At 68.5% G+C, this 55,159-nt stretch carries 58 protein-coding genes, 2 pseudogenes and 2 CRISPR repeat arrays (2 of these 62 cut by a window edge); of the genes and pseudogenes, 29 read left to right on the forward strand and 31 right to left on the reverse strand.

Annotated elements, in window-relative coordinates; translation table 11 throughout:
• Both JAV51_RS19110 and JAV51_RS19115 read left to right on the forward strand, forming a co-directional pair.
• Window positions 1–269 carry the 3' portion of a hypothetical protein gene (locus JAV51_RS19110; RefSeq protein ID WP_197322131.1) on the forward strand. It extends 145 nt beyond the left edge of the window, so 269 of the gene's 414 nt are visible here — the last part of the coding sequence; its start codon lies beyond the left edge, outside the window; its stop codon occupies window positions 267–269.
• Window positions 270–422: 153 nt separating this feature from the next.
• Window positions 423–1,127, forward strand: coding sequence for a YoaK family protein (locus JAV51_RS19115; RefSeq protein ID WP_231642683.1), 705 nt, complete (start codon window positions 423–425; stop codon window positions 1,125–1,127).
• Window positions 1,128–1,129: 2 nt separating this feature from the next.
• On the opposite strand, the gene JAV51_RS19120 is transcribed toward JAV51_RS19115, so the two are convergent.
• Together JAV51_RS19120 and JAV51_RS19125 are read right to left on the reverse strand one after the other, a co-directional pair.
• Window positions 1,130–1,624 (reverse strand): DUF421 domain-containing protein, encoded by a 495-nt coding sequence (locus JAV51_RS19120; RefSeq protein WP_197322132.1) that lies wholly within the window; start codon window positions 1,622–1,624, stop codon window positions 1,130–1,132.
• 15 nt (window positions 1,625–1,639) lie between these two features.
• Window positions 1,640–2,155, reverse strand: coding sequence for a hypothetical protein (locus tag JAV51_RS19125; RefSeq protein WP_197322133.1), 516 nt, complete (start codon window positions 2,153–2,155; stop codon window positions 1,640–1,642).
• A gap of 379 nt (window positions 2,156–2,534) precedes the next feature.
• Here JAV51_RS19125 and JAV51_RS19130 point away from each other — a divergent pair, with 379 nt between their 5' ends.
• Window positions 2,535–2,858, forward strand: a complete 324-nt coding sequence (locus JAV51_RS19130) for a YciI family protein (RefSeq protein WP_197322134.1) — start codon at window positions 2,535–2,537, stop codon at window positions 2,856–2,858.
• A 9-nt stretch (window positions 2,859–2,867) separates the two neighbouring features.
• Here JAV51_RS19130 and JAV51_RS19135 read toward each other — a convergent pair whose 3' ends face one another.
• A complete protein-coding gene (locus tag JAV51_RS19135; RefSeq protein ID WP_197322135.1) occupies window positions 2,868–3,155 on the reverse strand; it encodes a hypothetical protein in 288 nt (95 codons plus the stop codon).
• Window positions 3,156–3,325: 170 nt separating this feature from the next.
• On the opposite strand from JAV51_RS19135, the gene JAV51_RS19140 reads away from it, so the two are divergent.
• The 4 genes from JAV51_RS19140 to JAV51_RS19155 all read left to right on the forward strand — a co-directional run bounded on the left by JAV51_RS19140 (window position 3,326) and on the right by JAV51_RS19155 (window position 7,440).
• Window positions 3,326–3,538 (forward strand): hypothetical protein, encoded by a 213-nt coding sequence (locus tag JAV51_RS19140; RefSeq protein ID WP_197322136.1) that lies wholly within the window; start codon window positions 3,326–3,328, stop codon window positions 3,536–3,538.
• Window positions 3,539–4,761: 1,223 nt separating this feature from the next.
• Window positions 4,762–5,496, forward strand: coding sequence for an ATP-binding cassette domain-containing protein (locus tag JAV51_RS19145; protein WP_197322137.1), 735 nt, complete (start codon window positions 4,762–4,764; stop codon window positions 5,494–5,496).
• A gap of 55 nt (window positions 5,497–5,551) precedes the next feature.
• Window positions 5,552–6,775, forward strand: coding sequence for a hypothetical protein (locus tag JAV51_RS19150; protein ID WP_197322138.1), 1,224 nt, complete (start codon window positions 5,552–5,554; stop codon window positions 6,773–6,775).
• Complete coding sequence (locus JAV51_RS19155; protein ID WP_197322139.1) at window positions 6,772–7,440, forward strand: hypothetical protein; 669 nt, start codon at window positions 6,772–6,774, stop codon at window positions 7,438–7,440. Before JAV51_RS19150 ends, JAV51_RS19155 begins: the two co-directional genes overlap by 4 nt.
• A gap of 73 nt (window positions 7,441–7,513) precedes the next feature.
• Here the strand turns inward: JAV51_RS19155 and JAV51_RS19160 are convergent, their stop codons facing one another.
• Complete coding sequence (locus JAV51_RS19160; RefSeq protein ID WP_231642684.1) at window positions 7,514–8,167, reverse strand: recombinase family protein; 654 nt, start codon at window positions 8,165–8,167, stop codon at window positions 7,514–7,516.
• A 12-nt stretch (window positions 8,168–8,179) separates the two neighbouring features.
• Here JAV51_RS19160 and JAV51_RS19165 point away from each other — a divergent pair, with 12 nt between their 5' ends.
• A complete protein-coding gene (locus JAV51_RS19165; protein WP_307845943.1) occupies window positions 8,180–8,650 on the forward strand; it encodes a Tn3 family transposase in 471 nt (156 codons plus the stop codon).
• Window positions 8,651–8,872: 222 nt separating this feature from the next.
• Here JAV51_RS19165 and JAV51_RS19170 read toward each other — a convergent pair whose 3' ends face one another.
• Window positions 8,873–10,339: an arsenic transporter gene (locus JAV51_RS19170; RefSeq protein ID WP_005456475.1), complete on the reverse strand. Its 1,467-nt coding sequence runs from the start codon at window positions 10,337–10,339 to the stop codon at window positions 8,873–8,875.
• Between the two features lie 76 nt (window positions 10,340–10,415).
• Complete coding sequence (locus JAV51_RS19175) at window positions 10,416–10,721, reverse strand: arsenic metallochaperone ArsD family protein (protein WP_082245335.1); 306 nt, start codon at window positions 10,719–10,721, stop codon at window positions 10,416–10,418.
• Between the two features lie 260 nt (window positions 10,722–10,981).
• Between JAV51_RS19175 and JAV51_RS19180 the strand changes: the two genes are divergently transcribed.
• The 3 genes and pseudogenes from JAV51_RS19180 (at window position 10,982) to JAV51_RS19185 (ending at window position 12,067) form a co-directional block, all read left to right on the forward strand.
• On the forward strand, window positions 10,982–11,293 hold the full coding sequence (locus JAV51_RS19180; protein WP_005438407.1) for a helix-turn-helix transcriptional regulator: 312 nt from the start codon (window positions 10,982–10,984) through the stop codon (window positions 11,291–11,293).
• A 98-nt stretch (window positions 11,294–11,391) separates the two neighbouring features.
• Window positions 11,392–11,544, forward strand: a pseudogene (locus tag JAV51_RS20560) (arsenate reductase ArsC); the annotation flags it as partial.
• 112 nt (window positions 11,545–11,656) lie between these two features.
• A complete protein-coding gene (locus JAV51_RS19185; RefSeq protein ID WP_197322141.1) occupies window positions 11,657–12,067 on the forward strand; it encodes an arsenate reductase ArsC in 411 nt (136 codons plus the stop codon).
• Between the two features lie 57 nt (window positions 12,068–12,124).
• On the opposite strand, the gene JAV51_RS19190 is transcribed toward JAV51_RS19185, so the two are convergent.
• The 3 genes from JAV51_RS19190 to JAV51_RS19200 form a co-directional block, all read right to left on the reverse strand.
• On the reverse strand, window positions 12,125–13,189 hold the full coding sequence (locus JAV51_RS19190) for an NAD(P)/FAD-dependent oxidoreductase (RefSeq protein ID WP_005438404.1): 1,065 nt from the start codon (window positions 13,187–13,189) through the stop codon (window positions 12,125–12,127).
• Window positions 13,190–13,316: 127 nt separating this feature from the next.
• Window positions 13,317–14,513 carry an MFS transporter gene (locus tag JAV51_RS19195; RefSeq protein ID WP_005456473.1) on the reverse strand — a complete coding sequence of 399 codons (1,197 nt, stop codon included), beginning with the start codon at window positions 14,511–14,513 and terminating at the stop codon, window positions 13,317–13,319.
• 38 nt (window positions 14,514–14,551) lie between these two features.
• Entirely contained in the window at window positions 14,552–15,901 is a 1,350-nt protein-coding gene (locus JAV51_RS19200; RefSeq protein ID WP_197322142.1) for an NAD(P)-binding domain-containing protein, read from the reverse strand.
• 101 nt (window positions 15,902–16,002) lie between these two features.
• Here JAV51_RS19200 and JAV51_RS19205 point away from each other — a divergent pair, with 101 nt between their 5' ends.
• Together JAV51_RS19205 and JAV51_RS19210 are read left to right on the forward strand one after the other, a co-directional pair.
• Window positions 16,003–16,842: a GNAT family N-acetyltransferase gene (locus JAV51_RS19205; RefSeq protein ID WP_197322143.1), complete on the forward strand. Its 840-nt coding sequence runs from the start codon at window positions 16,003–16,005 to the stop codon at window positions 16,840–16,842.
• A gap of 266 nt (window positions 16,843–17,108) precedes the next feature.
• A complete protein-coding gene (locus JAV51_RS19210) occupies window positions 17,109–17,918 on the forward strand; it encodes a Tn3 family transposase (RefSeq protein WP_197322191.1) in 810 nt (269 codons plus the stop codon).
• Window positions 17,919–17,964: 46 nt separating this feature from the next.
• Here JAV51_RS19210 and JAV51_RS19215 read toward each other — a convergent pair whose 3' ends face one another.
• Together JAV51_RS19215 and JAV51_RS19220 are read right to left on the reverse strand one after the other, a co-directional pair.
• Window positions 17,965–19,167, reverse strand: a complete 1,203-nt coding sequence (locus JAV51_RS19215; RefSeq protein ID WP_307845936.1) for an MFS transporter — start codon at window positions 19,165–19,167, stop codon at window positions 17,965–17,967.
• 115 nt (window positions 19,168–19,282) lie between these two features.
• Window positions 19,283–21,772: a cation-translocating P-type ATPase gene (locus JAV51_RS19220; RefSeq protein ID WP_307845944.1), complete on the reverse strand. Its 2,490-nt coding sequence runs from the start codon at window positions 21,770–21,772 to the stop codon at window positions 19,283–19,285.
• Between the two features lie 33 nt (window positions 21,773–21,805).
• Between JAV51_RS19220 and JAV51_RS19225 the strand changes: the two are divergent.
• Together JAV51_RS19225 and JAV51_RS19230 are read left to right on the forward strand one after the other, a co-directional pair.
• Window positions 21,806–24,737: pseudogene (locus JAV51_RS19225) on the forward strand (Tn3 family transposase).
• A 296-nt stretch (window positions 24,738–25,033) separates the two neighbouring features.
• Window positions 25,034–25,471 (forward strand): Clp protease N-terminal domain-containing protein, encoded by a 438-nt coding sequence (locus tag JAV51_RS19230; protein ID WP_005438194.1) that lies wholly within the window; start codon window positions 25,034–25,036, stop codon window positions 25,469–25,471.
• Window positions 25,472–25,524: 53 nt separating this feature from the next.
• Here JAV51_RS19230 and JAV51_RS19235 read toward each other — a convergent pair whose 3' ends face one another.
• On the reverse strand, window positions 25,525–26,022 hold the full coding sequence (locus JAV51_RS19235; RefSeq protein ID WP_197322144.1) for a hypothetical protein: 498 nt from the start codon (window positions 26,020–26,022) through the stop codon (window positions 25,525–25,527).
• Between the two features lie 172 nt (window positions 26,023–26,194).
• Between JAV51_RS19235 and JAV51_RS19240 the strand changes: the two genes are divergently transcribed.
• Window positions 26,195–26,407, forward strand: coding sequence for a hypothetical protein (locus JAV51_RS19240; protein WP_197322145.1), 213 nt, complete (start codon window positions 26,195–26,197; stop codon window positions 26,405–26,407).
• A 23-nt stretch (window positions 26,408–26,430) separates the two neighbouring features.
• Here JAV51_RS19240 and JAV51_RS19245 read toward each other — a convergent pair whose 3' ends face one another.
• Entirely contained in the window at window positions 26,431–27,006 is a 576-nt protein-coding gene (locus JAV51_RS19245) for a recombinase family protein (RefSeq protein WP_197322146.1), read from the reverse strand.
• A gap of 275 nt (window positions 27,007–27,281) precedes the next feature.
• Here JAV51_RS19245 and JAV51_RS19250 point away from each other — a divergent pair, with 275 nt between their 5' ends.
• Window positions 27,282–27,767, forward strand: coding sequence for a recombinase family protein (locus tag JAV51_RS19250; RefSeq protein ID WP_197322147.1), 486 nt, complete (start codon window positions 27,282–27,284; stop codon window positions 27,765–27,767).
• 808 nt (window positions 27,768–28,575) lie between these two features.
• Here JAV51_RS19250 and JAV51_RS19255 read toward each other — a convergent pair.
• From JAV51_RS19255 to JAV51_RS19265, 3 genes are all read right to left on the reverse strand, one after another.
• The gene (locus JAV51_RS19255) at window positions 28,576–28,779 is read right to left on the reverse strand and encodes a DUF397 domain-containing protein (protein ID WP_197322148.1); all 204 of its coding nucleotides are present in this window, start codon (window positions 28,777–28,779) and stop codon (window positions 28,576–28,578) included.
• Window positions 28,776–29,345 carry a DUF5753 domain-containing protein gene (locus JAV51_RS19260; RefSeq protein ID WP_197322149.1) on the reverse strand — a complete coding sequence of 190 codons (570 nt, stop codon included), beginning with the start codon at window positions 29,343–29,345 and terminating at the stop codon, window positions 28,776–28,778. The genes JAV51_RS19255 and JAV51_RS19260 overlap by 4 nt, the downstream gene beginning before the upstream one ends.
• Before the next feature lie 787 nt (window positions 29,346–30,132).
• A complete protein-coding gene (locus JAV51_RS19265; protein ID WP_197322194.1) occupies window positions 30,133–30,330 on the reverse strand; it encodes a DUF397 domain-containing protein in 198 nt (65 codons plus the stop codon).
• 695 nt (window positions 30,331–31,025) lie between these two features.
• Window positions 31,026–31,237: a CRISPR direct-repeat array (repeat unit 28 nt; unit sequence GTCGGCCCCGCACGCGCGGGGATGGACC).
• 421 nt (window positions 31,238–31,658) lie between these two features.
• Here JAV51_RS19265 and JAV51_RS19270 point away from each other — a divergent pair.
• Window positions 31,659–32,030 (forward strand): hypothetical protein, encoded by a 372-nt coding sequence (locus JAV51_RS19270; RefSeq protein WP_197322150.1) that lies wholly within the window; start codon window positions 31,659–31,661, stop codon window positions 32,028–32,030.
• A 63-nt stretch (window positions 32,031–32,093) separates the two neighbouring features.
• Here the strand turns inward: JAV51_RS19270 and JAV51_RS19275 are convergent, their stop codons facing one another.
• The 3 genes from JAV51_RS19275 to JAV51_RS19285 form a co-directional block, all read right to left on the reverse strand.
• Entirely contained in the window at window positions 32,094–32,633 is a 540-nt protein-coding gene (locus JAV51_RS19275; RefSeq protein WP_307845937.1) for a 2'-5' RNA ligase family protein, read from the reverse strand.
• A gap of 338 nt (window positions 32,634–32,971) precedes the next feature.
• Window positions 32,972–33,190: a CRISPR direct-repeat array (repeat unit 28 nt; unit sequence GTCGGCCCCGCGCACGCGGGGATGGACC).
• A gap of 481 nt (window positions 33,191–33,671) precedes the next feature.
• Window positions 33,672–34,001 (reverse strand): branched-chain amino acid transporter permease, encoded by a 330-nt coding sequence (locus JAV51_RS19280; RefSeq protein WP_197322152.1) that lies wholly within the window; start codon window positions 33,999–34,001, stop codon window positions 33,672–33,674.
• A complete protein-coding gene (locus JAV51_RS19285; protein ID WP_197322153.1) occupies window positions 33,994–34,722 on the reverse strand; it encodes an AzlC family ABC transporter permease in 729 nt (242 codons plus the stop codon). Before JAV51_RS19285 ends, JAV51_RS19280 begins: the two co-directional genes overlap by 8 nt.
• A 62-nt stretch (window positions 34,723–34,784) precedes the next feature.
• Here JAV51_RS19285 and JAV51_RS19290 point away from each other — a divergent pair, with 62 nt between their 5' ends.
• The 3 genes from JAV51_RS19290 to JAV51_RS19300 all read left to right on the forward strand — a co-directional run bounded on the left by JAV51_RS19290 (window position 34,785) and on the right by JAV51_RS19300 (window position 36,728).
• Entirely contained in the window at window positions 34,785–35,243 is a 459-nt protein-coding gene (locus tag JAV51_RS19290) for an Lrp/AsnC family transcriptional regulator (RefSeq protein WP_197322154.1), read from the forward strand.
• A gap of 106 nt (window positions 35,244–35,349) precedes the next feature.
• The gene (locus tag JAV51_RS19295; RefSeq protein ID WP_197322155.1) at window positions 35,350–36,006 is read left to right on the forward strand and encodes a TetR/AcrR family transcriptional regulator; all 657 of its coding nucleotides are present in this window, start codon (window positions 35,350–35,352) and stop codon (window positions 36,004–36,006) included.
• On the forward strand, window positions 36,003–36,728 hold the full coding sequence (locus JAV51_RS19300; protein WP_197322156.1) for a haloacid dehalogenase type II: 726 nt from the start codon (window positions 36,003–36,005) through the stop codon (window positions 36,726–36,728). The genes JAV51_RS19295 and JAV51_RS19300 overlap by 4 nt, the downstream gene beginning before the upstream one ends.
• Before the next feature lie 5 nt (window positions 36,729–36,733).
• On the opposite strand, the gene JAV51_RS19305 is transcribed toward JAV51_RS19300, so the two are convergent.
• The gene (locus tag JAV51_RS19305; protein ID WP_197322157.1) at window positions 36,734–37,687 is read right to left on the reverse strand and encodes a phosphotransferase; all 954 of its coding nucleotides are present in this window, start codon (window positions 37,685–37,687) and stop codon (window positions 36,734–36,736) included.
• Window positions 37,688–37,916: 229 nt separating this feature from the next.
• Between JAV51_RS19305 and JAV51_RS19310 the strand changes: the two genes are divergently transcribed.
• On the forward strand, window positions 37,917–39,968 hold the full coding sequence (locus tag JAV51_RS19310; protein WP_307845938.1) for an acyltransferase family protein: 2,052 nt from the start codon (window positions 37,917–37,919) through the stop codon (window positions 39,966–39,968).
• 152 nt (window positions 39,969–40,120) lie between these two features.
• Here JAV51_RS19310 and JAV51_RS19315 read toward each other — a convergent pair whose 3' ends face one another.
• Window positions 40,121–40,822, reverse strand: coding sequence for a tyrosine-protein phosphatase (locus JAV51_RS19315; protein WP_197322158.1), 702 nt, complete (start codon window positions 40,820–40,822; stop codon window positions 40,121–40,123).
• A gap of 14 nt (window positions 40,823–40,836) precedes the next feature.
• The gene (locus JAV51_RS19320; protein ID WP_197322159.1) at window positions 40,837–41,328 is read right to left on the reverse strand and encodes a MarR family winged helix-turn-helix transcriptional regulator; all 492 of its coding nucleotides are present in this window, start codon (window positions 41,326–41,328) and stop codon (window positions 40,837–40,839) included.
• A gap of 85 nt (window positions 41,329–41,413) precedes the next feature.
• On the opposite strand from JAV51_RS19320, the gene JAV51_RS19325 reads away from it, so the two are divergent.
• Both JAV51_RS19325 and JAV51_RS19330 read left to right on the forward strand, forming a co-directional pair.
• Window positions 41,414–41,971 carry a YceI family protein gene (locus JAV51_RS19325; protein ID WP_197322160.1) on the forward strand — a complete coding sequence of 186 codons (558 nt, stop codon included), beginning with the start codon at window positions 41,414–41,416 and terminating at the stop codon, window positions 41,969–41,971.
• Between the two features lie 25 nt (window positions 41,972–41,996).
• Complete coding sequence (locus JAV51_RS19330; RefSeq protein ID WP_197322161.1) at window positions 41,997–42,971, forward strand: ring-cleaving dioxygenase; 975 nt, start codon at window positions 41,997–41,999, stop codon at window positions 42,969–42,971.
• A 42-nt stretch (window positions 42,972–43,013) separates the two neighbouring features.
• Here the strand turns inward: JAV51_RS19330 and JAV51_RS19335 are convergent, their stop codons facing one another.
• Genes JAV51_RS19335 through JAV51_RS19345 form a run of 3 tightly spaced genes read right to left on the reverse strand, consistent with a single transcriptional unit; the run spans window position 43,014 to window position 46,512 of the window.
• Window positions 43,014–45,314: an FtsX-like permease family protein gene (locus JAV51_RS19335; RefSeq protein ID WP_197322162.1), complete on the reverse strand. Its 2,301-nt coding sequence runs from the start codon at window positions 45,312–45,314 to the stop codon at window positions 43,014–43,016.
• Window positions 45,311–45,991 (reverse strand): ABC transporter ATP-binding protein, encoded by a 681-nt coding sequence (locus JAV51_RS19340; RefSeq protein ID WP_197322163.1) that lies wholly within the window; start codon window positions 45,989–45,991, stop codon window positions 45,311–45,313. The genes JAV51_RS19335 and JAV51_RS19340 overlap by 4 nt, the downstream gene beginning before the upstream one ends.
• Window positions 45,988–46,512, reverse strand: a complete 525-nt coding sequence (locus tag JAV51_RS19345) for a PadR family transcriptional regulator (RefSeq protein WP_197322164.1) — start codon at window positions 46,510–46,512, stop codon at window positions 45,988–45,990. Before JAV51_RS19345 ends, JAV51_RS19340 begins: the two co-directional genes overlap by 4 nt.
• 223 nt (window positions 46,513–46,735) lie before the next feature.
• Between JAV51_RS19345 and JAV51_RS19350 the strand changes: the two genes are divergently transcribed.
• Entirely contained in the window at window positions 46,736–47,071 is a 336-nt protein-coding gene (locus JAV51_RS19350; RefSeq protein WP_197322165.1) for a helix-turn-helix transcriptional regulator, read from the forward strand.
• Window positions 47,071–48,765 carry a SulP family inorganic anion transporter gene (locus tag JAV51_RS19355; protein ID WP_197322166.1) on the forward strand — a complete coding sequence of 565 codons (1,695 nt, stop codon included), beginning with the start codon at window positions 47,071–47,073 and terminating at the stop codon, window positions 48,763–48,765. Before JAV51_RS19350 ends, JAV51_RS19355 begins: the two co-directional genes overlap by 1 nt.
• A 4-nt stretch (window positions 48,766–48,769) precedes the next feature.
• Here the strand turns inward: JAV51_RS19355 and JAV51_RS19360 are convergent, their stop codons facing one another.
• Window positions 48,770–50,155 (reverse strand): GntP family permease, encoded by a 1,386-nt coding sequence (locus JAV51_RS19360; RefSeq protein WP_197322167.1) that lies wholly within the window; start codon window positions 50,153–50,155, stop codon window positions 48,770–48,772.
• A 288-nt stretch (window positions 50,156–50,443) separates the two neighbouring features.
• Here JAV51_RS19360 and JAV51_RS19365 point away from each other — a divergent pair, with 288 nt between their 5' ends.
• The 3 genes from JAV51_RS19365 to JAV51_RS19375 are packed head-to-tail and all read left to right on the forward strand — an operon-like array spanning window position 50,444 to window position 53,185.
• Window positions 50,444–51,655, forward strand: coding sequence for a CaiB/BaiF CoA-transferase family protein (locus JAV51_RS19365; protein ID WP_197322168.1), 1,212 nt, complete (start codon window positions 50,444–50,446; stop codon window positions 51,653–51,655).
• 1 nt (window position 51,656) lies between these two features.
• The gene (locus tag JAV51_RS19370) at window positions 51,657–52,556 is read left to right on the forward strand and encodes a hydroxymethylglutaryl-CoA lyase (protein WP_197322169.1); all 900 of its coding nucleotides are present in this window, start codon (window positions 51,657–51,659) and stop codon (window positions 52,554–52,556) included.
• Window positions 52,556–53,185, forward strand: a complete 630-nt coding sequence (locus JAV51_RS19375; protein WP_197322170.1) for an IclR family transcriptional regulator — start codon at window positions 52,556–52,558, stop codon at window positions 53,183–53,185. Before JAV51_RS19370 ends, JAV51_RS19375 begins: the two co-directional genes overlap by 1 nt.
• Before the next feature lie 33 nt (window positions 53,186–53,218).
• On the opposite strand, the gene amaP is transcribed toward JAV51_RS19375, so the two are convergent.
• The 5 genes in view from amaP to JAV51_RS19400 are tightly spaced (at most 10 nt apart) and all read right to left on the reverse strand, a layout consistent with a single transcriptional unit that may run on beyond the window.
• The gene (gene amaP / locus JAV51_RS19380) at window positions 53,219–53,791 is read right to left on the reverse strand and encodes an alkaline shock response membrane anchor protein AmaP (protein WP_197322171.1); all 573 of its coding nucleotides are present in this window, start codon (window positions 53,789–53,791) and stop codon (window positions 53,219–53,221) included.
• Window positions 53,791–54,333 carry a DUF6286 domain-containing protein gene (locus JAV51_RS19385; RefSeq protein ID WP_197322172.1) on the reverse strand — a complete coding sequence of 181 codons (543 nt, stop codon included), beginning with the start codon at window positions 54,331–54,333 and terminating at the stop codon, window positions 53,791–53,793. Before JAV51_RS19385 ends, amaP begins: the two co-directional genes overlap by 1 nt.
• Window positions 54,330–54,764 carry an Asp23/Gls24 family envelope stress response protein gene (locus tag JAV51_RS19390; protein WP_197322173.1) on the reverse strand — a complete coding sequence of 145 codons (435 nt, stop codon included), beginning with the start codon at window positions 54,762–54,764 and terminating at the stop codon, window positions 54,330–54,332. The genes JAV51_RS19385 and JAV51_RS19390 overlap by 4 nt, the downstream gene beginning before the upstream one ends.
• Window positions 54,761–54,943, reverse strand: coding sequence for a DUF2273 domain-containing protein (locus JAV51_RS19395; RefSeq protein ID WP_197322174.1), 183 nt, complete (start codon window positions 54,941–54,943; stop codon window positions 54,761–54,763). Before JAV51_RS19395 ends, JAV51_RS19390 begins: the two co-directional genes overlap by 4 nt.
• Before the next feature lie 10 nt (window positions 54,944–54,953).
• Window positions 54,954–55,159: the 3' portion of an Asp23/Gls24 family envelope stress response protein gene (locus tag JAV51_RS19400; RefSeq protein ID WP_197322175.1), read on the reverse strand. 142 nt of this gene lie beyond the right edge of the window; 206 of the gene's 348 nt are visible here — the last part of the coding sequence; the start codon falls outside the window, past its right edge; it ends in the stop codon at window positions 54,954–54,956.

Genomic DNA, 55,159 nt, shown 5'->3' on the forward strand with positions numbered 1-55,159 from the left:
CCGGCTACAGCCCCACGGGGGCGAACGCACCGGCCAAGACCACCACGCGGTGCAACGACATCAACGTCAAGGTGGGTTTCTCGTCCAAGGCCAGAGTGTGCTTCTACGCCCAGCAGAAGCCGACCCAGTTGCTGTACTGCCAGGACCAGTGGAGCCCGGTCAAGAAGGGCACCTGGGTGGTCGTCGCCACCAACGTCCGGGACAAACAGCCGTACCGGGTGCAGTGGGCGGCTCACCCGACGAACGCATTGGTGCATCTCGCCGCCTGACACGTAGCGGGTGGGCGCCGACGTCCTGAACACGACCTCGGTGGGTGAGGCTCCATGTCGCACCCACCGAGGCGGAACACCACCGGTGGGTCGGGGGAGAACCATCGGGTGAATCGACACGCGTGTCACGGGGCGCGGCGGCATGCTCCCGACATGCCCGCCGATGCGCCCGCAAGCCCCGTGAGTCGCCGTTGGACCGTCGGCCTGCACCTGCTGCTCACCTTCGTCACCGGCCTCGTCGACGCGGTCAGCTTCCTGGCGCTGGGCCAGGTGTTCGTCGCCAACATGACCGGCAACATCACGTTCCTCGGGCTGAGTCTGCATCCCGACGCGCAGGTGCAACCGCTGACGCCGCTGGGCGCGTTGGGTGGCTTCGTCGTCGGAGCGTTCGTCGCAGGCCAAGCGGCCGCGCGACTCGACCGTCACCCGAACCGGTGGCTGCCGACCGCGTTCGGCGTCGAAGGTGCTGTGATCGGCACCGTCGCCGTGCTGACCGCCGTCGACGTCCTTGCGATCGGCGACCAGGCCCTGCCGACGGTGATCGTGCTCGCCACCGCACTCGGCACACAGAACGGCACCGTGCACCACCTCGGCGTCCACAACCTCACCACCACCGTGCTCACGTTGTCGCTGGCCGGGTTCGTGACCGACAGCTTCTCCCGACGACATCCGCCCTGGCCGCACCGGCGACTCGGGTCCATCGCCGCCATGCTGGCCGGAGCCGCGGTCGGTGCTCTGCTGCTGACCGTGTCGGCGAGCCTGGTGCTCGCGGTCGCCGCAGCATGCACGCTCGTCGTCGCCGCATGTTTCGCCTTCGAACTCGGCAGCGAAGCCGCTCGGACGCGGAAGAGCGCCTGAACTCAAGCACCAGGTGGAGCCGCGCTGTCCCCGGCGTCGTCGCCTCGTGTCGGCTTCACGGCCGGAATGATGCTGATGCCGCCCGAGCTCTCCAGGATCGCGTAGTCGATCTGGTCGAGTCGGAGCAGCCCCTGGCGGCTGCGCGCCACGGCCAGCACGTCCTCCACACTGATGTGTTCCTTGCGCAATCGGTGTTCCAACGGGCGACCACGCTCGACGAGCACCACGGGGGAGCCCTCCACCAGGCGACTGAACTTCTTCGACTTGAACTTCACCAGATCCGCCGCGCGGTCGAGGACCACGAGCGTGACGATCGCCAACACCGCCGTGGTGATCGAATAGTCGTCACCGAGCAACGTCTGCTGCGTGGCTTCGCTGATGATCAGCAACAGCACGAGGTCGACTGTCGTCACCTGCGCCATGGTGCGCTTGCCCGTGATCCGGAACAGCACCACGATGACCAGATAGATCACCAGGGCTCGCACCACGATGTCCACGCCGCACCCTTTCGATCACGGATACACGAGCTGCCGGAAGCGCACCGGTTCGGCTGACGTGCCGCCCACGGTGGCCTCCACCACGCCGAATCCGGAGTTCGGGCGCAGGTCGAACGTCACCGTCAACGGGCCCTCGCCGCGCACACCGAACTCGTAGACGAGGTGTTCGCCCTCGGCGGTGACCGACCTCGGGGCCGGGGTCGTGGCCATGACCTCGTTGTCCGCCAGATAGTCCTGCGAGATCGACAGGCGGATCGAGCCCTCCCGCGCGCTGACTGGTGGGAATTGCACCTGCAGCGTGGCCTCGCCGAGGTTGCGCACGAACCGGTCGTACTCCACTTGGAGCCGCCCGTCGACACCGGTGAGGCGAGCCTGGCCGAGCGCGCCGCCACCCCACAGTCCCGCCAGACCTGCCACGAGGACGAGAACGAGAGCGACCCACGCCACCCGGTTGACCCGCCACTCGCGACGCTGGAACGCCGGGCGTTCGTCGATCACAGCGGCGACGTCGGTGGTTTCGCCCTCGTCCACGGTTCTCGCCTCCTCGCGCGCGGGACGAGCAGGTGCTTCCCCACCCGAGCTGCGGCGAAACGCCGTCGACCACAGCACCCGTCACCCGTGGTGAGGTCTGGCCGCCGGACACGTCCGCGCTCGGGCGTCACGGCTTGCGTCGACTTCTCGTGCCTGCTCGCCGCCTCGCGCGGTGTTCGAGCCGGGCGAGTGTCGACGAGACCACCGTGCCCCACGCCTCGTCCGAGTCTTCGGCGGCGGTCACGCGGAGTCGTGTCACCGCCATGTCCACACCACGCGAGAACGATGCCGACCGGCCGACCGTGATGGGACAACAGCGGAGCGCGGCACGGAACGCAGGAAACCTCGTGGTGTCGGAATGACGCGCTAACGTGCGGCCATGACGACCTCCACAGGGCAGACCGTGCTGCACGTCCTGCACCTGCACTACACCGGCACCGAGGCCGCCGCCGCCCCGTTCGTCACCGCCCACGTCGACTACCTCCGCCGCTACCACGACGCCGGCACATTCCTCGTCTCCGGCCAGACCGTGCCCACGTCGGACGGCGGTGTGATCGTCGCCGGTGGCGTCGATCGCGAAGCCGTCGAGGCCATCACCCGAACGGACCCGTTCGTGATCGCGGGCGTGGGCCGATACTCGATCACCACCATCACGGCGGGCCGAACACATCCGGCGCTCGCCGAGCTGCTCGACCAGCGGTAGGTCACGGGTTCACGGCGTCCTCCGCCGACCACACACGATCAGAATTCCCGGCCCCGGACCGTAGTGGCAGTCGTTCGGACACAGCAGCACCTCCGCCGACACCACCTCGAAACCCACACTGTCCAGCGCGTCGCTCCACTCGTCCGGCGAGAGGTCCCATCGGGAAATCTCGAACTCGCGGAACCCAGGGGCCATGTGAGAGATCACGGATCGCCCACCGGGCCGCACCCGCGCCGCCACCGCAGGCAACAACCTCGCCGGATCGACGAACCACGCGGCTCCGAAACGGGAATACACCGAACTCCAGATTCGCGATCCCGGGCCAGTGGGCGTGCGCGAGTGCGTCCGCCGACTCGTCGACCCCGGTCACCCGCCACGGGCGTGTCAGGGCGAGGTGTGCTGCGCTGCTGTTCCCGCTCACCCACGGCACGCTCTGGTACGTCGGCATCGAGACGTTCGACCTCCACGTGATCCACGACGCCGACACCGTGAGCCCCGAGGACGTCGACCGGGAACGCGAGCGACTGCTCGACCGGCTCAAGCGGATCGGAAGCGAGCCGACGCGCCCCTACCGGCGGCTGCGCGACGGGGACTATCCACCGGACCTGCGTGCTTTGCGGCCGGACTTGTTTCCCGGGCGCACCGACTTCGGCATCCATCGCAAGGAGGTGTCGCGCTGATCGGCGGTGCACGAGCACGGCGAGGCGACCACCCGGCCTCGCCCTCGGCCATCCGTGTGTCCTGTCCCGGATCGCACTCGACGGAGCGGCACTTCTTGCCACACTCGACACCAGCTTTCGCCGGGGAGGGGGACGCTCGTGGAGACGTGGTTCTCGTGGACGCATCGCCCCGGACACGGCCCCGACGTCTCGCTCCTCGGCGAGCACCCCGACGACGCCAGAGTTGTCGACCTGGGTTGCGGCCGTGGTTTCCAGTGGCTCACCGCAGCAGCCCAATAAGCCATCGCCGCCACACCGTTCCAGCGATGTGAGGTAATGATCGCCTGACATCTGGGCGCCGCCAGCGGCGGCCAATACTGTGATCGCGGCCCATACGAGTAGGCAGCGCAGGTGGCTGCATGCGGGCCGCGAAGCGCCTGCGGAGGCTGTGGGGGCCGCGAGCCCAGCGGGTCCTCCTGGGCTTCGGATTTGCCAGTAGCACAAGTCAGATGCGCTCATCCAAGTTTCGACAAGATTTGATGCATGAACGTTATTTGCCCTCGTAGAATGCTGCTCCAATAGGGGTAATGCTCCTTAGCTGTTACCGATCGTGCTCATATTGTGGCAAAGACAACAATCGCTTTTCCGTCGTTGGCTACAGTCCGCTCTGTCCATAGCTTAACGCTGAGTATCCATGGTGTTACAGGAATTTGAGTCCCGGCATGAACTGCTTCTGGGGCTCAACTCTTGTGCTGACAAAAGGGGGAACAAATGCGAAAAGCCATTTCCGCTTTGATGGTTGGGGGCGCGGTTGCTGTGGGTGCTGTGACATTCGCGTCGCCTGGTTGGGCAACCACGACGACACCGCCAGACGTCGAGGCGGCAGCATGCGTCCTCACTAAGAGCAATGTGACATCTAGCTCCTATACCATGAAGGCCACGGGGGGACGTTCCGGATGCTCAGGCTCTGCGTTCATTACCGTCCAGCTTGCGGAGGATGTGTCCTTGGCGCCTGACCCGATTCTCGCTAAGACGTCGAAAACTATGGTCAATAACAGCATCTCAGCGACTGCCGGTTGCGGCGGTAGAAGTCACGGACAGTTTTACACCTGGGTAATCAGCTCTACCGGAAATAGTACGGAGTCGGGCCGTACGGGTCACTGCTGATTGTTATGGTAGCGTTCTGTGTCCGGTCAATGATCGGACACAGAACGCTGATAATCCGTTTCTGAGGGGCGCGTCGGGTGCGTATCGCGTTGGAGAAGGTAGGGTTCCGGTACGGGCGTCGTCCGGCGCTGTCCGAGGTGACGTGGGAGGTGCGTCCCGGGGTCACGGGGTTGCTGGGCCCGAACGGGGCGGGTAAGACCACGTTGCTGAATCTGCTTGTGGGGTTGACCAGGCCGTCGTCGGGGTCGATCACCATCGGCGACGGGCAGGAGCGGCCGTCGGTGGGTTTCGTGCCGCAGCGGTTCTCGACGGCGGGTGAGCTGCGGGTGGTCGACACCGTGTCGTATGCGGCGTGGGTCAACGGTGTCGCGCGGAGTGAGTGCGGGCAGGCGGCGGTGCGGGCGCTGGCGGAGGTGGAGCTCGCCGACCGCGCGGGTGATCGGGTGCGGTCGTTGTCGGGTGGGCAGCGGCAGCGGCTGGGGATCGCGGCGGCGTTGGCGCACCGGCCGCAGTTGGTGGTGTTGGACGAGCCGACGTCCGGTTTGGATCCGGGGCAACGCTTGCGGGCCCGGGAGATCATCAGCGGCCTCGGTGAGCGGTACACGGTGGTGTTGTCCACGCATTTGATCGAGGACATCGCCAACGTCTGTGAGCGGGTGGCGGTGCTGGCGCGGGGTCGGCTGGTTTTCGACGGCACGGTGGCGGATCTGACTGCGTTGGTGGACGGGGCCGACAGCAGCGGAACTCTGGGGTCGCCGTTCGAGCGGGCGTACGAGTCGTTGATCAGTTCGCTGGGTGATGGGCGTGAGTGAGCGGGTGCGCAGGCCGAGTTGGCCGCTGCCGTGGTGGTACCTCGCGGTGCCGGCGGTGGCGGTGCTGGTGCTCGTGCTGTCGGGCACGTGGGAGTCGTTGAGCTGGCCGTATCAGGAGTGGCAGTACACCAGCGCCCAGTTCCATCAGCAGACGGCGCTGGCCGCGCCGGCGTGTGCGGCGTGGGCGGCGGTGGTCGCGGGCAGGCTGACCCCGCCGAGTCGCATCTTCGCCCCGGCGGTCGGGCAGCGGATGGGTGCGCCGGTCGTGCGGCAGCATCTGGTGCCGCTGGGTGCGGTGCTGGTGGGCAGCTACCTGCTCGGGCTTGCGCCGTTGGTGGCGGTCACCGTGATCGATGCGGAGTTCGGTGGCCCGGACCTTTTGGTGATGCTCAGCGGGCTGCTCGGGATCACTGCCGCGATCACGGTCGGCTATCTGATCGGCGTGCTGGCCCGCAGCGCGTTCATCGCTCCGGTGGCGTTCCTGCTGTTCTTCGCCTTCACGGTGCTGGGCAGTACTGGCGACACCTACGCCGCGGTGGTGCCGGTGCTGCACATCGACCCCGAACTGGGTCAGGTGGAGAACCCGGCAATGGTGGTGTTCCGCTGCGTATTTCTCCTGGCGGTGACGATCGTGGCAGCCATGGTCGCGGCACAGGTCCTGGCCCACCGGGTGCCGCGTCCCCGCAGGGGGTGGACCACCACGGCGGCGTTGACAGCAATACCCGTCGCTCTGGCGGTCCTGGGTGTCAGTACGACGCCGGATCTGTTCCGCCTGCCTGCTGATCCGCCGCGGCAGTGCGCCGAACGCCACGGCATCGAGTACTGCGTCCACCAAGGCCACGCCAGCCAACTCGACGACCTCATCACCGCGCTCGACCCCACCTTCACCGCACGAGGTCCGCAGGAACAGATCGAACGCGTCCACGATCGGGCGCTATTATGGTCCGATCCACTGGCGGTACCGGAAACCACCCACGTCGTCATCCTTTCTCCCGGCAATACGATCACGGGGAGCGAACCTTACTTCGCCGCCGGCAGACTCGCCGGGATGGACGCTTGCGACAAGAAATACCCCGAGAAAGTCGGCAGGGACAGTGGGGGCGAGCACCCCTATGACCGAGCGGTGGATCTGGCTGCCTGGCTAGAGCGGAACCCCCTCGCACTCCACGACACCAATCCCTTCAAGGACGTGGACACCGACACGATGCGGGAGTGGATCACCACACACTCCGAAGAGATCCGCACCTGTTCCCTCGACACCGTTGAGCTGCCCTCATGACCTCGATCCTGCTGCGCTACCGACGCGCCCACCTCGTCCTCGCCGGTGTGGTCGTCCTCTCCGTACTCGGCATGGCCGTGTCCGGCCGGGTCATCGACCTCCACCTCAACCCCAACTACGGTCCCGTGTCTCTGCCGCTCGCGGATGCCTGCGGCATCGTCTGCGCCATCCTCGCCGCGACGGCACTCCGGCCACGGTTCTGGGAATGGGAACGCACCGCCGGCGGGCCCCGCACCGCCATCCCCGCCGCGACCACAGCCCTCGCCGGAATCGCCTGTGCTCCACTGGTAATCGCGCTCTCCACGCTCACCCTGGAACTGCACCCCTCGGCGGAGCAGTACGACATCACCTCCGTGGGCGAACTCCTCGCCGTCTCCACGTTGAACACGACGTTCATCGCCGCTCTCGTGTTCACCCTTTCCCCACTGGCGGGCCCGACGATCGCCGGCGGGACAGGTCTGCTCGTCTGGCTCGGCACCGCCGCGCTCAACAGCCTCGAACCCGCCACCCGCCACTACACCCCCACCAGTGGCCTGCGCTTCCCACTGCCCGACACCTGGCCGCACTACCCCCTCGTCGCCACCCTCCTGCTCACCGCGCTCGCCGTGACCGTGCACGCCCACACCCGAGGCTCCACCGCCTTCGCCCAACGACGCAGTCAGTAACGCGGAATCGAGTGATACTTCGACGGCCCGTCCTGGTGCTCCACCCCTTTCGACGCCGACCAACAGGACGGGACTACCGCGTGCGTTCTCCAGCGACGATGGGGATGCTCGTCTGACCAGGGATTTGCTGTTGATCGTAGGCGGCGAGGGCTTCGGCTTGGACTGCGGCGATAAGGGCGGGGCGGCCGCCGCCGGTGGGGCTGAGTTCGGGGACGTGTTTGTAGAGGGTGCCGCGGGAGACGCCGAGTAGTTTGGCGATCGAGGTGACCGACTCGTCGGGCCGGGTGAGCAGGACGCGGGCTTGGCGAATCTGCTCGGGGGTCAGGGCGGGTGGCCGGCCGAGGCGTTGGCCGCGGGCGCGGGCGGCGGCGAGTCCTTCGTGGGTGCCTTCGACGATGAGTTCGCGCATGAATTCGGCCAGCGCGGCGAAGACGTGGAAGACCAGGCGGCCGGCGGGGGTGGTGGTGTCGATGGCTTCGTGCAGGGAGCGGAACCCGATGCCGCGGCGGCGGAGGTCGCCGACGATGGCGATGAGGTCGTGCAGGCTCCGGCCGAGGCGGGAGAGCTCGTGCACGGTCAGGGTGTCACCGGGGCGGCAGTAGTCCAGGCAGGCCTGCAGCTCGGGGCGTTCGGCGTTCTTGCCGGAGAGCTTGTCGGCAGCGGTCCGCTGTGGGGGTGCCAGCGTGACGCAGGCCAGCGAGCAGGCGGTGGCGGCGCGGATGTCCATGCTGGATCGGTTATTGCCAGCTCCGTCGACACCGGTCTAATCCGCTCCCAATGGGAGGAGATGCTGCGCCTGGCCGCGTCGCTGAAGTACGGGCACACCACCGCCTCGCTGGTGGTCGGCAAGCTGCACGCGGCCTCGCGACGCTCAGCGATCGCGCAGGCCCTGGTCGAGTTCGGCGGCCTGCAGCGCACCATCTACGCGCTGCGCTACCTCGCCGACGAGGCCTACCGGCGGCGGATCACCCACCAGCTCAACAAAGGCGAAGCGCTGCACTCGCTGCGCCGCGACCTGTTCTTCGCCCACGAAGGTTCGGTGCGGCGGCGCCACCACGAGCAACAGACCGAGCAGGCGCTGTGCCTATCACTGGTGGTCAACGCGATCACCATCTGGAACACCGCCTACCTCGAACTCGCGCTCGCCCACCTCGCCAACACCGCGGACGGATCGACCGCGACCTGCTCGCGCACATCTCCCCAGCGCTGATGGAGCACGTCAACCCGTACGGCACCTACGAATTCCCGGTCGAAGCCGAGTACACCCGCACCGGATTCCGGCCGCTGCGCGACCCCGGCACGACGTAGCGTGAGCGCCGTGCCGGGGTCGCGCTGACCTTGAAGTAGGTGGCGCGAAGCCGGCGGTTGTGTCAGCGATGGGTTGTCATGCTGATGCGGCGGGCCAGTTTCTTGGCGGTGGGCCAACCCTGCTTCAGGTGCCGATGAGGGTGAGCCATCCGGCCAGGGCGGCGAGCGTGATGAGTAGGACGGGGATGGTGAGCACAATGCCGGTGCGGAAGTAGCGGCCCCAGCCGATGTGCATGCCCTTGCGGTCGAGCACGTGCAGCCATAGCAGGGTGGCCAGGCTGCCGATGGGGGTGATTTTGGGTCCGAGGTCGGAGCCGATGACGTTGGCGTAGACCATGACCTCGTGGGTCATTCCGGTGGCGCCGACCGCGCCGATGGCCAGGGCCGCGATGAGCACGGTGGGCATGTTGTTCATGATCGACGACAGCACGGCGACGGTGATTCCGACGCCCAGGGCGGCGGTGAGCACGCCGTGGTCGGCGAAGAACCCGAACAGTTTGGCCAGCTGGTCGGTCAAACCCTGGTTGCGCAGGCCGTAGACCACGAGGTACATGCCGATGCTGAACAGCACGATCTGCCACGGGGCTTCGCGGATGACCTTGCCGACCGGGATCCGCCGCGGCCCGATCGGACGGTCGTCATCCGGAATTGTCGTGCTTGCCGCGAGGTCGCCCGCATCGGCGGTGTTTCCTGGATCACCGACCGGATGGCTCACCGCGGTCCCGGCTTTCCCGGCGCCGACCGTCGCGGTCACCGGCTGCCGAGTGGACTGGGAGAACAGGAAGGCGGGCCGGCGTGCGGCCACGGCGATGAGGATGATCGCGGCGGCTCCGGCCACGACCGACAGCGGGATCCCGAGTGGTTCGGCACTGAAGTAGCCGATCAGCAGCAGGACGAGCACCACCCAGCCGGCGCGGAAGGTCGTCTGGTCGCTGATCGCCGAGGCTGGGTGGCGTAGCGCGGTGGTGTCGTAGGTCTTCGGGATGGAACGGCCGAAGTAGAGCAGCAGCATGGCGAGGCTGGCCAGCACGGACACGATTCCCACCGGGACCATGACGGCGGCGTAGCGGGCGAAGCTGATGCCGAAGAAGTCCGCCGAGACGATGTTGACCAGGTTGGACACCACCAGCGGCAGGCTGCCGGTGTCGGCGATGAACCCGGTGGCCATGACGAAGCCGAGCGTGGCTTTCGGGGAGAAGCGCAGCGCGAGCATGATCTGCATGACGATGGGGGTGAGGATCAAGGCGGCGCCGTCGTTGGCGAAGACTGCGGCGATCGCGGCCCCGAGCAGCACGATCAGGACAAACAGCAGCCGCCCGTGTCCGCGTCCCCAGCGGGCGACGTGCAGCGCGGACCATTCGAAGAAGCCGCACTCGTCGAGGATGAGGGAAATGATGATCACCGCGACGAAGGCCAGGGTGGCGTTCCAGACGATGCCCACCACCGTGGGCACGTCGGAGAAATGCACCACCGTGGTTGCCAGGGCCACCACCGCGCCGCCGAGCGCGCTCCAGCCGATGCCCAGGCCTCTGGGCTGCCAGATCACCAGGGTGAGCGTGGCGAGGAAGATCAGGACTGCTGCCACCGTCATGGTGTTGTCGTCTCTCCTGTGCTGATGAGTTGGAGCCGGTGGTCGGCGCCCACGTGGGCGCCGACCACCGGCGAGATCAGTTTTCGCCGCCGGCCAACAGCGTGAGCTGCTCGGCACCCACCGGTGCCGTGGCACGCCAGGGCAACACGACGGTGCGTTCGGCGTGGTCGGTGGCGACTACCACGAACCGGTTACTGGCCGCGGCCACGGTGCGGGCGAAGGCGTGGAAGACCGCGATCTCCTCGGTGCACGGTGAACGCAGGTCTTCCACAAGCAGCGCCCGTCCGTGCTCGTCCAGGTGTGCTCCCGCCGGGTCCACCGACGGCCCGCACATCCCCGTCGAACAGCACATCGCCGGGTCGTAAATCTCGACAGCAGCCATCACTGGCCCCTTCGCCTTCGGAAGCACTGCGGCAGCCGACCTTACATCGACCGCAGCTGATTCATCAAAACATACTGATATAGCGCATTCGCTTACAGCAGGGACCCGTCTTGCCGGGGAGCACAAAAGAGCAGGGCACATGGGATCTATGGCGCCTCGGGGAAGGCTTGACACCGGCCCGGCCATGGTGGTGTCATCAAAATATGTTGATGTCTCCTGTCGCTGCAGCTGACCAAGACGTCCGTGGCCACGCTGCGGACGTGCAATCAGGAGGAGTCGCCGACGCCGCGGTGAAACTCTTCGGGGATCCGCTGCGCGCGGAGATCGTGCGCCTGCTCGCACGCGAGCAGATGTGCACCTGTCACCTCGTGGACGACACCGGGGCGCGGCAGTCCACCATCAGCTACCACCTGCGTGTTCTTCGCGAAGCGGGCTTCGTCGCGGCCGAACCACGCGGCCGGTACACCTACTACCGGCTTCGCCCGGAAGCGTTGAGCATGCTCACCTCCGGTATCGCGGATCTCACCGTGCAGGCACACCAGGCCCAAGCGGTGCGCCGCCCCTGCCCCTGACCCACCCCAGGATTCCATCAACTCCACTCGATGGGAGCGCACTCAGGCAGACACCACGCGAACCGACACTTGCGGCACTGGACTCCAGGCGGCCGACCATGCCCACACCACCCAACGACCACCACGACACCGAGGAATACAGGCTGGCTGATCCACACGTCACCGAACTCCTCGACCGCGCCGCCGCCGACCTGCAACCGCAGTTCAGCGGCATCTTCGGCGCGGAAACCATCCGCGCGGTGCTGGCCGAGTCGTACACGCGGCTCCACGCCACCGCTCGGGTGCACACCCATCTCGCCACATCGGCGACCCCGCTTCGCCCGCGAACGCCTGACCGCGATCGCCAAGAACCAAGGAGACCTCGTGTCCTCGACCCCCGAAGTGCTGTTCGTCTGCGTGCACAACGCGGGCCGCTCCCAGATGGCCGCTGCGCTGCTGCACCACCACGCCCAGGGCCGGGTCACCGTTCGCTCCGCCGGATCCGCCCCCGCCGAAAGCGTCAACCCCGCCGTGGTGGAGATCATGGCCGAGCTCGGCATCGACCTGTCGCAGGAGTTCCCCAAACCGCTGACCACCGACGCGGTCGAGGCCGCCGACGTGGTGATCACCATGGGGTGCGGCGACGCGTGCCCGATCTTCCCCGGCAAGCGCTACCTGGACTGGCAGCTCGAGGACCCGGCCGGCAAGCCGATCGAGCAGGTGCGGCCCATCCGCGACGAGATTGACCGCCGTGTGCGAGAGCTGCTGGCCGAGCTGGTGCCCGCAGGATCCTGACAGTGTGGGGCCAGCTCGCGAGCTGGCCCCACACCCCGATTCCCCCGCATATCGCGCCTACGGTGTCAGGCGACCGGCTCCGCGGACGTGCGCGGCCAGTGCGGCCATGACGTACTCGGCGTCGCGGTGCACTCCCCGCAGGGTGTTGGAGGCGAACGAGCGCTGGAACTCCAGCCCCACATACACCAGCCCGAGGTGCGTGGTGGAGATGCCGCCGGTGTGCTGGGGCATCCCCTCGACCACGGCCCCGAGTGGCTCGAGGTAGTCCAGGTGCGGGCGGTAGCCGGTGGCCAACAGCACCGTGTCTACCGCCTCCCGGGTCCCGTCGGCCCAGACGATCGAGTCTCCATCGAAGGCGGTGAACATCGGGCGGCGGTCCAGACGGCCGGTGTCGAGGGCGTGACGATACTCGCCGGTGTCCAGCACCAGCGTGGTGGACACCAGGCGCGCCAGCCACTCCGGTGGCAGGTCGTCGAATCCGGTGTGCCGCAGCCAGTAGTGCAGGTCCTGCCCGTCGTGCCGTTGCGGCATGAACGCGAGAGGCTGCCGGGTGGCCAGCGTGACCTCGGCGACCTCGGCCAGCTCGTAGCCCACCTGCACCGCCGAGTTGCCGCCGCCAACCACGACGATGCGCTGCCCCGTGTACGGCTTGGGGTTGCGGTAGTCGGCGACGTGCAGAATCTCGCCGGTGAAGCCGTCCTGGCCCGGGAACACGGGACGGTGCGGGTTGTCGAACGACCCGCTGGCGGCGACCACCCCGGCCGCGGGCAGGGTGTCGCCCGCCTCGGTGTGCACGGCAAACACGCCGTGGTCGTCGGTGGTGACCGCGGTGACCCGCGTGTTAGTGCGGATCTCCACGTCCAGACGTGCCGCACAATCGCGTAGGTGGGCGGCGACTTCGTCCCGGGTGGGATAGCGCTCGGGATCGCCGGGGAAGGCAGCGTCGGGTCGGCCGCTGTAGCCGGCCGGGGAGAACAAGGTGAGGCTGTCGTAGTAGCGCGGCCACGACCCGGTCGGCTCCGGGCTGGCTTCCAGAACCACCGGGGCCAGGCCGCGCTCCACGGCGGCGCGGGCTGCGGCGAGCCCGGACTGGCCGCCACCGATGACGATGACATCGTGCATGAGTTCTCCCTCAGTTCTTTCGGGGATTTGACCGTTGTTGATGAGCCGCTGGATGAACGGCTGCCAGGCTGATCTCTCCTCCGCACCGGCCCGGCGCGGAGGAGACGACGAGTCCGTTTGGTCGGGGTCAGGTGGCTGTGGTTTTCGAGGAGGTCGGGGCCGTAGCGAGGGACAGCAGCGCCGCCACGGCGGTGAGCGCCCCCAGGAGCAGGAAGGTGGCGGAGTATCCGCCGAGCAGCCCCGCCAGGGCCGCCCCGGCGAACGGAGCCAGCGCCATGGTGACGGTCAGCGGCGCCGACAACAGGCCTGTGAGCCGCCCGTAGTGGGTCGCTCCCCACCGGTCGGTGACCGCGGTGGCCTGCAACAGCGTGAACACTCCACGCGCCATCCCGGCCAGCACCGAGGCCACGATCAGCGCCGCCACCGTGGTGAGCATCCCCAGCAGCGCGGTGGTGGCGGCCATCGCGGCCAGGATCACCGCGGTCCGCGTCCGCACGGTGGTGTGGCGGGTCAGGGCGGCGTAGCCGAGGCGACCGGCGACCTGACCAACGCCGCCGAGTCCGAGCGCGATGGCCGCGGTGCCGGTGCCGATGCCGCGTTCAGCCAGCAGCGGCACGAGGTTGATCACGACCGCGAAGGTCGCGAACGCCGCCACACTCAGCGACACCACCAACAACACAAACGCTTGGCTGCGCGCCACGCGCGCGGGATCCACACTGTGAGCGTGCTGCGGTTCCGGCCGTGGCGCCGGCGGCCACGGCAGCCGAAGTCCGAACCAGTGCCCCGGGATGGTAATCACCGCCAGGATCGCGGCCAGCACCAGGTAGGTGCCGCGCCAGTCCAGCTGCGCCGACACCACCGCCGCCAAGGGCGCGAACACGGTGCTGGCCAATCCCGCGACCAGGGTGAGCACGGTCAGCGCCCGGACCCTGTTCGGGCCGTGCCAGCGGGTCAGCGCCGCGAACGCCGGCGGGTAGAGCACCGCCCCCATCGCCACCCCCGCCACCACCCAGGCGATGACAAACCACGCCAGGTTCGGCGCGAGGGCGACCGCGACGATCGCGGCCACGGCCAAGACCGACCCGGCGGTCATCGCACTGCGGGGGCCGTGTTGGTCCAGCCACCGTCCGACCGGGATCCCGACCAGCGCGGCAACCAGCTGGCTGGCCGACAACGCCGCCGTCAACCACGTCGCCGACCACCCGGTGGCGGCCGTGATCTGCCCGGACAGCACCGGGAACGCGTAGTACAACACGCCCCAACTGGTGATCTCCGTGGCACACAACACCACCAGCACCCGCCGCAATCCCGCGGATGTCGGCACAACCTCCTCGACCGGCGCCGGCGACCCGCCCACGCCGGTCAGCGGGCAGCCGGCGCCGACAACGACACCGTCTGCGGCTCAGCAGGGGCACCACAGCAGCCGGCGTCGGCGTCGGCGTCGGCGACCGCAGTGTCGAGCTCGCTCAGGCCGGCTCCGCTGCACACCCCCGTCTCGGGCAGCACCAGCTCCACCCGCTCGGCCGATTCCCGGTCCCCGGCCAGCGCCGCCGCGATCGAGCGCACCTGCTCGTAGCCGGTCAACGCCAAAAACGTCGGCGCCCGCCCGTAGCTCTTCATCCCGGCCAGGAACACGTTCGGCTCCGGGTGCGCCAACTCCTTCGCACCATGGGGGTAGACGGTCCCGCATGAGTGCGCGTTCGGATCGATCAACGGGGCCAGCGCCACCGGCGCCTGCAACGTCGCATCCAGCGCCAACCGCAGCTCCGACAGCCACGACAGATCCGGGCGGAACCCGGTCGCCACCACGACCTCGTCCACCGCCTCCACCACCTGCCCAGTCGAGGACCGCAGTGTCAAGGCGCCCGTCGCGTCGTGTTCCACGGCTTCGGTGCGGAAACCACGTACGACCTCGATGCGCCCGGCCTCGACCGCCGCCCGCGCACGCATCCCCAGCGCACCCCGCGCTGGGAGCTGGTCGGCCTCACCACCACCGAACGCTGACCCGACAGCCTCGCGGCGCAGCAACCACGTAATCCGCGTCGACGGGTGCCGCGCGGCCAGCTCGGCCAAGCCCACCAGCGCGGTCAACGCCGAGTGCCCGCTGCCGGCGACCACCACGTGCCGCCCCGCGTACCGCGTGGCCACCGCGTCGTCGCCTAGGTCGGGCATCAGGTAGGTGATCCGGTCGGTGGCCGCTGCCTCACCCAGTGCGGGCAGCCCGTCTCCGCCCAGCGGATTGGGTGACCCCCACGTCCCCGAGGCGTCGATCACCGCCCGCGCGGTGATGCGCTCCGGCGTGCCGTCGGACGTGTGGACGTGCACGGTCAGCGGCTCGGACTCCCGGCCCGCATCCACCACCCGGTCCCGGCCCCGGCGGGCGACACCGGTGACCTCGGCACCGAAGCGGACCCGCTCACCCAGTGCGTCCGCCAGCGGCCGCAGATACTGCTGCACCCACTCACGCCCCGTCGGATACGTCGTCTCATCCGGGTGTTGCCAGCCGTGCGTCTCCAGCAGCCGCCGCGCCGGTGGGGCGACCAGCTCGCCCCACCGGGAGAACAACCGCACGTGTCCCCACTGCGCCACCGCCGCCCCCGCGTGCGGGCCGCGTTCCAGTACCAGCGCGGGCAACCCGCGCTCGACCACCTCCGCCGCCGCGGCCAGCCCGACCGGCCCCGCTCCCACAACCACCACCGGTGACCCGGTCATACGACAGCCCTTTGCATCGACTCGGATCGATTGAACAAGGCGAACATTATCGACCAAACTCGATGAAGGCAACCATCGAATCACATCGATACAATGGCGGTATGCCGATCGCCCTGCCTCAAGCACAGCTTCTGCCCAGAAGCCAGGCCACCACCTACGCCGACTGGTTCGCCTGCCTGGCCGAGCCCGTGCGCGTCAAGCTCCTGCACGCCGTGGCCACCAGCCCGCAGGGCATCACCATCGGCGCACTCACCGAAATCCTGGGCACCAGTCAGTCCACAACCTCGCACCACGTCCGCAAGCTCGCCGACATCGGTTTCGTCCACGTCCGCAAGGACGGCACCGCCAGCGTCGTCACCATCAACGAAGCCTGCTGCTCCGGACTCCCGCACGCCGCCGACGCCGTCATGGGCCTACTCGGACCGCAGCCCTGCTGCCCCGACAACCTCCCCGCCGACGTCACCGTCCGCGCACTGCGACCCGGCGATTGGCCGACCGTCCGGCGCATCTACCGCGAAGGAATCGCCACCGGCCTCGCCACCTTCGAGACCACCGTGCCCACCCGCGCGACCCTCGACGCCACCTGGCTGCCGGACCACCGCTGGGTCGCCGAGATCGACGGCACCGTCGTCGGCTGGACCGCCGCCACCCGCGTCTCAACCCAGGACTGCTACTCCGGCGTCGCCGAAACCTCCGTCTACGTCGCCGAGGGCTACCGGGGCCGCGGCGTCGGCAAAGCACTGCTGCACAAACAAGTCACCGCCGCCGACGCCGCCGACCTGTGGACGCTGCAAACCTCCCTTTTCACCGAGAACCGGGCAGGCATCGCCTTGCACCACACAGCCGGCTACCGCACAGTCGGCATCCGCGACCGCATCGCCCAGCTCGACGGAGCCTGGCGCGACACCATCCTGCTCGAACGCCGATCCCCGGTCCGCTGAAACCCACCCGAAGCAACACAAACCTCGACAAGCCCCGCCAAGCCACCCATCCAGCTTCGGCTCGAACACCCACACCCCACGGTCAGCCGGGCAGCTCACGTGCGGTGCGGAAAGCCGCCATCAGCGGCACGGGCGGCGACAACGCCGACATACACAAGCTCCAACAGATAACAGTGCCCAGCCGCATCGACGCCAAGATCATGTCTGCTCCGGCTGTTTCCTGCCGCGATACCGGTGCCAGCACCTGACGCGCAAGGCGGCACCTACTGACCCACCCCCGAGGTACGGCCTTCGGAACCGCTTGCCTCGTCCAACGCTTCACCGACCTGCCGACCACCGAGCACGCCACCGACACCGCCGACCAGACTTTGGCGGTGTTCTCGCTGTTCGCGCTGACCAGGTTCACGCTCTCGCCGCGGATCCGGGATCTGGCGGGCGGGATCACCCTGCACCGGCTGGGGTCCCGCCGTGAGGTGTGCGGAGTGTTCCCGAACGCGGGCAAGCCGCTGACCGGCACCGTCGACGTTGGACTGATCCGCAGCCAGTGGGGCGAGATGCTGCGCCTGGCCGCGTCGCTGAAGTACGGGCACTCCACCGCGTCGCTGGTGGTCGGCAAGCTGCACACCTCCTCGCGTCGCTCCGCGCTCGCCCGAGCGCTGGTGGAATACGGCGGGCTTCAGCGCACCCTCTACGCCTTGCGCTACCTGGCGGATGAGGCGTGCCGGCGCATCACCCGGCAGCTCAACAAGGGCGAGAGCCTGCACTCGCTGCGCCGTGACCTGTTCTTCGCCCACGAAGGCACCGCGCGCCGCCGCCATCACGAGCAGCAGACCGAGCAAGCTCTCTGCTTGTCGCTGGTGACCAACGCCATCATCACCTGGAACACCGCCTACTTCGAACTCGCGCTCGCCCACCTGTCCCAGCGGCGGGGCCGCATCGACCGCGACTTGCTCGCGCACGTCTCACCTGCGCTGAGGGAGCACGTCAACCCGTACGGGACGTACGAGTTCCCGGTGGAGGCCGAGTACGCGCGCACGGGCTACCGGCCGCTGCGACGCCCCGCCGGCAGCGAGTAGAAGGTCCTGCCCGGCTCCAACAACCGGGCAGGACGGGCGCTGACTCTTATGCTGCGTGGGTGCTGGTGCGGGGTTGTTCGTGGCGGAACAAGGGCACGGCCAGGACGGCGGCGAGCAGCGCTGCTGCTCCGAACACGGTGAAGGCGACGGTGAACCCGGCGGGTTGCTGGATGGCTTGGAAGGCGAGGCTGCCCAGTCCCATGCCGGTGAACAGGGTGAACACGTTCAGTGCCATGGCCAGGCCGCCGTGGCCGGGCAGGTCGGTGACGATGCCGCCCAGGGGTGGTTGGGTCATGTCGTAGCCCAGGGAGAGGGCGACGATGCTGGCTTGCACGGCCAGCAGCGGCAGTGGTGTGGCCAGCAGTAGGGCGCAGAGGGCGCCGAGGGCTACGCCGGCGGGGATGATGCGGGCGCGGCCGTAGCGGTCGGCTAGGCGTCCGATGACCGGGCCGAGCAGCAGGCCGGGGATGCCGTAGCCGAGCAGGGTCAACCCGATGCCGACCTCGCCGAGGCCGAACCGTTGGGTCAGGTAGACGCTAAGCCAGGTGTAGACCCCGGAGTGCAGCAGCGCGTTGATGAGCACGTAGGTGTAGGTGCGGCGTCCCCGGGGCTGGCGCAGCAGGTTTAGGTAGCCGGTCGCCACGGTGCGCGGCGCGGGCGGTGCCGCCGATCGCGGGGTCTTCGGCAGCAGTCCCAGCGCCACCACGAACAGAACTAGCCCGGCCGCGGCGGCGGCCAGAAATAGTCCGGGCCAGCCGACCAGCGGCTCGCCCAGGGCCCCGGCGGTGGCGCCGACGGCGATGCCGCCGGCCATGCCACCGAACAGCCACCCCAGGGCGTGACCGCGCCGCTGGTAGGGCACCAGATCCCCGATGAGAGCCAGGGAGATCGGCACGACGCCGCTGGCGCCGATCGCGGTGGCCAGCCGCATCCCGATGAACGCCTCGGCACTGCCGACGAAAGCCGTGGCACCGGCCAGCGCGGTGAACGCGACCAGTGAGCCGAGGATGACCGGCCGGCGTCCGAGGTGTTCGGAGACCGGTCCCCACACCAGCACCATCGCCCCGTAGGGGATCAGGTAGGCGGGCACGGCCAACCCGGCCAGGTCGGGCGAGGTGTGGAAGACCTCGGCCAGCCGCGGGATCAGCGGCGCGACCATGAAGATCTGCGCGAAGATCACGAACGCGGCGGCGGTCAGCAGCGCCAGCATCCCCCGCGGTGCGGCGGGCCTTGTCAGTGGATCAGACACGTCTTTCCTTGGGCGGAGAGTTTCGGGGCGAGGTCTTCCTCGGCTGGCGCGCAGGTCGATCCCGGCCCGCCGGCAGCGGGTGATGTCAGGAGAGATCTGGTGTTGTCGTGGCCGGTCAGGGCACCGCCGGTTCGGGGGACTGCTGGCCTGCTGCGCCTCGAGTGCGGCCGACGCTGGCGATGGCGTTGATCAGCAGGGAGGGGCGGGTGCCGAAGGAGTTGAGGAAGATCGTGGTCACCGAGGCGGCCATGGCGATCATGGCCCACACCGGGGAGATCAGCCCGGTGGAAGCCAGCGGGATGCCCAGGCCGTTGAAGGTGAAGGCCAAGCCCACGTTGGCCCGGGTGCGCCCGTAGGCGCGGGTACTGATCTCCCGGGCGTCGAGCACCGCGTGGACGTCTTCGCGCAGGAGCACGATGTCGGCGGATTCCACGGCGATGTCGGTGCCGCCGCCGGCGGCCAGGCCCACGTCGGCCTGCATCAGGGCGGGTGCGTCGTTGATGCCATCGCCGACCATGGCCACCCGGGTGCCGTCGGCCTGTAGCTCGCGCACAATTGCGGCCTTGCCCTCCGGGCGCACCCCGGCGTGGATCTCGGTGATGCCGAGTTGGTCGGCGACGTGGCGTGCGGCGCGCTCGTTGTCGCCGGTGACCAACACCGGGTCCATCCCCGCTTGACGCATGGCCGCCACAGCTTCGGCGGCGTCGGGCCGCAGCTGGTCGCCGAGTGCGAGCGCACCCCGCAGCACGTGGTCGGCGGCCACCACGATGACGGTGTGCCCGGTGGCTTCCTGCGCGGTGATCCAGTCCGACATTCCGGTCAGGTCCACGCCGATGTCGGTGAGCAGTCCTGGGCGGCCCACCAGGACGTGCTGGCCGTCGACGGTGGCGCGCACCCCGGAGCCGGTCATCGACTCGAAGTCGTGCGCCTGGCCCACCGTCACGCCGGCGTCCTCGGCGGCACTGACCACGGCGCGGGCCAAGGGGTGCTCGGAGTGGTACTCGGCCGCGGCGGCCAGCGCCAGCAGCCCGGCGGTGTCGCCGTCGGCGGCTTCGACAGCGCGCACGGTGGGGCGGCCTTGGGTGAGGGTGCCGGTCTTGTCCAGCACGACGCGGCGCACCAGCCGGAAGGTCTGGAACGCTTCGCCGGTGCGCATGATGATGCCCCGGTCGGCGGCGTGCCCGGTACCGCGCACGATCGCCAGCGGCGCGGCGATCCCCACCGCGCACGGGTAGCCCATCACCAGCACCCCGAGTGCGGCGAACACGGCCCGGTGCACATCCGGCTGCCCCGAGATCGCCCAGCTAGCGCCCAGCCAACCCAGGAGAGCGATCGCGGAGACGGTGAGCACGGTGGGGGTGTAGACGCGCAGCACTTTGTCGACCAGGTGCAGGATGCCGGGCTTGAGCGCCCGGGCGTCCTCCACGTGACGTACCACCTGGGCCAGGAATCCTTCCGCCCCGGTGGCGGTGACCTCGATCAGCAGGCTGCCGGTGCCGTTGATCGCCCCACCCACGACCTCCTCGCCCACTCCGCGCTCGACAGGCACTGGTTCCCCGGTAACCAGGGAGAAGTCGATGGCCGAATACCCGGAGCGGATGCGCCCGTCCAGCGGGATGCGCTCGCCGGGCCGCACCCGCACCAGCTGACCCACCTCAACCTGCTCGACGGGCACCTCCGACTCGCTGCCGTCGTCGGTGACCAGGCGGGCCAGGTCGGGCTGTAGGTCCAGCAGCTTCTTGATCGACTGGCTGGAGCGGGTCTTGACCAGCAGCGACAGCCACTCCGAGAAGATGTGGTAGTTGGCCACCAGCACCGACACAGCGAAGAACGCCGCCGTGGGATAGCCCGGCAATATCCCGGTCAGCCCGATGATCCCGCCGGCGATGCCGGCGAACGCGCCGATCTCCAACAGCACGTGCTGGTTGAGAATCCCGCGCCGCGCGGACTGATAGGCCATCCGCAGGATGTGCGCAGCCACCCCGACCACGACCCCGACGGCCAGTGCCCCGGCCACCCAACCGACCACAGGCGGCCCTAGCACCCCGGTGGCGCGGGCCGCTAAAGCCGCCACCCCTGGCGCCACGATCCCGGTCGCCCCGAATAGGGCCTTGACCGTACCGGCAGGGCGCAGCAGTGCATACGACAGCGGCACCATCAGCACGATCACGCTCAACGGCACCAGCACCGACCAGATACCGGTGACCTCGGCGATCAACCCGATCGCCGCCAACGATGCGGCGATCGCGGCCAACAACCGGCGGCCTTCGCGGACCAGATCACGCTCCTCGTCTTCGAAGGGGCGCAGCTTACGCGGGTCGTACAGCTCATAACCGATATCGCGCAGCGTGCCCAAGATCCGCTCAGGCTCGACAATGGCTGGGTCGTAGTCGACCAGGGCCTGCTCGTGGGTCAGGCTCACCGCCACCGTGCCCACACCCTCCAGCCGGCCCAAGGCTTTCTCGATCGTGCCGGTGCACAACGAGCAATGCAGCCCCGAAATCCGCGCCCGAATCCGCTCATGCCCCGGCGTAGGGCTGGAACTCCCGAAGCTGCCCTGAGCCGCAAAGTAACCAGTGAGTAGCCGACTCGCTGTGAGCTGTATTACAGCGGTCTTCTATGGTCCGGTGCCATGCAGATGGAGTGGTCGGACGAGGAGCTGGTGGCGTCGTGGACGCTGGTCGGCGAGGACTGGTCGCTGGTGGGCAACAAGACCGGCGCGACGCGCCTGGGCTTCGCGGTGTTGTTGAAGTTCTTCGAGATCGAGGCGCGGTTCCCGCGGTCGGCGTCGGAGGTGCCGACTGCGGCGGTGGTGTATCTCGCCGAGCAGCTGAAGGTGGACCCGGAGGTGTTCACTGGCTACGAGTGGTCGGGCCGGACGATTGAGTATCACCGGGCGCAGGTGCGTGCCGCGTTCGGGTTCCGCGAGTTCACACGGGGTGATGAGGACAAGCTCGCGGGGTGGCTGGCCGAGGAAGTCTGCCCGGTTGAGTTGCGGGAAGAACAGTTGCGTGCGGCGCTGCTGGTACGGTGCCGCACCGAGCGGATCGAACCGCCGGGCCGGATCGACCGGATCGTCGGTTCGGCCCGGGCAGCGTTCGAGAAGCGGTTCTGCGACCTGACCTGTTCCCGGCTGGATGCCGAATGCGCTGAACGGCTGGAAGCACTGCTGAGCGACGACACCGGTCCCGGACGTGGTGGGTTGCTGGCGGAGTTGAAGGCCGACCCCGGCCAAGTCGGACTAGAGACACTGTTGAGGGAGATCGACAAGCTGTCCGCGGTGCGAGCTCTGGACCTGCCGGCGGGGTTGTTTGCCGATGCGTCAGAAAAGTTGATGGAGGCATGGCGTGCGCGCGCAGCACGCTCTTATCCCTCGGACCTGCGGGCAGCACCGCGGTCCGTGCGGCTGACCCTTCTGGCCGCGCTGTGCTGGGTGCGGGCTGCGGAGATCACCGACGCTCTGGTGGACTTGCTCATCGGTCTGATTCACAAGGTCAATACGCGGGCGGATCGGCGGGTAGAGCGGGAGCTGACCGAGGACCTGCGGCGGGTGCGAGGCAAGGAAAGCATCCTGTTCCGGCTGGCCGAGGCCGCCGTCGAGCACCCCGACGAGGCCGTGCGGACCGCGCTGTATCCGGTGGTGGGTGAGAAGACCCTACGAGAGCTTGTCAAGGAAGCGAAGGCCAACGAGCAGGTATTCCAGGCCCGAGTACGCACCGTGCTGCGGAGCTCTTACTCGAATCACTACCGGCGGATGCTGCCGCCGCTGCTGTCGGCACTGGAGTTTCGCTGCAACAACACCGCCTATCGGCCAGTGATGCAGGCGCTTGACCTGTTGGCCCGCTACGCGGCCACCGACGGCAAGGTCCGCTTCTACGCGGAAGGCGCGGCGGTGCCGATCGATGGGGTGGTGCCCAAGGCGTGGCGGGAAGCGGTGGTTGACGAGCGTGGCCGGATCGAACGCATCCCGTACGAGCTGTGCGTGCTGGTCGCGCTGCGGGACGCGCTGCGCCGGCGAGAGATCTATGTAGTCGGGGGCAACCGGTGGCGTAACCCGGAAGAGGACTTGCCCGGTGATTTCGAGGCCAGTCGTGAGGTGCACTACGCCGCGCTGCGGCAGCCGACCGACCCGACCGAGTTCATTACCGGCCTGCAACGCCGGATAGCCGACGCGCTGGCTCGACTGGACCGGGCGCTGGTGGACGGCTCAGCAGGCGGGGTGAAGATCATCACGCGGCGTGGCGAGCCGTGGATCACCGTGCCCAAGCTCGAGCGGCTGCCCGAGCCGCAGCGGCTCCAGACGATCAAAGACGAGGTGTCTCGCCGGTGGGGCACCCTTGACCTGCTGGATGTGCTCAAGGATTCCGACTTTCTGACCGAGTTCACCACTGAGTTCACCTCGGTGGCCTCTCGGGAGGTGATCGACCGAGACACGCTGCGTCGGCGGTTGCTGCTGTGCCTATTCGCGCTGGGCACGAACATGGGCATCAAGGCGATTGTGGCCACCGGGGAGCATGGCGAGACCGAGGCGGCGCTGCGGCATGTACGCAGGCATTTCATCACCCGCGACAACCTACGGCGGGCCATCGCTAAGCTGGTCAACGCCACGTTCGAGGTGCGAGACCCGAACTGGTGGGGCTCGGGCACCGCGTGCGCCTCAGATTCGAAGAAGTTCGGCTCGTGGGAGTCGAACCTGATGACCGAGTGGCATCAGCGCTACGGCGGGCCGGGGGTGATGATCTATTGGCACGTCGAACGTCGCTCCACCTGCATCTACTCCCAGTTGAAGCACTGTTCCTCCTCCGAGGTGGCGGCGATGATCGAGGGGCTATTGCGGCACTGCACCGACGTCGAGATCGACACCAACTACGTCGACACCCACGGCGCGTCGGTGGTGGGTTTCGCGTTCACCGAGCTGCTCGGGTTCCGGCTGCTGCCCCGATTGAAGAACATCGGCTCAATTCGCCTGTACCGACCCGATGACGGCGAGGTTTACGGCCAGCTGGGGCCGGTGCTGACCCGGCCGATCCGGTGGGAGCTGATCGCTCAGCAGTACGACCAGATGGTCAAGTGCCACTGCCCTGCGGCTGGGCACCGCGGAGTCGGAGTCAATCTTGCGCCGGTTCACTCGCGGCGGGCCGAAACACCCCACTTATCAGGCTCTGGAGGAGCTGGGCCGGGCGGTGCGCACCATCTTCGCCTGCAACTACCTTGCCTCCCCGGATCTGCGCCGGGAGATTCACGGTGGGTTGCAGGTGGTCGAACAGTGGAACTCTGGCAACACCGTGATCTTCTACGGGAAGGATGGCGATCTCACCGGCCCTGATCGTGAACACGCCGAAGTCTCCATGCTGGCGCTGCACCTGCTTCAGTCAGCGCTGGTGCACATCAACACGCTGCTGCTCCAGGCCGTGCTCGAGGCGCCGGAGTTCCACGACAGCATCGGCCCGGACGAACGTCGGGCCCTGACCCCGCTGTTCTGGACCCACATCAACCCCTACGGCCGGTTTCGCCTGGACATGGACACCCGGCTCGACCTGGCCGCGGTGCCGTGCGGGAACCGGTGGTGAGGTAGTCACGCACTGATGTACAAGGGAGTCGACATGCAGCAAAGGACTCAGTGCTGCATCGAGCAGCTCTAACTGATGGAAAGCGAGTGAGGCCGCGCCCGTACGGTGATTGGTGCCGGAACGAATCCAACAGCGCGATCACCGACACCACACCACCATCAGTGGTCCACCCGCCGCTAACCCACAGAGCAGCTAGGCCAACCTTTGGCATGATTGAGCGCATGGGGTACAGGTCGCCATCACCGGTGTTGAACGACCAGCGAGGGCGCGGGACACGACGGAACTCGGAGTGATCAATGTTCGAAAAGTTCAGTGCGCCAGCGATAGAAGTGCTCCGCATCGCGATGCTCGACGCGAAAGAGAAGCGCTGCGCGCACGTCGATGTCGCCCACCTCGCCATCGGCCTGGGACAGGCTACAGGCATCGCCCTGGCTGCCCTGAAAGACCTGGGAGTGTCTGAGAATTTTATAGCCGAAGGACAAAGCAACTCATGGCCAGAGCAAGCCGCCGAGCATGACCCGGTGACCTACTCAAACGATGCTAAGAAGCTGTTCACCAAGGCGCGGACACTGAGTGAGAGCGACGGCCGCGATATGATCGACACTGGTCACCTGTTGACTGCGATGACAGCCCACGGATATGCGGCACTGTCGCAAGACCATCTGCGAGGGCAGGAGTCGCTGGAGGAGGCTCTCAACCGCGCACGAGCGATGCTCTCGGAAGAGAGAGAGTAGCAGACTTCTGGTGCCGGAGAACAATTACCCGACCCCAGAAGCCAAGTGCGCCTCTATCCGCAGTTCTGCTCGTTTAGCTGGTCGTATGCTGCGGCAGTCGCCGGTGAGCCGCCGTATGGGATGACTTGCCCGCGCCCGATCACCCGAAAGTCGTGGATCCCAGTATCCGCGCAGTTGTAGTTCTGAAAACCACTGTGGCTGCTGGTGTTGAACCTAATATCAGACGGCAGGGTAGCCATGGTTTCCCACCCGTACCAGCGACTCCGTTGAATCTCGATACTGTGCTCGATACTCGCAACAGCGAAGTTACATCCAGTGATGACGTCGCCGTCGATGAAGTTCCCAACGCGAGAAATCAGCACCGTCAAACCACATCCTGTCGGATATTGGGTTGGAGAAACGGAGCCGTCAGGGTTCTGCTTGAAATAGAAGGTGGACTGGTAGACGAGTTCTTCGTCGTTGCTCGCCGTTTCTTGACTTGCGAGTGCCGCGCCACTCGTCGCAAAAAGTGACGCAATCACCATGGCGATAACAAGGAAGGGTCTTCGCATCTACTGTAATACCCCCATCACTAGTTCGAGTGAATCCCAAAAGTTAGCGGCGGCACCGGACGTTGGTAAATACGCCAAGCGGGTGGACGTCTCGACGAATCTGCGGCTGGCGCGGCATTGATTCGGTTTGGTCGGGGTGTCTGCGCCCACCGCCATATGACCGCGGAGGCTCTTGCCGTTACGAGCGTTCAACGGTGCTGCCGATACCAGCTACAAGCTCGACGCCGAGGTCGTCGACACTCAACCCGCCGGCGATGTCGACATCCTGCTCGACGGCATCCCGCAGGCTGCGGCTTGGCTGACCGGGGTGGCTGAGCACGAGCGCGACCAGTCTGTCGGACGGGTGCTGCCCAGTCATGTACACAGCTCTCACCACCGGGTGTGAGGAGCAGCCGACCAGCCCTCCCGCTAAACGCCAGAGGGCTGGTCGGACTTGTTGAGATAGCCGTAGACCGTGCTGCGGGGCACGGTGAACAGGTCGGCGATCTCTTGGACGGTCTTCTCGCGTGCGTCGTAGAGCTGCTGGGCCAGCTCGGCCTGGTACGCGGTGAGCTTCGGTCGCCGACCGCCCTTCCGGCCACGGGCGCGGGCCGCCGCCAGGCCCTCGTGGGTGTTGGCCACGATGAGGTCGCGCTGGAACTCGGCGACGGCGGCCAGCATCCGGTAGACCATCCGACCTTCAGCGGTGGTGGTGTCGATGCCCTGCTCCAGGAACCGGAACGCGACGTCGCGCCTGCGGAACTCGTCCAGCAGTGAGACGAGATGCGCGGTCGAGCGCCCGACTCTGTCCAGGCGGGTGCATACGAGAACGTCTCCAGCGCGCAGCACCTTGTTCACCACGTCCCACTGTGGCCGGGAGGACTTCGCGCCGGAGGTGTAGTCGACGTAGATGTTCTCCTCGGCGACGCCGGCGCGGATCAGCGCGTCGCGCTGGGCGTCGGGGTTCTGGTCGCCGGTGGACACGCGCATGTAGCCGATCTCCATCAGCGTGACAATAGTCGATCACACCGTTTGCCGACGTTGTTTGTCGACGCGATTTGTCGACACGGGTCACCTGCGAAAACGCTCGGCTCGTCCGAGGTGTCGGCAAACGACCGTTTCCCGACACCCAAACTCAGTCCGGCGCTGGGGTGATAGCTACGCACGCAGGGGTAAACCTACTCATCAGTTACTTTGCGGCTCAGGACAGCTTCGGGAGTTCCGGGCCTAGCAGTTCCAGGTGCCGCCAGCGTGTTTGTTCTGTCGTTCTGTGGACCGACGTGGGCAGGCGTAGCAGGATGCCGAGCGCGGAGATGGTCGCAGTAAAACCGGAGACGAACGGGACGCCCATCCGCATCGGCTACGCCCGCTGCTCCACCGCTACCCAAGAACTACAGTCCCAGCTCGACGCGCTCGCGGCCGCGCACTACACGCGGGTGTTCTCCGAGGAGATCAGCACCCACATCAAGATCCGCCCCGAGTTGGAAAAGGCACTCACCCTCGCCCACGAGATCAAGACCGCCGCACCAGACCAACCGGTGCTCCTGACAGTGCACGAGACGAAACGCCTCGCCCGCAACGCCACCGAGCTGATGACCCTTTCCGCCCAGCTCCAGAACGCCGGGGTGCGGCTAGGGGAGCTGCTCACCCGACCACTGACGGGATCTACGACCCGCGCGGCATGGGCTCCATGCTCTTCGCCGTGCTCGCCGTCACCACCCAGTTCGACCGCGACTACATCCACGAGAACCCTCGAAGGTAAGTAAGCCGCCACCGCACACGGCAACCACGGCGGCACCCGAAAGTCATCGACGAAGAGATGCTGGTTCTTCGCCCGCGCCCCGCGACAAAGGCACCCAGATGCCCGACATCGTCAAGAAACTGACCCACCAAGACCGGCCAGCACCCCTCAGTCGCCTCGCTCTACCGCGCCCTCGCCAACAACGACGCCTGACCAGCAGAGTTACGGACTCATTGCCCCTTTCGCTCGTATCCCGGCGGTCCCCCCTTCTAACGGTTCCTCAACGACACACTGCGACCCCAGTTACGCGCACGCGATACGCGAAACAGTAAAGCGACGCGCGAAACGCTAAACAAGCGTGCCACACAATGGATGTTATGTGGCACAGCGAAGATCGGCTTCCAGGTCGTGGGCCACAGGGGAGTGAGAGCCCGCAGCTGTGCGGCGGGCCGAGAAGGCGCACCTACCGGGAGCCGGGCTGACTGCGCATCTGGTGTGGCTTTGTGGACGTCGATTGCCCGCGCACTGCGTGCGTGCGGGACCGGCCCGTCGGTGCAGAGCGCATGTGTTGCGGTCAACCGATCCTGTGCGGCGCGCTTACGCGCTCAACGCTGGACTCCATGACGGCTCACCGGAGACGGACAGAGGTGATCAGTCACCGAGCAGCCCACCGAGGTGCGGCGCGCCGACCGAGTGTCCAGAAGGTCAGCCACATCCGAGGCGGCTGCACGCGACGAGCGCAAGCTGTGGGACGAGCTAACGGATGACGGCCCATGCAACGAAAAAAGCCCCCGGTCACCGTGCGGTGCCGAGGGCTGTTCCTGTGTCAGCGATCAGATGTCGAACTCGCCGGCCTTGGCGCCCTGGATGAACGCGCGCCACTCGTCGATGGTGTAGGCGACAGTCCCAGCGTCAGGACGCTTGCTGTTGCGGACCTCGACGCCGCCCTCGACCCGACGGAACTCGACACAATTCGTCTCGGCGCTGAAACTGGACTTCCGCCACTCGCCCATCTCGTGCGGGACCGTCTTGCTCATGGTGTCGTCTCCTTGGCCTCGATGACATTGGCGATCAACTCCGTGGAGTCGGCGGGGCTCATCGCCATCTCGATCAGCGTATCCACCGCTGAGCGGTAACCGGCCACCGACTTTCCGTCCGTGATCGTCGCTGACGACTTGAAGTGTTCGAGGTAGACGACTGGCTTCGTCTTCTCGAATTCGAGCAGCGCCCAAGGTCCCGCGAGCATCGTCGCCGCAGGCTTCCCCAACGGCACGATCCGCAGCTCCACGTTGTCCAGGCTTGCCACCTTCGACAGGTGGCGCAGCTGCTCGACCATGACGTCCTCGGGGCACAACGGATACCGCAGCGCGTACTCGCCGATGATCGCGACGAATCGAGGCGCCGACGAGCCTGTCAGGACGTGCTGCCGTCCGACCCGGATCTGCGCGCGCTGGCTGGCCTCACCGGTCGTCGCGCCGAACGCGGCAATGAGGTGGCGGGCGTAGTCGTAGGTCTGCAACAGGCCTGGGATGAGCATCGGTTCGACGTTGACGATCGTCGTCGCGGTGCGCTCGTACTCGGTGAGTGCCTTCGCCCGCGCCACCGAAACCCAGGGGTGAGGCTCGTGTCGATCTGTGACGTCCCCGCCGTGACACTGACTGCCCCACCCGAAACCGAGGTGGAGCAGACCACCCAACTACACCTACCGGACGCGTGGCACTGGCCCCACCACGACCCCGACCTCCCGCCCCAGGAGATGATCACGCAAGCACAAGCGGCACTGCACCACCACGACGAGCCGACACTGCCGATCCTGCGGTCCGTACTCACCGAACTCCAGCGACTGTCCACAGACACCCGAGAACACGAACTGGCCCCCCCACAACCGCACAACGCGAACATCGGGCACCGTAGAGAGCAACAAGCCCCGACCATGGGGGCTGACCTCTCGGAGAACACATGCACAACCCACGCCCACGCTGTGCCAGACTGAATGAAAATCGCTTGTTGGCCGAGTAAACCCGCAGGTCAACAAGTATCGGCCCCGCGCACGCGGGGATGGACCCTCGATAGGCGTCGGCGCCATCGGCACGATGGCATCGGCCCCGCGCACGCGGGGATGGACCGGCCCACTGCAGGCACTGGGTGAGCACAGGGCAGTCGGCCCCGCACGCGCGGGGATGGACCGCCACCGCCCTCGCCGGTGCGCTTTCGCGCGTCATCAGCCCCGCGCACGCGGGGGTCGGTCCTCATCAACAGGTGCTGTCCGTCTCGACGGCATCACATGCCCACGAACAACCGCCGAGGGACTGGACCAACCCGAACACAGAAACAGGCCTCCGGGAATCGCGTAATCCCGGAAGCCTGTCGAGTTGCGTCGGACGGCCGAATCAGATGTCGAACTCGCCGGCCTTGGCGCCCTGAATGAACGCGCGCCACTCGGAGTCGGTGTAGCTCACGACCGCCTCATCGGGCCGCTTGCTGTTGCGCACCTCCACGCCACCCTCGACGCGACGGAACTCCACACAGTTGTACCGGTTACTGAAGCTCGACTTCACCCAGCCGTCGTGCTCTCGGTGTCCGGTCATCGCTGTCGTCTCCTTGTTCTCGCTGACATCGGCTATGAATTCGTTCGAGTCGGCCGGGCTCAACACCATCCAGTCAAGGCCCGCCCGCGCTTCCTTGTACGCCTCGATGTCATTTACGTCCCGCAGGAACACGCTCGACCGCAGATGTTCCAGATAGATCGCGGGCGCAGGGGGCCGCCCAGACACACATCTTTGGCGGGCGATGACATCACTCCGACCGAGTCGAATGGCATCGACCGTGGTGATCACTGGTGTCCCTCGACGCCTTGCAGGCCAGTCCCGGACGGGAACGACCTCGTGTCGGTTGGTCGAGACTCTCCGGTCCCACGCTCGCCTGATCCGACGTCACGTCCGCTCAAGTGTTCGCACCTGGGCCGTACACCAGTGCTGCAGCACTTGGCGGAGCTCGTCGGCATGGAATAGCTATCGGTCGAAGCTAAGCCTCCGGTCTCTGGATTTGGGTCGACGGCGAACACGGGTCTCTCGCAAGCGGTGCTGCCGGATCGCCTTGCCGTTCACGCGGTGGTCCGGTCGCCGATGCCCACACCACACCGGCCGGTTCACGTAGGCGCCCCGACTCGCGAAGCTGCTGCGGGTGTCGTCCCTGACCGACCGGGCACCCGACAGCCCATCGACGCTGTGTCAGACTGAATGAAAATCGCTCGTTGGCCGAGTAAACGCGCAGGTCAACAAGTGTCGGCCCCGCACGCGCGGGGATGGACCGCCACGCCGCAGCTCACGGGCCTTCGGGTCGATGGTCGGCCCCGCACGCGCGGGGATGGACCGCTGGAGGGGCACTACGTCGAGCGGGTCCCCGGGTCGGCCCCGCACGCGCGGGGATGGACCCCACGTCCAGTGGACGTTCGTCGAGGGCAACTCGTCGGCCCCGCACGCGCGGGGATGACTTCCGATCAACGGCTCGCCATCTCTGGTGGCATGACGAGGTCACGGACAGCCGATGAGCACTGCGCCGGTGCGCGAACCGTCTTCTCAAGCGGTTGATCGCGCCCTGCGGTCGAGTACTCCTGCGGTCATGACGTCTGCAGAGCCAACCAACAGGCGAGATGACTCGGGAGCGGAACGCCGGCTGGGCCGGAGATCTGCCGAGCGATACCGTCCGCTCCTTCCTTCTCTTCCATTGCCCTTGCGACGAGCTGTCGCTCTGCGACGGTCGGCCTTCGGTCACCACAGCAGCCGCGCGGTCTCGGGAAATGTCGAGCGTTCGCCGGACACCACTGCCCCGGCGCACTGAATAACGTTCCGATGTGACAGCCGCCGGACCGCGTCGACCGACACACCGGCGGACTTCCACGAGAACAGGGGGAGAAATGAGGAACGACACGAAGCGGTGGACGATGCTGGGAGGCGTTCTCAGCGCGGTGCTCGGCATGTCGTTGTTCGCCGCACCGACCGCGGCGGCCGACGGTTCGGCGTCGATCGAAGGCGTCAAGGTCACCTTCAAGTCGTACGGCGAGGTGTTCACGATCGACGACACCAAGTGCGACGGCGACCCGGTGTATCTCCAGTACAAGTACAACGGGGGCAAGACCCAGCGCTACAACTTCAGCGGCGGTTGCAAAGCCACTCCCGCGAAGTTGAACCTGGAGCTGGCCGAGGACAAGAAGATCGAGTACCGGGGGTGCGTCAACCGGGAGCTGTTCGTCGACCGCTGCAGCGGTTGGACGACCGACCGGACCTGACCGCGGGTCGTTCCGTCTCCGACGTCGGCGGCCATGTCGGCGTCGGAGACGTCCGCCCACGCCTCACCGCTGTCGCCGCACCAGCCGCGACGGTGCCTCCACCGTCCCGCGCACATCGCCCAGCGGCCAGGACCGGCGCACGTGGCAGTCGTGGTTGGCCCACCACTGGAGGTCGACGCGGTCGACGTGGAGGCGCACGGGAAGCAGGTGCCGCAGGTCGGCCTCGACGGTGCGCGGGGTGATGCCGTCGGCGCAGCGGTCCAACGTCAGGTGCGGCACGGGATCGGGAAACTCGCCCGCATACGGCGGACACTGGGGGAACGCCGTCACCAGCGCTGCCGTCAACCGCCGAAACGGTGTGTCCGGGTCGGGTCGAAGGTGGATGAGGCCGTCGGGGAAGACGTCGAACGTCGCGAACGTGGTGTCGAACGGTTCCGTTGCCGCCACGATGGAGGCCACCGTGTCGAGGTCGGACTGCGTGGGGTGCTTCAGCCACGGGCCGAGCAGTGTGACGTGGGCGTGCACGAACGCGGGATCGGCCGACAGGAACGACAGGTCGTAGTGGGCGGTGCGGCGACGGACGTAGTCGTCGAGAGCGGGCACCGGAACAACGAGAACCGAATGCCCGGTGGACCACGCGGACATCTCGATCCCTTCATGTCGTCGACCCCGGCGGGCGAAGCGTAGAGCACGGTGATGTGGCAGCGGGTGCGAGAGGCGTGTCGATGTGACTGAGACAGGACATGGATAGGGCGCGTTCGCCGGTGTCCCACTCGAGGTGCGGCTGGTCGAGCGCGGCGAGCCCCGCTTGCACGTCTGTTGCGCGAGGCCGGTCGGGGCAGAGACGCCTTCCCGGAGAACAGGTGCGCACCCCTCGTCGACGCTGTGTCAGACTGAATGAAAATCGCTCGTTGGCCGAGTAAACACGCAGGTCAACAAGTGTCGGCCCCGCGCACGCGGGGATGGACCGTTGATGACCACGTGGGTCTTGTTCTTCGGGATGTCGGCCCCGCGCACGCGGGGATGGACCTGTCGCAATAGGTGATGTCAACGGATTCCGAAACACTCTCAGTCGGCCCCGCGCACGCGGGGATGGACCCGGTTGGCGCAAGTCCAGCTTCTCCGGCGAGGAGTCGGCCCCGCACGCGCGGGGATTTGCGGCATCCGCCGTGCGTCGTCAGCGGCCGCGCCAGCGTGGTGGGCGTTTCTCCGCGAACGCTCGCGCGCCCTCGCGGGCGTCGTCGGAGTCGAACACGGGCGCGACCACGGCCGCTTGACGGCGGAAGGCTTCGTCGCTGGTCCAGTCCGCGGACCGGTGGACGATCTCCTTGGTGGCCCGTCAGGCGAGTGGTGCGCCGGTGGCGATTCGTTCGGCGAGGGCGAGGGCGGCCTGGGCCAGTGACAACGCCAGGGCGCCACAGGGATGCGTTCGGCGTCGAGCACTTCCAGGAACTAGCGGAGTTCGTTGCCTTCCTCGCCGACGAGGTGGTCGGGGATTCAGTAGTCGCGGAACACCAGCTCGCGGGTGTCGAGGGCGTGCCAGCCCGGTTCGTCACGACGGGGGTTGGGCGTGCGCGGGCAGCGTCCGCATCGCGCTCGTCAGCCCGTCGCCTGCCCGACCCTGCATCCGCCGCGTCCGGCTCACTCCGCGAACACCGTGCTCGACAGCACGACGTGGACCACCGTGCCGCCGACGATGCTGAGCATCGCGTTGCGCCGCCACACGTGCAGGCCGATGGTGACGGCCAATGCGGCCAGCGGCGACACCGCTCGCGGGTGGGCGAGGGAGACGTCGCGCAGGCAGTAGATCGTCAGGATCACCATGATCGCCCCGGGCATCCGGGTGCTGAGGAAGCGGATGGTCGCGCTCGCCCGCAGTCGGGCGAGCACCGTGAACGGCAGACCTCGGAGTGCCCAGGTGACCAAGGCGCCGGTGAGAGCCGCGGCGAGGGCGTAGACGGTGTCAGGCACGGTGATGTCGCCTGCTGGTCGTGACGTGCTGGGCCAGCAACCCGACGGTGAGCAGCGAAACGGCGGCCAGAAGCAGTTGGTCGGGGAACAGGAGCCGAGCGACGATCGCGCTGGCCACCGCGAGGATCGGCGTGACCAGGTCACCGTGCAGGGTCCTCAGCGCGTCGAGTGCGAGGACGGTGAACAGGGCGGTCAGCGCGAAGTCCAGTCCGACGACGCTGTCGAACACGGGCGTCCTGCCGAGCAGGGCCCCGATGCTCGCGCCCACCACCCAGTACACGTGAAGGAAGAACTGCAACCACAGGATGCGTTTGCCGGACCAGTCTCGCGCCTTTTCGGAGGAGGCCAGTGCGTAGGCCTCGTCGCTGAGCGTGAACGTCGAGTACAGCTTCGCGAGGCGACCGGGCACGCGATGCAGGGGGAACGACAGGGCGTAGAAGGCGTGCCTGGTGTTGATGATGAAGGCGGTGCCGGCGACGAGGGTGAGCGGGGCGGCGCTCACGACCAGGCCGATGAGCAGGATCTCGAACGACCCGGCGTAGACCAGCGCGGGGGAGAGGACTGCCCACCACCAGGCCAGGCCGGACTGCATGGCCAGGACGCCGAGGGCGATACCGAGCGGGAGATAGCCGAGACCCACGGCAGCGGAATCGCGGAACGCGGCCCCCGCATGCGAGGTGGTTCGCGCTGCGGGCCCGATGTCGGCTCGGCGTGTACGCATGTCGTCATCTTATGGAAAAAAGTGCAACACAATGTTGCTCGTTGCGACTCTAGAATGCTCGGATGAGAAACAAACTGAGCATGGACGGAGTGGACTGGGACATTGTGTTCCACCTTCGCCGGGACGGTCGCCTGTCCAACGTGGAGCTCGCGAAGCGGGTCGGGCTGACGCCTCCGCCGTGTCTGCGTCGGGTGAAGCGGCTGGAGGAAGCGGGTGTGATCAGCGGTTATCGTGCGGTCATCGACCCGGCGGCGCTGGGACGTGGTCTGGAGGTCTTCGTCGACGTCGAGGTCAGTGCCAGCGACCGCAGGACCACCGAGCAGTTCGAGGCCACCGTGGCGTCGTACGAGGAAGTGATCGAGTTCCGCCGCATGTACGGGCGGCCTGATTATTTTCTCCGGGTCGCCGTCGCCGACCATTCCGCCTACGAGACGTTTCTCACGGACAAACTCAGCGGATTACCGGGCGTGCTCCGTATCGAATCGCATCTGACTCTGAAAACAATCAAGTCCAACGATTGACCGTGCGCTTTTTCCCGAGTCGCCGTCGTCCGGAACGGCGTGCGGCCGACATCCCGTCACAGGACTAGGTAGACTGATCTGTCTAGTCGAGGGAGAGGAGCGCGCCGTGGTCGGACAGCGCGAGCAGGGCCGTCGCCGCAGCTCCGCCAGGCAGCGACTGCTCGACGCCGCGGCGCGGTGCTTCTACGCCCACGGCGTGAACGGCACCGGCATCGACACCATCACCGCCGAGGCCGGAGTCGCGAAGATGAGCCTCTACAACAACTTCGACTCCAAGGACGCCCTCGTGCTGGCCTACCTCGAAGCCCGGCACGCGGAGTGGCTGGAGCTCTACCGGCGTCGACTGGCCTCGGCCGACGGTCCCCGCGCGCGGATCGCCGCCGTCTTCGATGCCTACCTCGACCACGCGGAGGCGGCCTACGAGCACGGCTTCCGCGGTTGCGGGCTGTTGAACGCCGCCGCCGAACTGCCCGCCGATGCCCCGGGCCGCGCGGTCGTCCGCCGACACAAGGAAGAGGTCGCGGCGCTGGTGGCCTCGCACGTCGCGGACCTGACTGGTTGGCCCGCCGAGCGGGTGAGCGCGTTGGCGGACCATCTCGCGTTCCTGCTGGAAGGGGCGACGGTGCGGGCGGGTCTCGAAGGTGACTCCCGCCTGCTGCACCGCGCACGTGACTTGGCCCTGCGCACCGTGGACGCCTCGGTCGCCGAACGGGACCACCCGGGCACCGAGCAACCGACCGACGACCGAAAGGACCACGCGTGAATCTCGCCGACTTCGACGTGTTGAGCTTCGACTGCTACGGCACGCTCATCGACTGGGAGACCGGTATCGCGGACGTGCTCGTGCCGTGGGCGAAGGAGACCGGCCTGGACCTCTCCGCCGAGGAGCTGCTCGCCGCCTATGCCCGGCACGAGGCGCAGACCGTGCGCGACACCCCCGACGCCCTGTACTCGGCGGTGCTCGCCGAGGCGTTCCGGCGCACCGGCGCCGAGCTGGGTGGGCCCGTGAGCGAGCAGTGGGCGCAGCGGCTGGGTGACTCGGTGCCCGACTGGCCCGCGTTCGCGGACTCGGCCGACGCGCTCGCCTCGCTGGCCCGTGACTACAAGCTGATCATCCTCTCGAACGTGCACCGGGCGGGCTTCGCCGGCTCGAACAAGCACCTCGGCGTCGAGTTCGACCGCATCATCACCGCCGAGGACGTCAAGGCCTACAAGCCCGCGCCGAACCACTTCGAGGCGCTCGACGCGACCCTGCGGGAGCTGGGTGTCCCCCGCGAGCGCCTGCTGCACGTCGCGCAGAGCCTCTTCCACGACCACGTGCCCGCCCGGCGGCACGGCCTGCGGTCGGTGTGGATCAACCGGAGGCACGACCGGCCCGGCTGGGGTGCGACGCCCGAGCCCGCCGAGCGGTACTCCTACGACCTCGAATTCCCCGACCTCGCGTCCTTCGCGGCCGCGGCACGTGAGGCGAAGACCGCGGGCTGACGCGCTCAGCGCGGGGTGAACCCACCGGCGAACGGGGTGGCCCGCCAGCGGTCGACGGCCGGGAACAGGTAGTCGGTGAGTTGCGGGAGCTGCGGGGCGAGGGCCAGTGCGGTCAACGCCCGCAGCATCCCCACGGCGTCGACGAAGGTCAGCACCTCCGCGTTCGACGTCCTCAGCCCCGCGCGTCGCGCGCCACGGTCGTAGGCGGCCGTCAACTCGGGGCCGAGGGTGGCCAGGTCCCACTCCACCGGCCCCAGCGTGACGAGTTCGAAGTCGGCGTAGAGGTCGCGCTCCCGCCCGTGGAGGATGTTCGCGGGCGGGCAGTCACCGTGGACGGGTTGCACGTCGATGCCCGGGAAGGCGTGCTCGAAGGCGGCGCGCGACACCACGAGCGGCTCCAGGACCTCCCACTCCCGATGCGCGCGGTCGAGATCCTCCGGGGTGAGAAGGTCCGGGCGGGTGGTGAGCAGGGCGAAGCTCTCCGGGATCAGGTGCGGGTCGGCGGTCGACAGGAACGACAGCCGACCCGGGTACGAGCGCAGGGCGGCGTGCAGTTCGGCGGTGGCCTCGGCGTTCGCGGCGTAGTCGGGTTCCTTCGCGGTGCCCTCCTCGACGTACTGCCAGAACGTGATCGAGAATCCGTCGCGCTGCGCGGGGGTGCGCGGCACGAGCGGGCTGGGTGGGACGACCGGCGTCCCTTGATCGGCGAGCCACTGCACGACGTCCAGCTCCGTCTGTTGGCGGCGGGCCTGCTGGTCGAGCGTGGTGCCCGGAGGCAGGACCGTCGGGACCCGGGCGACGACCGGCGACGGCGCGAGGTGGACCACGACGGAGAACAGGTCGTGCAGCACCACGGCGTCGGTGACGGCCAGTCCCCGCTCGCGTGCGGCCCCGACCGCGGCTGCGACGGCGGTGCGGGTGCGGCGGGCCAGCTCGTGCGCTGTCAGGAAGTCGTTCACGGCCGTGAGTGTGCCGGACGGGGCGGGTGCGGTCGCCCGAATTCGGCGCGGCCGGGTGGCTTGTGCCACATCCCGGCGGACCTACCACACCGGCGTGCTCGTTGTCGAGACCATGGCGTCGGGTGTGTTCCGTCGCGCACACCGTCCAGGACACGGAGTGTGGCGCGATTTCGGCACCCGGTACCGTCAGCGCGCTAAGCCGTCGCAGAAGTGTTGCAGGAGTTGTCTGGTGTCCGTTGCGCCTCCCTCGCGTGCGAGCGATGCCCCGACCCAGTCGGGGCCACGCAAGTTCCGGCCCGAGTTGCAGGGCCTGCGGGCTCTGGCGGCATTGCTCGTGGTCGTCTACCACGTGTGGTTGAACCGGGTGTCCGGTGGCGTGGACGTCTTCTTCGTCATCAGTGGCTTCCTGATCACCGGGCAGCTCTACCGGGCGAGTTCGCGTGGTCGCATCGAGTTCCGGCGGATGTGGGGCCGGATGCTCACCCGCCTGCTTCCGGCGGCCGTGACGGTGCTGGTGGTGACGATGGCGGTGGCCGTGTGGCTGCTGCCGGAACACCGGTGGTCGCTGACGGCGTGGGAAGCCATCGCCTCGGCGCTGTTCTACGAGAACTGGCAGCTCGTTGCCACCTCGGCGGACTACTTCGCGCAGCACAGCTCGGCCAGCCTCATGCAGCACTTCTGGTCGCTGTCGATCCAGGGGCAGTTCTACCTGGTGTGGCCGCTGCTGGTGGCGTTCATCGTGTGGCTGGCCCGTCGCGCCGGGTGGACGTTGCACCGCTCGCTGGTGGTGGGGATGGGCGTGGCGTTCGTCGCCTCGCTCGCCTTCTCGGTGTATCTGACGATCGAGAACCAGCCGCTGGCCTACTTCCACTCGGCCACCCGCGTGTGGGAGTTCGCCCTGGGTGGCCTCACGGCACTGCTGATCGACTCGGTCGTGGTGCCCAGGGTGCTGCGCATCGTGCTCGGCTGGCTCGGCGTGATCGCACTGGTCACCTGCGGCATGGTGTTGCAGGTCGGCACCGAGTTCCCCGGCTACGTCGCCCTGTGGCCGACGGTGGCGGCGGTGCTGGTGCTGGTGGCGGGCGCCACCGAGAGCAAGGTCGGCGCAGACCGCTTCCTGTCGGCGAAGCCGCTGGTGAGCCTGGGCAACTACAGCTACGCCCTGTACCTGTGGCACTGGCCGTTCCTGCTGTTCTTCCTCATCACCGCCGACAAGGAGAGCCTGAACCTCGGTGAGGGCGCGCTGGTGATCGCCGGGTCGCTCGTGCTCGCCGCATTGACGTACCGGTTCGTCGAGCAGCCTGCCCGCAACGCGCGGATGAACACCTCGACGCGGTGGGGCGCGTACCGGCTGGCGCTGTTGGCGCTGGTGCCGGTGCTGCTGGCGGCGGGCACCTGGCAGGTCGTCACGGCCCAGCGTGCGTCGTTCACCATGGCCGAGGGCGACAAGGCGATGCTCGGTGCTCCCGTCCTCGACACGCGCGCCCCGCTGGTCGATGCGGCGAGGCCCCTCGTCCCGCCGTTCGCCGCGCTGCCCGACCAGTTCGACAGCTTCACCGAGGAGGAGTGCGTCTACTCCCCGAAGAACGACGACCTGCGGATCTGCACCGTCGACCCCGAGGGGGAGCCGACACGTCGCATCGTGGTGACCGGTGACTCGCACTCGCAGCAGTACATCGCCTCGCTGCGTCCGGTCGTCGAGCGTCGCGGCTGGCAGATCATCTCCATGGGCAAGGGCGGGTGCCCCTTCACCACCAACGGTGTCGACGAGGAGTGCCGCGCGTGGAACACCGCGGTGCGCGAGGAGATCCTGGAGATGCGCCCGGACGTCGTCGTCACGATGGCCACGCGGGACGTGCGGGTGGGCTTGAAGGAGTGGACGCCTCCGGGTTACGTCGAGCAGTGGCGTGCCCTGGAGGAGGCGGGCATCCCGGTGGTGGCGATCCGTGACAGCCCCCGCTACGACTACGAGCCGTCGGAGTGCGTGCAGAAGCACGGCGCCCACGCGCCGGAGTGCTCGGGCAAGCGGGCGGAGCTGCTGTCGGAGCGTCCGCCGTACCTCGACGTGCCGGACATGCCGGAGACGGTGTCGTTCCTCGATTTCAGCGACTACTACTGCAACGCCGAGACCTGCCCGCCGGTGATCGGCAACGTGCTGGTCTACATGGACAACAACCACGTCACCGCCACCTACCTGGAGACGATGTCGCCGATCGTGGAGGAGCGGCTCGTCGACGTCCTCGGGTGGAAGGACGACGTCCTGGGCGGCACCGGGGAGTGAGCCACCGCTCGCCCGAGTCTCGTGCCGCCCAGGTGCGGGTCTGGGTGAGCGAGCACGACGAGCTGGACGTGCGCGACGTCGGCCGGAGCGGGCACCCACCTCGACACGTCATCGCGACGCCGGCACCCGGCGCGCTGCTGGACCAGGCGCTCTCACGTCGTCAGACGGGCCAACAGGGCGTCGAGCTCGGTGTCGGTCAGTCCGTGGTCGAGCAGGTAGTCGGGCATGGTCAGCGACGTGATCGTCGAGGTCAGTGACCGTTCGATCGTCGTGCCGTGCTCGGTGAGCAGCTCGGACACGCGGGTGAGCTGGTCGCCGACACCGAGGTCTGCGTAGACCTGGCGCATCCGGTCGAACGTGAGCAGGTAGTCGGCGACGATCTCGTCCGGGCTCGCGCCGGCGAGCGTGAGCAGCACCAGGGCGAGCAGGCCGGTGCGATCCTTGCCGCCCGCGCAGTGGAACGCCACCCCGCCGGGCGCCGCCGTGGCGACTGCGCGGACCGCGTCGACCACCAGCTTCGGGTGCTCGGCCAGCAACGCCGGGTAGTACAACGGCGAACTCAGCCGGTCGATCTGCAGCCAGCGTTCGTAGAACGGGGTGCCGACCGGGTCGAGCGGTGTGCGCACGGTGGTGATGCCCGACGGCGGGGCAACCCGGTTCGGCCTGATTTCGTCGTCGTTGCGCAGGTCGACGACGGTGCGAATGCCGTGAGCCCAGGCGTCGGCCCAGCCTCGCTCGCTGAGGTTCGTCGGCGCTTCCATCCGGACCAGCGCGCCCGGTCGGACCGCCCCCAGTCCGCCGAGGTCACGGACGTTGACGCACCCCTCCCAGTTCAGATTTCTGTCGCGCGTCATGCCCGGTGGACGTGTCACTCCGCCCTGTCGTTGCGTGACGGTGTGACGTCGGGGGCGGTTTCGGCCATCCGGCCCAGCACCCGTTCGGTGATCTCGGTCAAGGTGTTGACCTGCTCGGAGGTCAGTTGGTCGAACACCAGGTCGCGCACGGTGTCCACGTGGCCGGGTGCGGCGCGCTCGATGGCGGCGCGCCCCTGCTCGGTGAGGACGACGAAGGCTCCGCGTGCGTCGCTGGGGCAGTTCTCGCGGCGGACGAGGCCGCGCTTCTGCATGCGGGCGAGGTGGTGGGACAGCCGGCTCTTCTCCCATTGCAGCGCGGTGGCGAGTTCGCCGACGCGCATGCGGGGTTCAGGCTGGTCGGTGAGGTGGACGAGGACCTCGAAGTCGGGCAGGGACAGGCCGGAGTCGGCCTGGAGCTGGCGACTCAGGCGGGCGGTCAGGCGCGCGTGCATCGTGAGGTAGCCGCGCCAGGCGCGTTGTTCGGAGTCGGTGAGCCAACGTGTCACGTGCCTCATCCTACCGGGAATTGTTGACGCATCACCTATGTTGGACAGGGAAACCGATGACACGTCAACTAACGGAGGAACGGACATGACCGCCAACGTGACGCACGACCAGCTGACCGGCACCTACACACTCGACCCCACGCACAGCCGACTGGGCTTCGTCGCCCGGCACGCGATGATCACCAAGGTCCGTGGGGCGTTCAACGCGTTCGAGGGCACCGCGAGGATCGACGGCGAGAACCCCGCCGCCTCGTCGGTGGAACTCACCATCGAGGCCACCAGCATCGACACGCGCAACGCCGACCGCGACGCCCACCTGCGCAGCAACGACTTCCTGGCCATGGACGAGTACCCGACGATCACCTTCGTCTCGACCGACATCGCCAGGACCGGCGACGACACCTTCGACGTCACCGGCGACCTCACCATCAGGGGCGTCACGCGGCAGGTCACGATCCCGCTGACCTTCGAGGGACAGGCCGTCGACCCGTTCGGCAACGTCCGCGTCGGCTTCGAGGGCTCGACCAGCATCTCGCGCAAGGACTTCGGCATCACCTGGAACGCCGCCCTGGAGACCGGGGGAGTCCTGGTGAGTGACAAGATCGAGCTGGAGTTCGAGATCTCCGCCGTCAAGCAGGCCTGACCCCGACCCGAACGAGGACGGCGACATGACACTCGCGACCGACGGCTTGCACCACGTCACGGCCATCGCCGGTGACCCGCAGGCGAACGCCGACTTCTACCTGCACTCTCTCGGGCTGCGGCTGGTCAAGACCACGGTGAACTTCGACGTCCCGACCGTCTACCACCTCTACTACGGCGACGAACACGGCAGGCCGGGAAGCCTGCTCACGTTCTTCCCCTTCGGCGAGGTGGAGGCGGGCCGACGCGGACACGGGCAGGCCACGACAACGGCGTTCTCCGTGCCCGCCGAGTCGCTCGGCTGGTGGCGGCGACACCTGGAACACATCGGAACCGACGTGAGCGAGGTCGCCGAAGGCGACGCGGAGGCGAGCCTGACGTTCCACGACCCCGACGGTCTGGAACTCAGGCTCGTCGCGCACGAACAGGACGACCCTCGCGAGCCGTGGGACAACGGGACGGTGCCCGCCGAACACGCCGTGCGCGGACTGCACTCGGTGACCCTGTGCACCGCCGACGAGGCGGGCACCGTGGCCACGCTGGAGGAGCTCGGGCTGCGGCTCGTCTCCCAGCACGGTCCGACGCTGCGGTTCGCCGCAGGTGAGGGCACTCCCGGGACGCTGGTGGACGTGCTCGTGGACCCGAGTGCCTCACCCGGTCTCGTCGCGGGCGGCACGGTGCACCACGTCGCCTTCCGCGCGCCGGACGACGCGACCCAGCAGCGGTGGCGCGACGAACTGCTCGACCGCGGTGAGGACGTCACCGAGATTCGCGACCGCCAGTACTTCCGCTCCATCTACTTCCACGAGCGCGGCGGCACACTGCTGGAGATCGCCACCGACGCGCCGGGTTTCACCGCCGACGAACCGCTGCTCGAACTCGGCAGGGCGCTCAAGCTCCCGCCGTGGCTGGAACCGACTCGCGAGCAGATCGAACACGGCCTGCCCGCGTTGTCGGTGCCGGAGGACAACAATCCCGGGCTCCGGGAGGCCAACGCCTGAGCGTCGGGTGGTGCGGCACCGAGGAACCGCACCACCCGACGCTCACTCGGAGCGCAACGCCTCCAGCCGGGTCGCCTGCCGCAGCAGCGGCAGGCTCAGCGCCGTCGTCACCAGCACAGCGACAACGGCGGCACCGCACACCACGGCCAGCAACCCGAGGTCCACGGTGAGGTCGAGGCCGATGTAGCGCAGGGTGGGCAGGGTGACGGCCAACCCTGCGACCACGGCGAGCACCACGCCGACCACGACCGGAACGGCGTTCTGCCAGAGCGCACTCCGCGCCAGCACCGACACCGGCACCCCCGACGCCGACAGGGCCGCGAGCGGACGCCGCCGTGCCACGATCTGCTCGATCGACAGCAACAGCAACGACAGTGCGGCCACGGCCAGCACGAACAACGAGGCGGTGAGCAGCAGACCCTTCATCGTGGCGATCACGTCGTCGATCCGCTTCTCCTCGAAGACGTTCGGGCCCGGCGTCATGGTGACGTCCCACTTCAGCGGGCTGATCGCCGCCGCCACCGCGTGGTAGGCGGCAGCGCGGTCGCCCCCGGCGGTGACGGTCAGTGTCTCCAAGCCGCTCGGCAGTGCGATGCCGCCCAAGGCTGCCGGGGTGGCCAGAATGCTTCCCGCGGCGAAGCGACTCGCGCGCTCCTCCGGGACGGCCACGGCGTCGCCGGGCACCGTCCACGTCGGACCGTATTGCGGCTCCTCGGCCGTGTACTCGACGAACCGCATCGGCTCACCGGCGTAGTGTTCGACGTGGGACTCGCCGTCGACGCCCACGACGAACACGTCACCGTCGGCGCACGAGTCGAGCTGCGCGAGGGTGGCCAGCGCCGCACAGTCGCCGATCCGCACGATCGTGCTCGCGCCGTCCGCCGTTGCCAGCGACGCGTCCGTCAGGTGGTGGACGTCGACGTCCTCGGCGGTGTCGGCGAGCAGGCGGCGCGCTTCCTCGACGCGGTCACCGGGCACTCCCAGTTCCGCCGCCACCGCCGGAGTGGGCTGCCACTGGCTGCCTTGTGGCTCCTCGGTGCTGGCCGCGGCGACGAGCGTCTGGACGAGGATGGCTCCGGCGAGCACGACCACCAGCCCGGACACGACCCGGCTCGCGGTCCCGCCTTCGAGCTGGAGCCTGCGTATGGCCAACTGCCAGGCCGGTGAGCCGCCGTGGAGGCGCGCCACCAGTTTCTCGACCGCCCAGGGCAACAGCGCGGCGACGCTGATCAGCAACAACCCGCTGCCTGCCGCCAGGATCAGGCCGACGAGGTCCGAATTGGAGCGTTCCTTGACGAAGAGGGTCGCGACCATGAGCGCGGCACCGAGCCCGGCGAGCACCCAGCGCCAGCCCATCCGCCTGCGTCGGGCCTGCCCCTGGCGAACCACCCCGAGCGGTTCGACCACGACGTGTCGCAGCCCGAACACGGCCGCGCCGACAGCCAGCGCGGGCACGAGCACCGCGATCACCACGGCCGCGACCACCGGGGGAACGACGTCCTCGGCGAAGAAGCGCAGCCCGAACAGCTCGACGCGGCCGAGCAGCGGACGCAACGCCGCGAACAGCGCGCCTCCGAGCACGAGACCGGCGACGGCGCCGAGCAGCGATTCCGCCGCCGCGATCCGACGGACCTGGCGGGTGCTGACCCCCATCAGGCGCAACGCGGCGAGTCGGCGTTCCCGTTGCGCCGCGCCCATCCGGGAGGCCGTGGTGACGAAGACGAGCAGTGGCAGCAGCAGGACGACGGCGAGCGGCGCGACGAGCGCCGCCGCGGTGACGTTCAACTCCAGCCCGCTGCGTTCGGCACCGAAGGCGTAGACCGTGTCCACGTGATCCGCGGTTCGCAGCTCCTCCGGCGTGGCACCGACGTAGACAAGGAGGTCGTCGGCCATGGCCAGACCCGCCTTGGCGATCTCGCCGACCACCGTGCCGTCGATGCGAGCCCGCGCCGACTGTCCCTCCGGGCTGGTCAGGAACTCCGCCGCTGCGGGAGAGGCGACGATCTCGCCGGGTTCCGGGAGCCGGTCGAGTCCCGGCGGGACCGGGGAGTCGTCCCCGGTCGGTGCGACCACGATCGTCTGGACGTACTCCTCACCGGCGTCGACGAACCAACTGAGGTGATACAGCGGGTCGACTCCCGACGTCGGCTCGGTGACGGGAACCTGCCCCGCCTCCCGCTGTTGTTGGGCGTCGACGACGTTGACCACCGACGCGGCCGTCAGCAGCACCGTGACGGCCATGGCCACCCCCAGAGTGGTCATGGCAAGGCGTAGCAACGCCTGACCGGAGATCCGACCGCCCCCGACGGCCAACCGGAGCCCCAACCCCAGGTCGCGGATCATGCCACCAGCTCCTGGTGGCCCACGCGACCGTCGCGGACGACGATCTCGCGGTCGGAGTGCGCGGCCACGCGTGCGTCGTGGGTGACCAGCACGATCGCCGCGTGGGTCTCGCGGGCGGCTTCGGTCAGCAGGTGCATGACCCGTTCGCCGTTGAACGAGTCCAGCGCCCCGGTGGGCTCGTCGGCGAAGACGACCTTCGGCCCGGTCACGAGGGCTCGCGCCACGGCGACCCGCTGCCCCTGACCTCCGGAGACGTCACCGGGGCGGCGGTCGCCGAGGTCGCCCACTTCGAGGCGGTCGAGCCACTGGCGCGCGGTGGCCTCGGCGGCCCTGCGGCGCGTCCCGGCCAGCCGCAGCGGGAGCGCGACGTTCTCCAGCAGCGTCAGCTCCGGGACGAGCTGTCCGAACTGGAAGACGAACCCGAACTCGGTGCGCCGCAACGCGCTGCGCTCGTCGTCGCTCATCGCGACGAGGTCTCGGCCCTCGTAGTGGATCGTGCCCGAGTCCGGCGCGACGATGCCGGCGAGACAGTGCAGCAGCGTCGACTTCCCGGAACCGGACGGTCCCATCACGGCCAGGACCTCGCCCGCGTGGACGTCGACGTGGGCGCCGTGCAGCGCCTGAGTGGCGCCAAACGACTTGTGCAGGTCACGGCCCTTGAGCAGCGGCTGGGTCATGGTGTCACCGCCTCCTTCAGGGCGTCGAGTCGGGCGGCGGTCAGTTCGAGCCACCGCAGGTCGGCCTCCAGGTGGAACAAGGCGTGGTCGCAGATGAGCTGGTCGGCGAGGTCACCGTCCCGCTTGCGGCGGGTCAGCTCGCGCATCACGCGCAGGTGCGCGGTGCGTTGGGTGTCGAGGATGTCGTGGGCGCTGCGGCCGGACAGCAGCGCGAGGACCACCTTGGTGTAAAGGGTGTTCTGGAGATACGGCTGCGGGTCCTCCGGCGTGGCCAGCCACGAGTCGAGGTCCGTGACCCCGGCGTCGGTGATGGTGTAGCGCTTGCGGTCGGGGCCTGCTCCGTGTTCGACCCCGGCTTCCTCGACGAGGCCGTTGCGCAGCAGTCGCGACAGGGTCGAGTAGACCTGGCCGTAGGCGAGTGGCTTGCCGTGGGCGAAGCGTTCGTCGTAGGCGCGCTTGAGGTCGTAGCCGTGGCGTGGTCCTGGCTCCAGCAACGCGAGCAGTGTGCGGGACACCGACATGAACCCCCTCCTTCTCGGTCGGAAACGGTGAGGCGGCCGACTATACACGCGGTGTATTCACTCGGTGTATAGCGTGTCGGGTCGAACAGCCCGGGGTGCCGCCAAGGCTGTGACCAGCGTGAATGCGCGCAGTTTCACCGAGTGAGCAGAAGCACAATTGCATAATTCTGCAATTACGCAGAGGATGGTGCGGTCTTGATCGTCTTTCTTCCCGGGGAGTGTCGTGCCCGTCCCGCTGTATCAGGCGAAGGCCGAGTTCTTCCGCATGCTGGGCCATCCGGTCCGTATCCGCGTGCTCGAACTGCTTCAGGAAGGACCCCGGTCCGTGCGGGACCTGCGCGGCGAGATCGACGTCGAAGCGCCGAGCCTCTCGCAGCAGCTCGCCGTCCTGCGCCGCTCCGGCATCGTCACCGCCACCCGTGACGGGTCCACGGTCGTCTACGCCCTCGCCGGCGGCGACGTCGCCGACCTCATGCGAGCCGCGCGGCGCATCCTCACCGAGATGCTGACCGGCCAGAACGAACTGCTCGACGAACTCCGCGCGGCGGAAGATCAGTGATGAGTGCGATCACCCAGCGACTGCGTTCCCTCTTGCCCGGCCGCGACGACCTCCGTGCCGTCCGCCGCAATCCCCGCCGTGACCTCCTCGCCGGACTGACCGTCGCGATCGTCGCCCTGCCGCTCGCCCTCGGGTTCGGGGTCTCCTCCGGGCTCGGCGCCGAGGCCGGGCTGGCGACCGCCGTCGTCGCGGGCGCGTTGGCCGCCGTGTTCGGCGGGTCGAACGTGCAGGTGTCGGGGCCGACCGGGGCGATGACCGTGGTGCTCGTCCCGATCGCCGCCGCGCACGGCGTGAACGGCGTGCTGACCGTCGGATTGATCGCCGGTCTGCTGCTGCTCGGACTCGCCGTCGCCCGTGCGGGCCGGTTCATGAGCTACATCCCCGCCTCGGTGGTGGAGGGCTTCACCCTCGGCATCGCGTGCGTCATCGGCCTGCAACAGATCCCCAACGCTTTCGGCGTCGAGGTCGACGGCGAACACGTCCTCGGCCTGACCTGGGAGGCGATCCGCGCGTTCGTCCAGGACCCGAACTGGGCGGCGGTGGCGGTGGCCGTGGGTGTCGCGGTCGTGATGCTCGTGGGAGCCCGGTGGCGGCCCCGCGCGCCGATCTCCATTCTCGCGATCATCGCGGCGACGATCGTCGTGGAACTCGCCGGCCTGCCGGTGACTCCGATCGGTGATCTCCCGGCCGGGCTGCCCGCGCCGTCGTTGGGCTTCGTCGACCTCGCGGCCCTGCCCGCGCTGCTGCCGTCCGCGATCGCCGTGGCGGCGCTGGCCGCGCTGGAGTCGCTGCTGTCGGCGTCGGTGGCCGACGGCATGACGGTCGGGCAGAAGCACGATCCCGACCGCGAGCTGTTCGGCCAGGGGCTGGCGAACCTCGCCGCCCCGCTGTTCGGCGGCGTGCCCGCCACGGGCGCGATCGCCCGGACCGCCGTCAACGTGCGGGCGGGGGCGGGCTCCCGTCTCGCGTCGCTGACCCACGCCGCCGTGCTCGCCGTCATCGTCTACGCCGCCGCGCCCCTGGTGTCGGCGATCCCGCTCGCCGCGCTCGCGGGCGTGCTGCTGGCCACGGCGGTCAGGATGGTCGAGGTCGGCAGCGTCAAGGCGATGACGAGGGCCACCCGCTCCGACGCCGTCGTTTTGATCTCGACCGCCGTGGCCACGGTGGTGCTGGACCTCATCTACGCGGTCGTGCTCGGCATGGTGCTCGCGGGCACGCTCGCGCTGCGCTCGATCGCGCGGCAGGCGCGGCTCGACCAGGTCGACCTCGCCGGAGACCTGCCCGGCGCCACGACCGACGAGGAACACGCGCTGCTGGCCGAACACATCGTCGCCTACCGCATCGACGGGCCGTTGTTCTTCGCCGCAGCCCACCGCTTCCTGCTGGAGCTGCCCGACGTGACGGACATGTCGGCGCTGATCCTGCGCATGTCCCGCGTCACCACCATCGACGCCAGCGGTGCGCTCGTGCTCAAGGACGCCATCGAGAAACTCGAACACCGCGGTGTCGTCGTCTACGTCTCCGGCGTCCGCGACGGCCACCACAAGCCGTTGGAAGCGCTGGGTGTGATCACCCGGCTCGCCGCGGAGGGGCGCGTGTTCGCGACGACTCCCGAGGCCATCGCCGCGGCACGCGCCCACCTCCACGACAACGGGACCTTCCCGGTGGCCTCGCCGTCGCACGAGCACACCTGACCGGCTAGAACACCAGGGCCATGAGCTGGATCGGGATCATGGCGATCACCGATGCGCACGACACCGTCAGGGTCACCGACTTCAACGCGCCCCGGGTGGTCTGTGGCAGCAAGGTCTGCAACAGCCAGAACGTGTTGCTGGTGGCGTGGATGACGAACAGCGAACCCGCTCCGGCGGCCAGGGCCACGAAGACCGGGTCGATGCCCAGCAGCGGCATGACCGGACCGAGCACGCCCGCGGCGGTGATCGACGCGAGCACCACGGAGCCGATGGCGATGTGCAGGACGGCCGCCACCAGCCACACCAGCAGCAGCGGCAGGAAGGTGCTGGTGGAGAAGTAGCCCTTGAGCAACTCGCCGAGGCCGACGTCCTTGACGGTCTGCGCGAGCGAGCCGCCCACACCGGTCAGGATCAGAATCTGTCCGCTCTCCTGGAAGCCGCGCTTGACGGCTCCGGCCGAACGCTCGGCGGGCAGGGTGCGGCGGGCCACCACGAACGCGCCGATCAGGCCGATGAGCAGGGCCACCACGGGGTTGCCGAGCAGGTCGACCACCGGGGAAGAGAAGCCGACCATCTCGGCGATGGCGCCGAAGGCGATGAGCAGCAGCGCCAGTGCCAGCGGAGCCATCGACAGCCACAGCGGCGGGAACGTCCGCTCGCGCTCGGCGGCAGCCTCGGAAATCTCCTTGGCGGCGGTGTCCTCGGTGTCCTTGGTGTCGTCGTCCATGGCGGCGACGGGCGTCTCGTCGGTCTCGTCGAGCGCGGGCTTCCACAGGCCCCGCTTGGCGAGCGCGGTGAACAGCGCCAACGTCGTCACGATGGTGAACAGGGCGGTGACGGTGCCGAAGACGAACATCGTGCCGAACGACAGGTTCATCACCCCGGCCAGCGCGACCGCGCCGACACCGGGCAGCACGAACACGAGCCCGACCTCGATGCCCAACGCCATCGCCGCACACATGCGAGCCACGCCGTAGGGGCCGATCTGGCGGGACAGGCGGCTCGCCAGCGGAGCCGTGATCACCAGCAGGACGTCGGCGAAGATCGATTGCAGAACCGTGCCGATGGTGCCGCTGAACGTGTAGGGCAGCGCGCGGGGACCGAAGGTCCGGACCAGCACCGCCACGAGTTTCTCGATCGCGCCGAGAGACGTCATCAGCGAGCCCAGCAGCACGCCGAAGGCGATGAGAAGACCGACCTCGGCCATGAGGTCGCCGAAACCGGTGGTGATCGACGTGAGGGTCCGTTCGGGGCCGAGGCCGGAGACCAGACCCAGGTAGAGGGCGCCCAGAACGAGGGCGATGGCGGGCGTGACCTTGGCTTTCAGGATGAGCACGACCACACCGACGATGGTGATCGCGGTGTTGGCGAAGACGACGATGTCTGACATACGGGGGTCCGCTTCCGTCGGGTCGGCACGAGGCCGACGCCAGTTGTGCGTCGGAGTGCGGAGACTGTGGACCACGCGGACGGGTCGATGCACCCGCGCGGCGACGAAGACGGATCGGCGAAGTGTAACGCGCTGGAAACCGAAATCAAGGGGCTTGTTTTGCGCGTAACCTCGCGGCTATGTTGCTCCCTTGCCAGATAGGGCAAGACGTTTGCCAAATACTGGCAAATTGCGGGACTGGCGAAGACGGACATCGCACAGACCTGCGAGAGCTGGAGAGACACATTGATGACACGCAACGACAACGGCCCGTTGACCGGCGTCAAGGTGGTGGAACTCGGGAACTTCATCGCGGCCCCGACCGCAGGCCGGATCCTCGCCGACTTCGGCGCCGACGTCGTGAAGGTGGAACGCCCCAGGACCGGCGACGAGCTGCGCACCTGGCGGCTGCACGGCGGTGACGTGTCACTGCTGTTTCGCACCATCGCCCGCAACAAGCGCTCCGTGACGCTGGACCTGCGCTCGGAACGAGGCCAGGACGTCGCCCGACGCCTCATCGCCAACGCGGACATCGTGCTGGAGAACTTCCGCCCCGGAACCCTGGAGCGGTGGAACCTCGGCCCCGAGGACATCAACCGCGTCAACCCCGACGCCGTGCTGGTCCGCATCTCCGGATTCGGGCAGACCGGCCCCTACCGGGACCGACCCGGCTTCGGCGGAGTGGCCGAGGCCATCGGCGGTCTGCGCCATCTGACCGGCTACCCGGGCATGCCGCCCGTGCGAACCGGGGTCAGCCTCGCCGACTCCGTCGCCGGCCTCTACGCCGTGATCGGTGCCCTGCTCGGGTTGTTGCGGCGACGCGCGGGCCGCGGCGGCGACACCGTCGACGTCGCCCTGTACGAGGCGGTGTACTCGCTGATGGAGTCGTCGGTGCCCGACTACGACGCGTTCGGCGTCACCCGCCAGGCCACCGGTGCCACGATCCCCGGCGTGGTGCCCTCGAACACCTACCTCTGCGCCGACGACCGCTACGTGGTGATCGGCGGCAACAACAACGCCATCTTCGACCGGCTCATGCGGCTCGTGGGCCGCGACGACCTCGCCGACGACCCCGAGCTGGCGGACAACGTCGGCCGCGTCCGCCGTGCCGAGGAGATCGACGGCGCGATCAACGCCTGGACCCGACAGCGGCCCAGCGCCGACGTGCTCGCCGCGCTGGAGGGTGCCTCGGTTCCCAGCGGACCCATCTACGACATTCCGGCCATCGTCGCCGACGACCACTTCGCGGCGCGCGGCATGCACGAACGACACGCTGTCCGCATCGAGGGCGACGAGACGCGCGAGGTCGTCTTCCCCGGCGTGGTGCCGAAGCTGTCGGAGAGCCCGGGCCGCACCCGGTGGCTGGGGCCGGAACTCGGCGAGCACACCGACGAGGTGCTGGCCGAACTGGGCTACACCACCGCCGAGACCGACGCCCTGCGCGCCGAAGGAGTGATCTGACATGGTGCTCGTCACCGAGGTGTCCCTACGCGACGGGCTGCAGATCGAGCCGGTCGTGGTGCCCACCGAGGACAAGATCCGCTTCGCCACGCTCCTGATGGACGCGGGTTTCACGAGCCTGGAGGTCGGCTCGTTCGTCAACCCCGCCAAGGTGGCGACGATGGCCGACACCGAGGACGTGGTCGCCGGACTCGCCGACCGACCGGCCACCTGCCACACGCTGGTGCTCAACGAACGCGGCGCGCACCGTGCCGTCGCGGCGGGCGCCCGGCACGCCCGGCTGGTGCTCTCGGCCAGCGAGGGGCACAGCGTAGCGAACTCGGGCGCCGGCACCGACGAGGTGATGCAGCGACTCACCCGCGCCGCCGAGGTGCTGCGGGAGGGCGGGGTCCGCATGGAGGGCTGCGTCGCCACCGCGTTCGTGTGCCCGTTCGACGGCGACACCCCGGTCGACCGGGTGGTGCGCGCGGCCCGCTACTACGCCGACCTCGGCGTCGAGGTGCTGCACCTGGCCGACACCATCGGCGCGGCCTCGCCCGGCGACGTCACCCGCGCCGTCACCGCCGTGCGGGACGTGTTCCCGATCGAGCAGGTCGGGCTGCACCTGCACAACACCTACGGCATGGCGTCGGCCAACGCCTGGGCCGCCTACGGTCTCGGGGTCCGTCGCTTCGACGCCGCACTCGGTGGGCTCGGCGGCTGCCCGTTCGCGCCCGGCGCCACCGGCAACATCGCGGCGGACGACCTGATCCATCTGTTCCACCGGGAGGGCATCGACACCGGCATCGATTCCGACGCCCTCGGCCCGCTGCGGGAGGAACTGGCCCGGCTGGTCGGGCACGAGCTGCCGTCGGCACTGGCCAAGGTCCCCGCCACACCGGCCGCCGTGCGGAGGCGCTGATGTCGGAGTTCTTCACCACCGGGGTCGGTGTGCTGGATCGGTCGGTGGCGATCCTCGACTGCGTGGAGAGCCGACCGATGGGCACGAGCGAGATCGCGCGGGCGCTGGGGCTCACCGTGTCCACCGCACACCGGCTGGTGACGGCGCTGGCCGCGCACGGGTTGCTGCGGCGTGACGGTGACGGCCGGTTCCACCTGGGGCCCCGCTTCGCGACTTCGGCATTGGCCGAGGTGGCCCGCCCGGTGCTGGCCGAGCTGTGCGCCGAGTCGGGGGAATGCGTGCAGCTGTGGGTGCGCCGCGCCGAACACCGCCTGTGCGTCGTGAGCATCGAGTGTGGTGAAGAGCTGCGGGCGAGCCAGCCCGAGGGAAGTCTGCTGCCGCTGCCGCACGGCTCGTCCGCGCAGGTGTTGCTGGGTGAGATCGACCCGGCCGGACCCGGTTGGGTGGAGACGCTCCAGGGGCGGGCTCCCGGTGTGGGCTCGGTGAGCGCGCCGGTGCGCCTGCACGGCGACATCGTGGGCGCGGTGTGTCTGTCCGCGCCGATCCAACGACTCGACCCCAGCCCCGGGGCGCGCTACGGGGAGCAGGTGGTGGCCGCGGCCGCCCGCATCGAGTCCGCACTGACCTAGCAACCACGAGCGCGGGTGGGCGCCGGGCCGACGTCAGTCGACCCGGCTCGCCTGCGCCGTGGTGACGGTGAGATCGAGTCGGATCGGCAGGTCCGGATTGTCCAGGGCGGTTCGCGCGTGGGCGAGTGCTTCGCGCTCGATCCGCTGCCGCAGTGCCGGGAGGTCGACGCCGTCCTCCACCGTGGCGGTGACCACGAGTTCGACGTCGTCGGCGTCGCCGATCACCCGGGCACCGGAGGAGGACACCCCTCGATAGCTGTCGATCTCCTCGGTGAGGGCCCGGACCACGGCGGCGGGCGCGAGGGTCGTGCGTCCCGGTCCGCCCGCTGCCACGGGCAGGTCGCCGGTGCGGTCGGTGGAGAACAGGATCACGAGCAGCCACCACACGCACAGCAGCACCAGCACCAGCGCCACCCCGGCCGCCACCGGCCAGAACCAGTCACCGTTGCGGCCCACGTAGTCGGCGACCACGTTGTCGGTCAGCGACCGTCGTCGGATGCCGCTGCCGAGGAGTCCGAACGACGCGGCGCCGCCGAGGCCACCGGCGGCGACGAGGAGCAGCGCGAGGACGACGAGGACGGTCCGGTTGGTTCGGTCGGCGTGCATCAGGTACTCCGAACCCGAACCCGAACCGACGGCGTCGACCGGAGGTGAAGGCGGTGGAGACTGCTCCGGGCGGCCTCCACCGCGGACTCCTTGAGCCGTCGCACCGCGGCCTTGTCGTCGATCCGCGTGGTCGCGGCCACCTTCACCCTCCGACGTTTCACCTTCACTCGTGCCGTGTGCACGCCGTCGACCTCGGCCACCGCCGCGCGCACGGCCGCCGTCACCCCACGACGCGTGTAGGCGGTGTCGACAGGCCGAGCGTCGGTGTCCGGGTCGTGGGCCGCCCGCAGCCGCCGGAGTCGGGGGCGCTTCACCTCGGCCGCCAACAGGACCAGACCGACGACCAACAGCGCCACGCACACGATGCGGACCACGACGTCCTGCCACGACGTGCTCTCGGCCCACCGCTGAGCGGCCCGCCAGTCCCAGATCGCGGGGCCCCGGCCGACCAGCTCGGCGATCACCTCCACGATCACCAGGACGCCTCCGGCGACGAGCGCGAGACACAGCAGTGTGGCCAGCAGCCGGTTGAACACCCTCATGCGCTGCCTCCGTCCACTCGTCGCGGGCGGTCACCCCTGGTCAGGTCGGTCACTTCGATGTCGATGTCGGTGACCACCAGTCCGGTCAACGCGGAGATCCGGTCACCGACGTGCCGCCGCACGGCCGCGCAGACACGGGGGATCGGCGCGGGCCACCGAACACTGATCACCAGCGACAGCCGCGCGGTGGAGCCGTCGACCCGGGCGACCGTCTTCGGCTTCGCCGTGAGGCTGGTACGTCGCACCCCCGGTGTCTTCCGGCCCCCGAGCATGCGACCGAACCCGGAGGCGGCCGACCCGGCGTCCGCGACCTCCGCCGCCGCGTGCGCCGCGAGCTTGGCGACGACATCCTCGCCGATGTCGATGCGACCGAACTCCGTGAGCCCCGGCCGGGCCGGTTCCGCCGCCACGGTCGTAATGTCCTCGCTCATCGGCTCTGGCGGCGGTCCGACACGAACCGGGAGACGTCGACGTCGCCGTCGAGTACCTTGCCGATCACGTACCCGATCAGGGTCACGAACAGCACGAGCAACAGATGCCCGAACCCGCCGAAAGCCCAGGCGAGACCGAGCGCCAGCCCGACCAGCGTTCCCAGGTATGCGCGGGGCATGGTCATCACCTCACGACTCGCAATCGAGGTCGGCGCGCCCGACCGGCGCGTCGACCAGATCGGCGACGATCACATCCACCCGCCGGCCCGCCGCGTAGGGCGCGACCGCTGCCTGGATGCGTCTGCCGAGTTCCGGCACGGGAACACCCCACTGCGCGACGACCTGCACGGTCACGCGATCCGGTTCCACCCGGACCCCGGGCACCGTGCGTCCGG

The organism is Saccharomonospora sp. NB11 (assembly GCF_015910535.1).
Taxonomy (GTDB): domain Bacteria; phylum Actinomycetota; class Actinomycetes; order Mycobacteriales; family Pseudonocardiaceae; genus Saccharomonospora.

What these genes read in the sequence shown, in the direction of transcription:
- JAV51_RS19115 (WP_231642683.1), top strand. Translation starts at nt 423, where the DNA reads ATGCCCGCCGATGCGCCCGCAAGCCCCGTGAGTCGCCGTTGGACCGTC.
- JAV51_RS19130 (WP_197322134.1), top strand. Translation starts at nt 2,535, where the DNA reads ATGACGACCTCCACAGGGCAGACCGTGCTGCACGTCCTGCACCTGCAC.
- JAV51_RS19155 (WP_197322139.1), top strand. Translation starts at nt 6,772, where the DNA reads ATGACCTCGATCCTGCTGCGCTACCGACGCGCCCACCTCGTCCTCGCC.
- JAV51_RS19160 (WP_231642684.1), bottom strand. Translation starts at nt 8,167, where the DNA reads ATGGACATCCGCGCCGCCACCGCCTGCTCGCTGGCCTGCGTCACGCTG.
- JAV51_RS19170 (WP_005456475.1), bottom strand. Translation starts at nt 10,339, where the DNA reads ATGACGGTGGCAGCAGTCCTGATCTTCCTCGCCACGCTCACCCTGGTG.
- JAV51_RS19175 (WP_082245335.1), bottom strand. Translation starts at nt 10,721, where the DNA reads ATGGCTGCTGTCGAGATTTACGACCCGGCGATGTGCTGTTCGACGGGG.
- JAV51_RS19190 (WP_005438404.1), bottom strand. Translation starts at nt 13,189, where the DNA reads ATGCACGATGTCATCGTCATCGGTGGCGGCCAGTCCGGGCTCGCCGCA.
- JAV51_RS19200 (WP_197322142.1), bottom strand. Translation starts at nt 15,901, where the DNA reads ATGACCGGGTCACCGGTGGTGGTTGTGGGAGCGGGGCCGGTCGGGCTG.
- JAV51_RS19205 (WP_197322143.1), top strand. Translation starts at nt 16,003, where the DNA reads ATGCCGATCGCCCTGCCTCAAGCACAGCTTCTGCCCAGAAGCCAGGCC.
- JAV51_RS19230 (WP_005438194.1), top strand. Translation starts at nt 25,034, where the DNA reads ATGTTCGAAAAGTTCAGTGCGCCAGCGATAGAAGTGCTCCGCATCGCG.
- JAV51_RS19235 (WP_197322144.1), bottom strand. Translation starts at nt 26,022, where the DNA reads ATGCGAAGACCCTTCCTTGTTATCGCCATGGTGATTGCGTCACTTTTT.
- JAV51_RS19245 (WP_197322146.1), bottom strand. Translation starts at nt 27,006, where the DNA reads ATGGAGATCGGCTACATGCGCGTGTCCACCGGCGACCAGAACCCCGAC.
- JAV51_RS19255 (WP_197322148.1), bottom strand. Translation starts at nt 28,779, where the DNA reads ATGAGCAAGACGGTCCCGCACGAGATGGGCGAGTGGCGGAAGTCCAGT.
- JAV51_RS19265 (WP_197322194.1), bottom strand. Translation starts at nt 30,330, where the DNA reads ATGACCGGACACCGAGAGCACGACGGCTGGGTGAAGTCGAGCTTCAGT.
- JAV51_RS19270 (WP_197322150.1), top strand. Translation starts at nt 31,659, where the DNA reads ATGAGGAACGACACGAAGCGGTGGACGATGCTGGGAGGCGTTCTCAGC.
- JAV51_RS19285 (WP_197322153.1), bottom strand. Translation starts at nt 34,722, where the DNA reads ATGCGTACACGCCGAGCCGACATCGGGCCCGCAGCGCGAACCACCTCG.
- JAV51_RS19290 (WP_197322154.1), top strand. Translation starts at nt 34,785, where the DNA reads ATGAGAAACAAACTGAGCATGGACGGAGTGGACTGGGACATTGTGTTC.
- JAV51_RS19315 (WP_197322158.1), bottom strand. Translation starts at nt 40,822, where the DNA reads ATGACGCGCGACAGAAATCTGAACTGGGAGGGGTGCGTCAACGTCCGT.
- JAV51_RS19325 (WP_197322160.1), top strand. Translation starts at nt 41,414, where the DNA reads ATGACCGCCAACGTGACGCACGACCAGCTGACCGGCACCTACACACTC.
- JAV51_RS19330 (WP_197322161.1), top strand. Translation starts at nt 41,997, where the DNA reads ATGACACTCGCGACCGACGGCTTGCACCACGTCACGGCCATCGCCGGT.
- JAV51_RS19335 (WP_197322162.1), bottom strand. Translation starts at nt 45,314, where the DNA reads ATGATCCGCGACCTGGGGTTGGGGCTCCGGTTGGCCGTCGGGGGCGGT.
- JAV51_RS19340 (WP_197322163.1), bottom strand. Translation starts at nt 45,991, where the DNA reads ATGACCCAGCCGCTGCTCAAGGGCCGTGACCTGCACAAGTCGTTTGGC.
- JAV51_RS19345 (WP_197322164.1), bottom strand. Translation starts at nt 46,512, where the DNA reads ATGTCGGTGTCCCGCACACTGCTCGCGTTGCTGGAGCCAGGACCACGC.
- JAV51_RS19355 (WP_197322166.1), top strand. Translation starts at nt 47,071, where the DNA reads ATGAGTGCGATCACCCAGCGACTGCGTTCCCTCTTGCCCGGCCGCGAC.
- JAV51_RS19360 (WP_197322167.1), bottom strand. Translation starts at nt 50,155, where the DNA reads ATGTCAGACATCGTCGTCTTCGCCAACACCGCGATCACCATCGTCGGT.
- JAV51_RS19365 (WP_197322168.1), top strand. Translation starts at nt 50,444, where the DNA reads ATGACACGCAACGACAACGGCCCGTTGACCGGCGTCAAGGTGGTGGAA.
- JAV51_RS19370 (WP_197322169.1), top strand. Translation starts at nt 51,657, where the DNA reads ATGGTGCTCGTCACCGAGGTGTCCCTACGCGACGGGCTGCAGATCGAG.
- JAV51_RS19375 (WP_197322170.1), top strand. Translation starts at nt 52,556, where the DNA reads ATGTCGGAGTTCTTCACCACCGGGGTCGGTGTGCTGGATCGGTCGGTG.
- amaP (WP_197322171.1), bottom strand. Translation starts at nt 53,791, where the DNA reads ATGCACGCCGACCGAACCAACCGGACCGTCCTCGTCGTCCTCGCGCTG.
- JAV51_RS19385 (WP_197322172.1), bottom strand. Translation starts at nt 54,333, where the DNA reads ATGAGGGTGTTCAACCGGCTGCTGGCCACACTGCTGTGTCTCGCGCTC.
- JAV51_RS19390 (WP_197322173.1), bottom strand. Translation starts at nt 54,764, where the DNA reads ATGAGCGAGGACATTACGACCGTGGCGGCGGAACCGGCCCGGCCGGGG.
- JAV51_RS19395 (WP_197322174.1), bottom strand. Translation starts at nt 54,943, where the DNA reads ATGCCCCGCGCATACCTGGGAACGCTGGTCGGGCTGGCGCTCGGTCTC.